Below are 56698 nucleotides of genomic sequence, written 5' to 3'. Positions count from 1 at the left end.
ATCAGCGCCACGGTTTCTTCGTCATTCATGGCCATGCGGCCGAAGGTTTCGCGGATATCCAGCGCTGAAGCGACGGGGTCCGGCTGGCCTTCCGGGCCTTCCGGGTTGACGTAGATCAGGCCCATTTGCACGGCGGCGAGGGGGTTTTCCAGGTTGCGACCTTGCGCGGTACGGCTGTCCTCGTTTTTCCCCGGTTCGGCGACGAGCGGCACATCACCGGGCGCCTGCACGGGTTTGCTCTCATCTTTGCCATAGCGCGTGTCGCCGCCCAGCCATTTGTTTTCCGAGCCCCAGTAAACGTCCTCATCCGGTTCCCAGACGTCCGCGCGGCCGCCGGAAAAGCCGAAGGTCTTGAAGCCCATGGATTCCAGGGCGACGTTGCCGGTGAGTACGATCAGGTCGGCCCAGGAAATATTGCGGCCATATTTTTGCTTGATCGGCCAGAGCAGTCGGCGAGCCTTGTCCAGGCTGACGTTGTCCGGCCAGCTGTTGAGCGGGGCAAAGCGCTGCTGGCCGGAGCCGGCACCGCCACGGCCGTCACCGGTGCGATAAGTACCAGCGGCGTGCCAGGCCATGCGAATGAAAAACGGACCATAGTGGCCGAAGTCCGCCGGCCACCAGTCTTGCGAGTCCGTCATCAGCGCGTTCAGGTCATTCTTGACTGCCGCGAAGTCCAGGCTCTTGAAGGCTTCGGCGTAGTTGAAACCCTCGCCCATGGGGTCGGACAGGGGCGAGTGCTGGTGCAGGATCCTCAGGTTCAGTTGGTTCGGCCACCAGTCGCGGTTCGTGGTGCCACCGCCGGCGGCATGATTGAACGGGCATTTCGATTCAGTTGCCATGTGTGCGCTACCCTCGGTCGTGTCCATGCCGCCATCCGGCCCGGCTCAGTCGGGAAAACGGCCAGTGGAATCAATGACTCAGGCGGCGGGCCCGGCAGGTCGATCAACGGATCGTCGGGGCTGCGCGGGCATTCATGACAGCGGCAATCGATGTGCCGACAGATCACCCACGGTACGCCTGGTCGGTTTCTGACTCATTCTTGTCTCGATATCAGTCTCGGCCGGCCAGAGTGCACCGGCAGCAGCTAATGCTAGTCGCCCGTTGCCAAGTCAGCTAATAGTCGCAGTATTGGCAGGTGATAGGCGCAATCTCTCAGCCCGGCACAGAGTGTTGCAGGCGCTGCTTGGCAATGTGCCACAATAGCTGTTCGTTACGGCATCGCGATCAGGCGGATTGAATGGACGGCCTTGGTTTTCGGCACGAGCAGGATCGATACATTGCACAGCAGGTGCACATGGATCGATTGCATCAGTTGTTTCGCCAATCGGTTTCGGCGGTTTTCGGCAGTTTTCTGGCCGTGATCATGTTGAGCTGGCTGTGTTGGGATCGTTTTGATCACAACGTGGTTTTCTGGTGGATAGCCCTGCTGACGGGGGCGACGTTGATACGCATTCTGATGTTCGTAGTCTATTTCCATAGCCCGGCAGCGCTGCGCACGCCGCAGCGCTGGGAACTCAAGTATTGGCTGACGCTGGTGTTGTCCGCTGGCATCTGGGGCGCTGGAGCGTTGGCGGTCATGCCCAGGGACGACCTGTTGGCCCAGGCGCTGGTCATGTTGTTTACCGTCGGGATGTCCGTCAGTGCGGTGTCCTGTTACTCGGCCTACCGCTATATGACGGTGGTGTCGATTTCCCTGGTGCTGTTGCCTTGCACCCTGTGGCTGCTGTTCCAGCCGTCAACCCTGCAAATCGGGATGGCCGTGGCGGTCCTGGTGTTCGCCTCATTCGTGTTCAGGGCCACCAGCAGCCTGGCCAATGCGGTGGAAACGGCCTTTCGGCTAACCCGCGAAATGGAGCTGGCGCACAGCATTTCCACGCGCGCGGCACAAACCGATGAGCTCACCGGCCTGAAAAACCGCCGGGCTTTTTTCCAGCATGCCCAGCAGCTCTATAGCCATTGCCGAAATTACCAGTTGCCGCTGTGTGCGGTCATGCTGGACATGGATCACTTCAAACACATCAACGACACCTACGGGCACCAGATCGGCGATCAGGTCCTGCGACAAATGGGTGTGGTGATCGGTCAATCCTTTCGCGAGGGCGATATCCACGGTCGACTGGGCGGGGAGGAATTCGCGGTGTTGCTGCCCAATACCTCCATCGAAACCGCCCAAGGCATTGCCGAGGACCTCATCCAGTCCATTTCCGGGCTCATGACCGGCCCGGTTCACTGCATAACCGCCAGTGTCGGTGTGGCGGTCATGGTGCCTGACGACAATGATTTGCACAGTTTGATGTGCAACGCCGATAAAGCGCTTTACCGCGCCAAGGCCCGTGGGCGCAACCAGGTCGCGGTGGCCGAGTAACGCCCGGTAGCACCGGCCGGGTGCTCATCCCAGTATGAAATACACCTTGCGCACCGCCGTGAGGTTTTCCCAGGTGCCTTGAAATCCGGCGGCAACCACGAACGAAGAACCGGGGCCAAAAGTGCAACTGACACCCTGCGCGTCGGTCAGGCGTACGGTGCCTTCAAGGATATGGCACAGCTCGTCGTAATCGCATTGGCAGCGCTCCAGATGCGGGCCGGCTTCCCAGATGCCGGCCACGGCGTTTTTCTGCGGGGCCACGAAGTGGCGCCAGCTGCTGCTGCGATAGGGCGCATCGACAATGGCCGGGTCATTGACTTCGAGCTCTTTGGGGATCAACTGCGGGTTGGCGAAGTTGATCACGTGCTGGGGCAGGGCGCTGGACATGCGGATCTCCGGTTCAGGAATCGAAGCCGATACCAAAGGCATCGAAGGTTTTGAGCAACAGGTCGCGGTGACCGTCGCGGTCTTCCCGCGCCAGTGAGCGCTGCGCCAGCTTCACCCCGGCGTAGCGCAGTGGCTCTGGCGGAAAACGGAAGGGCGCCTTGGAGGTCATCATCAGTTCTGTTCGTTCCGTGGCTTCACCGGCCAGCAGGTCGAGCATGTTCAGCGCGGCAAAACGGCTGGCCGACACGCCTTGCCCGGTGAAGCCGAGGGCGTAGGCCACGCGACCCTGCATCTCACAGCCGGTGAACATCGTGGTGCGCGCGGAGGTGTCGATGATGCCGCCCCAGGCATGGCTGAAGCGCACGTCGCGCAACGGCGGGAACGCCTGGTGGAACTGCTCGGCGAGACGCTTGAAACTCGCCGGTCGTTGCGTCAGTGCTTCATCGCGGCGTCCACCGAAGTGGTAGATGGCGTCGTAGCCGGCCCAGAGTATGCGGTTGTCGGCGGTCTTGCGCAGGTAATGGAACTGGTTGCCCGAATCGGCGATGCCGTAGCGGCCGGTCCAGCCGATAGCCTGCAGTTGCTCATCGCTCAGCGGCTCGCTGACCAGGCTGTAGTCATATACCGGGATCACGCTGGAGGCCAGGTGCCCGAGCAGCGGCGGGGCGATGTTGGTCGCGAGGGCGATTTGCCCGGCTTCCATCTCGCCGTTCGCCGTGCGCAAGCGCAGACGGTCGCCGGTGTTCTGAAGTTCCAGCACCGGGCTTTGCTCGAACAGCCGAATGCCCTGCTTAAGGCAGACCCGGCGCAACTCGGCGGCCATCTTCGCCGGGTTGAGCAGCGCGTAGTTCGGTTCGAACACTCCGGCACCGTAGCGCGGTGAGTCCAGGTGCTGTGCCAGCGCGCGGCCTTCAAGCCATTCGCACTCAATGCCGAACCGGGCGTAGTTGCGTTGCATCGAGCGCAAACCCTCGACCTGCCAGGGTTGGCTCGCCAGGTTCAACTTGCCTTCGCGTTCGAACTCGACCTGCATGCCGAAGTGCTGCAGGTCGGCCGCCAACTCGTCGAGGTTCTGCCGTCCCAGGCGGATCAGTCGCTCGGCTTCCTGCGGCCAGCGTTTCAGTGCGTTGGAAACGCCATGGGAGATGCTCGGCGCGCAGAAACCGCCGTTGCGTCCGCTGGCTTCACCGCCGCAGTGGCGCGCTTCGATGATCGCGATGTTCAGGGTCGGCCAGCGTTGACGAGCCAACAGCGCCGTCCACAACCCGGTGAAGCCGCCGCCGACAACGGCCAGGTCGCATTGCAGGCTGCCCGCCAGTGGCGATGCGCTTGGCGCTTGTGCGACGGTGTCCTGCCAGAACGGGTGGGCGTGTACGTTGTCGAGCGAGTCGTGGCGCGGTGGGGACTTCATTCAGCAACTCCGGCGTTGTGGGCGGCAATGGTGGGTCAGCTGTCGGGCAACGCCAGGATCGCCCGTGCCGCCAGGTCGGTGCCGCGAATCGCCTGCATGCGCTCGCTGAACGCCTTGAGGCGCTGTTTCATCCCGTGGTCGGCCAGCAACTGTTCGAGGGCGGCGGGCAGTGCCGCCAGCGGATCGGCGAAGCGTGGCAGGTAGCGGCCGACGCCGACTTCCTCGGCGCGCGCGGCGTTGTCGTGGCCGTCCCAGCAGTAAGGGATGATCAGTGACGGCAAGCCGAAGTACAGCGCTTCACAGAAACTGTTGTTGCCGCCGTGATGAATGAACAGCTCGCATTCCTTGAGCACCGCCGGTTGGGCAAACCAGCTGTCGAGGTACACGTTGTCCGGCACGGTGGTGTACATGTCGCGGTAGGCACCGACGTTAATCAGGAAGCGATAGGGCAGGGTTTCGACCGTGCCGATCAGTCGTTTCATCATCTCGGTGTCGGCGGCCCCGAGGCTGCCGAAACTGATGTAGATCAGCGGCGCTTCGTTGTGCCGCGGAAAGTCAGGAACGATGTAGGGCGCTTCGCGGCGCACGCAGCCGTCGAGGTAGACGTAGCGTTGCGGGTCCAGAGGTTGCTGGCGTTCGTAGCGCACCGGCGTCGGCGACAGCAGCAGATTGAGCCACGGCGAATCGACGAGGAACTGGCCGGGCGGGCAGGGCGGCGTGCCGTTGCTGGCGAGAAACTGCGAAAAGCGTTCATGGGCCGGTGCGACGGCGTTCAGGTAATGCTCGGTGAAGCGCTCGCGACCTTCGACATCACTGGCCAGGCAACCGGACAGGTAGGGCGGCACGGCGGCGTCGGGGAGTTCGGTTTCCGCGCAGGAGACCATCCGCACCCAGGGGCAGCCGGCGTTGGCGATGGCCGGAAACATGACCACGTTATCGAGGACGATCACATCCGGTTTCAGCCGGCCGAGCAATTGCTGCAAGGGTTTTTCCGCTTCGATCGCGGTGTCGATGATCGCGTCCCAGGCCGGTGCCACGTAGCTGTCGATCTGTGCCAGCGGGGTCTGGTCGAAGTAGGGAATGTTGCGCTCGATGAAGCGCTCCCAATAGTGCTGGTGCTCCGCCGCCGACAATGGGCTGGCTTGCGGAATCGGGTACTCGTCGAAACCGTATTCGGCGAAGAGTCCCCGGAAATGCTCGTGGCAAATGAACACCGGTTTGGCGCCCAGCTCGCGCAGCGATTGGGCGATGCCAATGCAGTTCAAGGCTGCGCCGAAACTGGCTTCTGGAAACAGGGCGATTAATTTTTGTGTGTGCATGGCGCCGCCAGATCCAAGGCGGGAAAGTCCCGCCATTTCTGAAGATGATTTGATGCTGTCTTATTTTATAAAAAAAATCATCAAGTTTTTTGAGGCGCTTCAACGGCGGCCGAACGGGTGGCTCTGCGGGATGCCACGGTTGGCGGTTTGAGGGCGTTGCGCGGCGCTCAGACGCAGGTGCAGGCGCAGCAGGTCGGCAGCGATCTCCATTTGTCCGCGCTCGATGTGCGCGATGATTTGCAGGTGCTCGCGCAAGGCTTCCTGCAAGCGGTGCACGCTGACCGATGGCAGCAGGTTCGGCAGGCGTCGCAGGCTCTGGTGCTGGAGCAGGGCGTCGCCGATGAAACGGTTGCCGCAGCTCTGGGCCAGCAGTTCGTGGAAGCTGATATCCAGCTCGCGGAACTGCTGGATGTCGAAGTCTTCCACCGGGCGTGCAAGCAGCGTTTGCATGGCGCTGCGCAGCAAGGCCAGGCGTTGCGGATCGGCGTTGAACTGCCCGCTGAGCAGGGCTTCCGGCTCGAGAATCAGGCGGAACTTCAGGCTTTCTTCCAGCGCGGCGAGGCTGTTCAGTGAGGGCCGAAACAGCCAGGACTGGCCGGGGCCGCGCTCAATCGCCTGGCTTTCGCTCAGCTGTTGCAGGGCTTTCTGCGCCGCCGGCCGGCCGATGTCGTACCGGCGCATCAACTCGCTGATGCTGATGCTGTCACCCAGGCGCCCGGCCATGCGGTCGCGCAGGACCGAGGTGGCCAGCTCTTCTTCTTCGGCCTGGGGCAGGGCGGCGTTGAAGGCCTGGCCAGCGGGGGCCGCAATCAGGCGATAGCCCTTGCCGGCTTCATGGCTCAGCAGGTTTTCTTCCAGCAGCACTTTGAGGGCGCCGCGAATCAGGGTGCGCGAGACCTGAAAGGTGCGCGCCAGAGCTTGCTCGGCCACCGGGTCACCGGCCACCAGCCCGGTTTCCTGGGTGTGTTCCAGGATCCTTCGGGCCAGTTCCAGGTGGTTGGTGCGGGGTTTTTTCTCGGCTGTTGTGCTCAAGCGTTTTATCTCGGTTCGGTCGCTTCGGACTCAGGCGCTCATCTTATGCCATGCACCGCTCAATCGTCAGGCGCAGAAAAAAAGCGTTGACATCTTTTGAGGCTGGTCCTAATTTCTAAAAAAAAACACATGTAATCGTTTCTCTTTTTGCCGTACTGCCTTCGAAAAAACAATAAACAATCGTCGGGTGAGTATCATGAGAAAGCTGAAAGACGTGCTGTGCGTGGGGTTGGCCGTTTCCCTGGCGATCGCTACACAGGCTGCAAGCGCGAAAGACATGGTGATTTCCATCTGGGACGGCTACATGGCCCCGGATGCGCTGGACAAGTTCAAGGCGGCCAGTGGCGTCGATGTCGACAAAGCCTTGCACGCCACCAACGAAGAGATCATGGGCAAGCTCATGGCGTCTGGCGGTGAAGGGTATGACGTGGTCTTCGTCTCCTCGCCCTTCGCCGAAGTCCTGCACAAGCAAGGCCTGCTGGCCGACATCGATCCGGTCAAGGTCCCCAATCTCAAAAACCTCTACCCCGAAGCCACACACCTGGAATACGACCCCGGCAACCATTTCTCGGTGCCTTACACCTGGGGCACGACCGGTATCTGCTATCGCACCGACAAGGTGACCCCGGCGCCGCAAAGCTGGAACGACCTGCTCAACCCCAGCGACGCGCTCAAGGGCAAAGTCACGATGCTGGCCACCGACCGCTGGATGCTAGGGGCCGGTTTCCTCGCCAAGGGCTGGTCGGTCAACGACAGCGACCCCGGCCAGATCGCCGCCGTACGCGATCAACTGATCGCCACCAAAAAACGCATCCTCGCCTTTGACGACACCACCTTCTATTCCAAGCTCGCTTCCGGCGAATCGCTGATGGCGCACGCCTGGGACGGTTGGTGCAACTACGGCACCCAGGCCAACGCGGCGATCAAGTTTGTCGTGCCCAAGGAGGGTTCCGATCTGTGGGTGGACACCATGGTCGTGCTGAAAAGCTCGAAGCATCAGGACGAGGCGTTCAAGTTCGTCAACTTCATGCTGGCCAAGGAAAACCACGTCTGGGTCGCCGAAAACATCCTCTACAAAATCCCCAACCAGGCTGCAATGGCCGGTTTGTCCGCTGACCTGCTCAAGCAATACCCCAACCTGACCATCGCCCCGGGCGATCTGGTGAAGATGGAGCAATTGCGTGACCTGGGCGGCACCACGCAGAAGGCCTACACCCGGGCCGTCACCGAAATCATGGCGGCACAGAACTAAGCCCCGCACAACGCAAGCCGCATCGAACCGAGGCATGTCGTGCATGCCTCGCCACGCTCGCAAGCCGCCTCGGTCCTGAGGCGGGAGGATATGGGTAATGAGTGCTTTGCATGCTGACAGGCGTCTGTCGGCCTGGCTTCTTGCGCCCGGCTTTGGCTGGCTGCTGACTTTTCTGGTGATTCCTTGCTTGCTGGTGCTGGTCTACAGCTTCGTCGAACGCGGTGCTTATGGCGGCATCGATTGGTTGTTCACCTGGGAAAACTACCAGCGCGCCTTTGATCCGCTGTACCTGAGCATCCTGCTCAAGTCGGCAAAAATCGCCGGTCTGGCAACGGTCTTCGCGGTGCTGATCGGTTACCCGGCGGCCTACGCCATTGCCCGTGCGCCACGGCGTCGGCAAGCGGTGTTCCTGTTTCTGGTGATGCTGCCGTTCTGGAGCAACTACCTGATCCGCACCTATGCCTGGATCGTCCTGCTCAACCGTGAAGGCCTGATCAACCGCTTGCTGCAACTGTTCGGCTACAGCGGTGAACCCATCAGCCTGCTGTACACCGAAGCGTCGGTGGTGCTGGGGCTGGTCTACAACTACATCCCGTTTGTGATCCTGGCGATTTTCTCCTCCCTGTCGCGGATCAACAACGAACTCTGGGACGCCTCCAAAGACCTCGGTGCTTCGGGCTGGATGACCTTTCGCCGGATCATCCTGCCCCTGAGCGTGCCCGGCATTGCAGCCGGCGCGGTGTTTGTCTTCGTCCTCAGCATCGGCAACTTCATCACCGCCGATTTGCTCGGCGGCAAGCAGGTGCAGATGGTCGGCAACCTGATCTACTCGCAGTTCCTGACCGCGCGGGACTGGCCGTTCGGCGCGGCGCTGAGCTTCTTCCTGATCGCGATCATGCTGGTCCTGTTGTTCATCCAGGCACTGGTGGCCCGTCGTGCCGAAGGAGGCCGCCCATGAGTCGATCACCTTCCGTTGGCGGCAGCGTCCTCAATGCGCATCTGGGTCTGGTCTACGCCTTCCTCTATGTGCCGATCCTGGTGTTGATCCTGCTCTCGTTCAACAAGTCCGGCTTGCCCACCGCCTGGGGCGGGGTGTCCCTGAAGTGGTATGCGGCGCTGGCGCATAACTCGGCGATTTTGTCGGCGGCGCTCAACACCCTGATCGTGGCGCTGTCGGCGACCTTCATTGCCTGTGTGCTCGGCACCTTGCTGGCACTGGGCATCGAGATGCGTCGCAAGGGCGATGACAAGGGGCAGGTGGTCGACACCTTGTTGATGGCGCCGATGATCATCCCCGACATCGTCCTGGCCATCGCGCTGCTGAGCTTCTTCAACTTGCTCAAGGTCGGGCTGGGGCTGCACTCGATCATCATCAGCCACGCGGTGTTCAACATCGCCTTCGTCTGCGCCGTGGTGCGCACCCGGCTCAAGCATTTCGACTATTCGATTCTCGAAGCCTCGATCGACCTCGGCGCGAGCTGGTTCACCACCTTTCGCCGGGTGCTGTTGCCGGCGATTTTTCCCGGCGTGCTGGCCGGTGGTTTGCTCGCGTTCACCCTGTCGGTGGACGAATTCATCATCGCCTTTTTCAACTCCGGTTCCGGCCAGGCCTCGACCACGTTACCGATGCAGATCTACGCCATGATCCGTTTTGGCGTCACCCCGGAAATCAACGCCCTGGCGACGCTGGTGATGCTGGTCAGCATCACTGCGCTGCTGGCTTCGCAGCGTCTCAACAAGGCTCCTCGCACCCATGAATAATTCATCTGCGGTACTGATCCTGGACAAGGTCAGCAAGTCTTATGGCAACGGCCTGGCCGTCGACGAGGTGTCGCTGAACATCCGCGAGAACGAGTTTTTTGCTCTGTTGGGACCGTCCGGCTGCGGCAAGACCACGCTGCTGCGCATGCTCGCCGGTTTCGAGACGCCCAGCGGCGGCTGCATTTATCTGGACGGCAAGGACATCTCGCCGCTGCCGGCCAACAAGCGGCCGTTGAATTTGATGTTCCAGTCCTATGCGCTGTTTCCCAACATGACCGTGCGCAAGAACATTGCCTACGGCCTGGAAATGGAACGTCTGCCGGAAGCGGAAATCCGCCGCCGGGTCGACGAGGTGCTGAGCACCGCGCAACTCGGGGAGCTGGCCGAGCGCAAGCCCGATCAGCTGTCCGGTGGCCAGCGTCAACGGGTGGCCTTGGCGCGGGCGCTGGTCAAGCGTCCACGGGTGTTGCTGCTCGATGAGCCGCTGGGCGCGCTGGATAAGAAGCTGCGGGAAAAAATGCAGCTGGAGCTCAAGCGTTTGCAACTTGAAAGCGGCATCACCTTCATCATCGTCACCCACGACCAGGAAGAAGCGCTGGTGATGTCCGATCGCATGGCGGTGCTCGACGGCGGCAAGGTCTGCCAGTGCGGCAGCCCGAGCGAACTCTACGAGAACCCCAACAGCCGCTTCGTCGCCAACTTCATCGGCGTCAGCAATCTGTTTGAAGGCGTGCGTTCGGGCGAGCGTTCGGTGCGGGTTAACGGCCAGGAGCTGGTGGTCGAGACCGACGTACCCCTGGTGCCTGGTCAATCGGTGGCCCTGGTGGTGCGTCCGGAACGTTTGCAAGTGCTGACCGAAGAGGGCGGCACTTGCGCCAACCAGGTCAGCGGCAAGATCGTCGAAATCGCTTACCACGGCCTCGACACCAACGTGCATGTGCAGACGGCCCTCAGCGACAAGGCCCTGATCGTTCGCGTGCCGTCGTCGCAATTCGAATTCGCCCGTTTCGCAATCGGTACGACCATCCGCTTGGGCTGGCAGCCTCGCCATGCCCGTGTTTTGACGCGCTGAACAATAAAAGACCAGGCAGGAGTATCTCTCGATGAAACAGAAAGTGATCGCCTTCTTTCCGGAAGCCGCTTATGGCCCGGCGCTGAACTCAGTCGGTATCGCCCAGGCCTGCGAAGCGCTGGGCCACAAGGCGGTGTTCCTCACCGACCCCGGAATGAGCGGCGTGTACGCCGGCTACGGGTTTGAAGAACATATGGTCAACATGTCGGCACCGATGCCCCCCGAAGACATGGCGCGTTACTGGGTCGACTTCATCAACGGCCACATTCCCAACTTCCGCAAGTCGCCGCTGGAGCAGATCGACAACTACGTGAAGGAGTGCTGGGCCGCCATCGTCGAGACCGCCAAGTGGGCGCAAAAGGACCTGCCGGCGGTGCTGGACAAGGTCAAACCCGACTTGATCTGCGTCGACAACGTGATTCTGTTTCCGGCGATCAAGCAATACGGCAAGCCGTGGGTGCGGATCATTTCCTGCTCGGAGAACGAGATCGAAGACCCGGATATCCCGCCGCACCTGTCGGGCATGAGCATCGACGACAAGGCTGGGCATGCGCAATTTCGCCAGCGTTTCGAAGAGGTGGTCGGGCCGATCCACGACGACTTCAACCAGTTCCTGCAAGCCCACGGCGAGCAACCGTATCCGCTGGGGACCTTCTTCGAAGCTTCGCCTTACATGAACCTGCTGCTGTACCCCGACGCGGTCAAGTTCGAGCGCCGCCATCCGCTGCCGGCCGAGCGCTTCCATTACCTGCAAGGCTGTGTGCGGCACGACACCCACTATGAGATTCCAGCGTTCCGCGCCAACAACGACAAGCCGTTGCTCTACGTCAGTTTCGGCAGCCTCGGTTCCGGTGACATCGACTTGCTCAAACGCTTGATCGCGGCCGTGGGCCAGCTCCCGTATCGCGCACTGTTCAATGTCGGCGAGCACCTCGATGAGTACCCGGACCTGCCGGACAACGTGCAGATCTCCAACTGGTTCCCGCAGCCTTCGGTGATTGCCCAGGTCGATGCGGTGATCCACCACGGCGGCAACAACAGCTTCACCGAGTGCCTGTTTTTCGGCAAACCGGCGATCGTCATGTCGTACGTCTGGGACGGTCACGACAACGCCATGCGCGCCGAGGAAAGCGGCCACGGCTTCAAGCTCGACCGTTACCAATGGACCGAAGCGCAACTGGCGGAAAAACTCGCCGCGTGCCTCAACGACGAGGCCATGCGCCAACGCCTGCAGCGCACCAGCGCGCAGATGCAATCACGCAAGGGGCCGGCCGACGCGGCCGCCATTCTCGACAAGGTGCTCAACCATGCCTGATCCATCCACCACGGCGGGATTCACGCCGTACCTCGAAGCCGTCAGCACTCGCACCGACCTGGTGGACTGGGGCGTGCAGAGCGACGCCGTCGAAGGTGTCTCGCATTCAAGCGGCCGGCTGCTGTTCAAGGGCCCGAACAACAGCCCGGAAACCGGACTGTGGGTCTGCACGCCAGGTCGCTGGCGGCTGGCGATTCCCCGTGACGAACTGTGCCATTTCATCGCCGGCGCGGCCACGTACCGCCACGACAATGGCGAAGTGATCGAGGTTCGTCCCAACACCCTGGTGCTGTTTCCGGCCGGCTGGACCGGCGAATGCCACGTCCGGGAAACCCTGCGCAACGTTTACATGCTGGCCTGAGCCTGTGACCTCTGCAGGAGCGAGCTTGCTCGCGATGGACGTCAACGATGACAAGGGCTGTCTGGATAAACGCGGTGCCCTGGCGTCCTTCGCGAGCAAGCTCGCTCCTACAGTTGCCAGGCGTTAACCCTTTTTTATTGGAGAAGATCTATGACCACCCCGTTTCTGTACAACCCGCTGGAAATCACCGAAGTCAAAGACTGGGGCGTGATCCCGACCATGCTCGAAGGTGAGTCCCGTGTCTCTGGCGTGGTGCTGCACAAAGGCCCCGAAGGCCAGTCCGAATGCGGTGTGTGGATCTGCACGCCGGGCAAGTGGTTTTGCCATGTCACCAGCGACGAGTTCTGCCATTTCCTCGAAGGCCGCTGCACCTACGTGCATGAGTCCGGCGAAGTGATCGAGATCAAACCCGATACGGCGGCCTTCTTCCGCAAGGACTGGAAGGGCGTGTGCACCGTCCACGAGACCGTGAAAAAGGTCTACATGATCCGGTGAATGCCATGACAGATGCACCTGCGTCATTGCCCACCCGTGAGCACCAGCGCGCAGCCTTTCTGGCGCGCGCAGGTTACGCGGGGGCGTCGTTGCTCGCGTTGCCGGCCGACGCGTCGAGCCGGCGATATTTTCGCCTGGAAGGGGTCGGTTTGTTGCTGATGGATTCGCCGCCCCACAGCGAGCCGATTGGCCCGTTTGTCCGGGTTGCCCGTCAATTGCACGGGCTCGGATTGTCGGCGCCGGCCTTGTTGCAAGTGGATGAAGAGGCGGGGCTGGCGTTGATCGAGGATTTCGGTCACGACACCTACACCCGGTTGCTGGCGGCCGGGTACCCGGAGCGCGAGTTGTATCGCCTGGCGGTTGATGCGTTGGTGGCCTTGCATGGCTCGGCGCCAGGCGCGGAGCTGGAGGCCTACGACGCCCGGCAATTGAGCGACGAGTGCGCGTTGTTCATCGACTGGTATGCGCCGTTGTTGATCGGCAAGGAGGCGGCGCAGGCTTTGCGCGAGTCGTATCTGCAGCAGTTTGCCGATGCCTTCGCCGATGTCGCGCAACGTCGCGAAGCGCTGGTACTGCGCGACTTTCACGTCGACAACCTGATGCTGCTGCAAGGCCGCGAAGGCGTCGCGGCCTGTGGCCTGCTGGACTTCCAGGATGCGCTGGTGGGCGCTGCGGCGTACGACTTGATGTCGCTGCTCGAAGACGCCCGCCGCGACATGTCCGAAGGACTGCGTGTGGCGTTGCTCAGCCATTACCTGGTGCAGCGCCCGGAACTCGACGCCCCGCGTTTTCTTGAAGATTACCGGCGACTGGCCGCCCAGCGTCACGCCAAGGTGCTGGGGATTTTCGTGCGCCTGGCCGGACGCGATGGCAAGCACGGCTACCTGGCTCACCTGCCGCGCACCCTCGGTCTGTTTGTTCGAGCGCTGAACGCCGAAGCCCTGGCGCCGCTGCGCGAGTGGCTCGACCGGCACTTGCCGGGCTGGCGCGAACCTTTGCCCGCCGCGACCCTGGCGGCACTGCGCGAAACCCCTTATCGATTGGTTCAAGGATCCTCCCATGGCCACGTTCAACACTGACACCGCCTCACGCTTCATCAACGCCGAATACCTGCCACTGACCAGCGCGCGGGTGCGCCAGGTGCTGGACCCGGCGACCCTGCAACCGGTCGGGCAGGTTGGCCTGTGCGACGAAACCGATGTTCAGGCGGCCATCGATGCCGCAACCGCCGCGCAAAAACACTGGCGCCTGGTCGATGCGAAAAGCCGCGCCGCACGCCTGCATCAACTGGCCAATGCGATTGAGCAGGACGTGGCCTGCAACCGTGAAGTCGCACGCTTGATGACCCTGGAAATGGGCAAGCCGTTTCCCGAGGCCATGGGTGAGCTGGCCAACTGCGCGCCGATCTTTCGCTATTACGCGGAAATGGCCCGGGACGATGCGGGCAAGGTCGCCGGCACCACGCAGATCGGTTCTTTCCAGCATGTGCGCTACGAGCCCTACGGTGTCAGCGTGCACATCATGCCGTTCAATTTTCCGATCCTGCTGATGTGCTGGACGGTCGCTGCCTCGCTGGCGGCGGGCAACGCCTGCATCGTCAAGCCGGCGGAAGCCACGACCTTGTGCACCCTCAAGTTCATGGAGCATTTCACCTCACTGCTGCCGGGGCTGATGTCTTGCGTGCCGGGCGATGCCGCCACCGCGCAGTTACTGGTGAAGTCAGCGCAGACCCACGCCGTGGCCTTTACCGGCAGCGTCGCCGCTGGCCAGGCTGTTGCAGTGGCGTGCGCGCAGCAGATGAAACCCTGTGTGATCGAGGCCGGGGGCAGCGACCCGTTGATCGTCTCCCGACACGCGCCGCTGGAGGTGGCCGCTGCGGGCGCCGTGACCGCCGCGTTCCATCTGAGCGGACAGATCTGCACCTCGGCGGAACGCTTCTACGTGGTCGATGAGATCCACGACGCGTTTGTCGCGAAGTTTGCCGAGCGTACCCGCGCCTTGCGCATCGGCCATGGCCTGGAGCGTACGGAAATCGGGCCGATGGTCAGCGAGGCGGCGCGCAACAAAGTCATGCGCCTGGTCGACGACGCCCTGGCCAAGGGCGCGACGCTGGTTTGTGGCGGGCGTATACCGCCACAGCACAGCGTCGGCTGGTTCTATGAACCGACCATTCTGACCGGCGTCACCGGTGACATGGCGATCCTTAAGGAGGAGTGTTTTGGCCCGGTGGCGGCGATCTGTCGTGTCAACGATTTCGACGAAGCCGTGCGCTTGGCCAACGACTCGCCGTTTGGCCTGGGTGCTTCGTTGTTCACCACCGACCTTGCCGAAGCGATGGAGGCCGCCGATCGCCTGGAGTCGGGGATGGTCTGGGTCAACAACCCGTTGATCGACAACGACGCGCTGCCGTTTGGTGGCTGGAAGATGTCCGGCCTGGGGCGCGAGTTGGGACGTCAGGGACTGGAAGCGTTCCGCCGCTCGAAAATGGTCATCATCGATCATCAGCCGAAGATCCAGGACTGGTGGTATCCGTATGCCGACGATGTGTTCTATCGCGATCCGGCGTGAGGCGTTGACGCATTGGGGGGATTTGTCATGACGGACAACGTTGGCTGGCCGACCCTGGCGGTGATTCTCGCCGCCGGGCAGGGCACTCGCATGCGGTCGTCGCTGCCGAAGGTCATGCACGCGGTGGGCGATCGACCGCTGCTCGGCCATGTGCTGGCGGCGGTCGAGGCCGCCGGCATCGAGCAGGTGGCAGTGGTACTCGGTGCGGGTGGGCCTGTCGTGGCCGACTACCTGCGACAGGCGGCACCGACCGCGCGGCTGTTTACTCAGCATGAACAGTTGGGTACCGCCCACGCACTGCTCGCCGCCCGTGGAGCCTTGCAGGCCCACGAGCAGGGCTGTGTGTTGGTGCTGTTCGGAGACTCACCGCTGATCAGTGCGCAGACGCTTTCGCGGTTGCGTCAGGCCTTGATCGATGGCGCGGCGGTGGCAGTCGCCGGGTTTTACACCGATCAGCCTGGACCCTACGGACGCTTGCTGGTGGAGGACGGCCATTTGCGGGCTATCCGCGAGGCCAAGGACGCCAGTGCAGAGGAGTTGCAAGTCAGCTTCTGCAACGGCGGGGTCATGGGCCTGCGCGCCGACAGCTGTCTCTGGCTGCTGGAACGCATCGGCAAGCAAAACGCCCAGGGCGAGTATTACCTGACCGATGTCGTGACCGTGGCCAACGGTGCCGGTTTGCCGGTGACGGCGGTGGAAGTGGAGGAGGACGATGTGCGCGGGGTCAATGACCGCGAACAACTGCTTGCCGCCGAACGGATTTACCGGCAGCGCCAGGCAAACCTGTAGGCGCGGGCGGCCCAGGCCTTCGTTGCAACTCCGTGCGGATGCCGGGCAGTCATTGCCGCGCGCTGGTGACCCCGAGGCCGGTGTTATCGATTATCCAGACCGCCCAATACGAGACGGTCTGGAACCGGCAAATCACCGGCGTCAGCAAAAACAGCGAAGCCTGAACTCAGGCCTTGACCCAGCGTTGGCGACTCCAGCTGCTCAGCGAATCGACGGCGAACACCAGCAACAGCATGGCCAGAATCACCGTGCTGGCCTGCGCTTCCTGGAACAGGCTGAGGCTGACATACAGCATCTGCCCCAGACCGCCCGCACCGACGAAACCCAGCACACTGGCCATGCGGATATTGTTCTCCCAGCGGTACAGGATGTAGGCCAGCAGTTGCGGCAGCAGGTTGGGCAGGGTGCCGTAACAGAACGCCCACAGCGCATTGCCGCCTTGCAGGCGAATCGCCTCGGCCGGTTGTGGCGGGGTGTTTTCCAGCGCTTCGGCGAACAGGCGACCGAGCACGCCGGTGGTGTGCAGCGCCAACGCCAGGGTCCCGGCGTTCGGGCCGAGCCCGGCGGCCAGCACCATCAGCGCCGCCCATACCAGCTCCGGCACCGCACGCAGGGCATTGAGCAGCAGGCGCGAAGCGCTTTTGAACGGCCAGCCGAAGCGCCCGGCGGCGGGCAATGCCAACAGCAGGCCGAACACCGCCGCGAGCAGGGTGCCCAAGGCTGACATGGCGATGGTTTCCAGGGCGCCACGGCCGATGGCTTGCAGATGACTTGCGCTCAGGTCCGGGCTGAGAAATCGCTGCGCGTAGGCGCCCATCTGTTTCAGATTGCCGCTGGCGCCCAATTCGCCGAGGTCGATGCCCAGGTAGCTGAATGAAGCGACGATGGCGGCGCCGATGCCCAGGAGCAGCGCCAGATTGATCAGGCGATTCATGCCAGCCTCCAGCGCAGCAGGCGACTGAGTTGATCGGCAAGCAGGACCAGCACGAGGAACGTCAGCAACAGGCTGGCGACTTCACCGCTGGCGAACATGCGCAGCGACAGATCCATCTGCTGGCCCAGGCCACCGGCGCCGACGAAACCCATCACCACCGAGGCGCGAATCGCGCATTCCCAGCGATACACCGTGTACGACAGCAACTCCGCCGCGACATTGGGCAAGATCCCGTAGGCAAACGCCGCGAGCCGGCCACTGCCCGCTTGCAGCAACGCGTGGGCCGGGCGCTGGTCGACCGACTCGAAAATCTCCGCGTAGACCTTGCCCAGCATGCCGCTGTAGGTGATGGCGATGGCCAGCACCCCGGCCGTGGGGCCAAGGCCGACGGCACGCACGAACAACAGGGCCCAGACGATTTCCGGCACGCTGCGCAGGAAGATCAATAAGCCGCGCACCGGCCAGCGCAGCAATTGAGCCCAGGGGCTCGGGCGTCCGGCACGGGACGCCGCCGACAGCGACAGCGCCCGACTGGCCAGCAGGCTGGCGGGGACGGCCAACAGCAAGGCCAGGGCCAAGCCCGCCGTGGCGATGGCCAGGGTCTGTAAGGTCGCTTGCACTAATAGCTCAAGGAATTCTTCGCCGTGGGCCGGAGGCCAGAAGGCGGAGACGAAACGGCCTATCTCGCTCTGACTGTCACCCGCCAGCAGCACGCTCAGGTCCAGCTCGCTGAAGTGGATGCCCGGCCACAACAGGGCAATCGCCAGCAGGCTGAGCAGCAGGCGCGGCCCGGCGGCGGGGTCGCGGTTGTCACGCGTCAGCATCGGGGTATCTGCACGCTCAAGGGCGGCGGAGCAACCGGGGAGACTTGCAGTTGCTCGTTGGCGTAGAGCTTGTCGAGCAGATCGCGGTCGACCTGGCTGGCCGGCAGGTCGAACAGGATCTGTCCGTCGCGCAAGCCGATGATCCGAGAAAAGTGCGCCAGCGCCAGTTCCACCGCATGCAGGCTGGCGACCAGGGTGACGTTGTGTTCGCGGGCATGACGGCAGAGGACCGACAGCGTGTGCTCGGCCAGCACCGGGTCCATGGCCGACACCGGCTCATCGGCGAGCAGCACCTCGGGCGCTTGATACAGCACGCGGGCGATGCCCACGCGCTGCAACTGACCACCGGACAATTGCTGGCATTGCGTGAACAATTTGTCGCTCAGGTCCAGCCGGGTCAACGCCGCGCGAGCGCCGGGAATGTCCAGCGGATGCACCAGGTTCAGCAGGCTTTTGCCCAGGCCCCACTGACCGATCTTCCCGGCCAGTACCGCCGTGACCACGCGCTGGCGGGGCGGCAGCGGGGGCGCTTGATGCACCAGGCCGATGCGCGCGCGCAGGCGCTGACGCTGCCGGGCGGACAGCTGCCAGGCCCGTTCGCCCAGCACTTGCAATTCGCCACTGCTGGGTCGCAGCGCGGTGGCCAGCAGGTTGAGCAGGCTCGACTTGCCGGCGCCGGACGGGCCGATGATCGCCACCTGTTCGTTGGCGCCGATGTGCAGGTCCAGGCCCCGCAAGGCATGGACGCCGTTGCTGTGGGTCAGGCTGACGCCACTCAAGTGCAATGTCATTTGAGCAGGTCGGCGGCGCGTGCGGCTTCCTCGATGCCCTTGTAGTTTTCGGGCTTGGTTTCGATGAAGCGGCTGGCGGCTTGCAGATCGAGAATCTCCTTGTCCGCCGGTTTCGTCGGGTCGAGGGCGAGGAAGGCGGCCTTGATCTTCGCTGCGAGGGCCGGGTCGAGGGTTCCGCGCACGGTCCAGTTGTAATCGAAGTAGGCCGGGGTGGTGGCAAACACCCTGACCTTGGTGGTGTCGACCTTGCCGGCCGCCACCAGTTTTTCCCAGACGCTGGCGTTCAACACCCCGGCATCGACCTTGCTGGCCTGGACCCAGGCCACCGTGGCGTCATGGGCACCGGAGTAGCCGACGCGGCTGAAATACGTTTCCGGCTTGATGCCATCCTTGAGCATGAAATAGCGCGGCATCAGGCTGCCCGAGGTCGAAGACACCGAACCAAAGGCAAAGCTCTTGCCCTTGAGATCGGCCAGGGATTTGACGGCCGGGTCGGCGGTGATAAATTTGCTGGTGAACTGGGCGTCCTGCTCACGCTGTACCAGTGGTATTGCGTTGCCGGTTTTCAGGCGCGCCTGCACGAACGTAAAGCCACCGAGCCAGGCCAGATCGATGCGGTCGGTGGCCAGCGCCTCGACCACCGCCGGATAGTCGCTGACCGGCACGAACTCGACCTTCATCCCCAGTTTTTGCTCCAGATAGGCACCCAAAGGCTTGAACTTGCGCAGCAGTTCGGTCGGGGCTTCGTCAGGAATGGCGCTGACTTTCAAGGTGTCGGCAGCGTGGGCCAGCAGGGTGCAGACAGACAGGGTCAAGCCGACGGCCAATGCCAGGGTACGCTTGAGCATGGAGGTTCTCCGGTGCATTAACGGAAGAGTGACGATGCGCCGTTGCCAGTGGATTGCTGCAGGGCGCTTTGTGAGGGTAGACGAAACCTTCAGGTGATCGCATTGAAGTTCGCAAAAAACGCAGAGCCAGCTCCTACTGGGGATCGTTGCCGGTCGCGGGTTTCGTGGTCATTGAAATCAGACTGTAGGAGCGAGCCCGCTCGCGATGGCCTCAAGGGCGCCGCGTTTATCCAGAAAGCACGCGTCATCGTTAACGCCCATCGTCGGAACGCCGCCCGGAGCCGGCTCGCTCCTACAGACGGCCGTGGAAGGCTGCGTCGAAAATTTCCGCCGCGCCGGCCCGGGTCATCGGCAGCGGGTTGCCGCCGGCCGATGGATCGACAACGGCCATGTCCGCGATCAGGTCGGCTTGTTTATCGTCCACCCCCAGCTCAAACAGGCTGTGCGGCACGCCGATGTCCTTGCGCAATTTGAGGACGAAGGCCAGAAAGCTGTCGAAGCCCGGGGAAGGCAAACGCAAATAAGCGGCCAGACGCGTGATGCGCTCTTCAATGGCCGGGCGATTGAATTTCAGCACGTAGGGCATCAGGGTGGCGTTGGTCATGCCGTGATGGGTGTCGTACAACGCACCAATCGGATGGGCGAGGGCGTGCATGCCTCCCAGGCCTTTCTGGAAGGCGGTGGCCCCCATCGCTGCGGCCGCGAGCATTTGCCCGCGCGCGTCGAGGTCCGAAGGGGTGTGCACGGCCCTCACCAGTGCGTTGGTCACCAGGCGCATGCCTTCGACCGCGATGCCATCGGCCATGGGGTGGAATCCCGGCGCACAGTACGCCTCCAGACAGTGCGCCAAGGCATCCATGCCGGTACCGGCGGTGACTTTGGCCGGCATGCCGACGGTCATGGCCGGGTCACTGATGACTACGCGGGGCATCATTTTCGGATGGAAGATGATCCGTTTGGTGTGGCTTGCTTCGTCGATGATCACCGCCGCACGGCCCACTTCAGAACCTGTACCCGCTGTGGTCGGCACCGCGATGATCGGGGCGATGCGGCTTTCATCGGCGCGGGTCCAGTAGTCGCCGATGTCTTCGAAATCCCAGACCGGGCGGGTCTGGCCGCTCATGAACGCAATGAGCTTGCCCATGTCCAGGCCGCTGCCACCGCCGAAGGCGATCACACCGTCGTGTTTGCCGGCGCGCCAGGCGTCGAGCCCGCCGGCCAGGTTGGCTTCGACCGGGTTGGGCTTGAGGTCGCAGAACAGCGCCACAGCGAGGCCGTCGGCGCGCAGGGCATCGAGGGTCGCCGTGGTGATCGGTGCTCGCGCCAGGCCACTGTCGGTCACCAGCAGCGGTCGCAGGATCCCCTGGCTGCGGCAAACCTCGGCCAGCTCGGCGATGCGGCCGACACCAAAGCGAATGCTCGTGGGGTAGTTCCAGTTTCCGGTCAGGCTCATGGCTCAGATCTCGTGGCGCAGATGGAAGGATTTGGCGCGGGTCAGGTGTTCGTAGCCCAGCCGCGACAGGGTCACGCCGCGCCCGCTGTTCTTCACGCCCGTCCAGGCCAGGGCCGGGTCCAGGTAATCGCAGCGATTCATGAACAGGGTGCCGGTGTCGATCTCGTTGCCCAGGCGTTCGGCGGCGGCGAGGTCCTGGGTCCAGATTGAGGCGCTGAGCCCGAACTCGCTGTCGTTCATCAAAGCGATCGCCTCGTCGTCGCCGGTCACCGGCATGATGCCGACCACCGGACCAAAGCTTTCATCGCGCATGACGGACATGTGATGGGTGACATCGACCAGCACCTGCGGCGCGAGGTAAGCGCTGCCCGGTACGTCGGCGGCAAAAGCCAGTGGATCGATCAGCCTCCTGGCGCCCTGGGCCAGGGCCTCGGCGATTTGGGCACGCACGAAGACCGCCGCGCCGGGCGTCACCAGCGGACCGAGGGTGGTGGCCGGGTCCAGTGGATTGCCGAGCACGTACTGGCGGGTCAGTTCGACGAAGCGCTCGACAAAGGCCGGGTAGATTGTTTGATCGACATAGATGCGCTCCACGGCGCAGCAGCTTTGCCCGGAGTTGAAGAAGCTGCCGTCCACCAGGTTTTCTGCCGCCTGTTCGAGATCGGCGTCTGCCCGCACGTAGGCAGGGTCCTTGCCGCCAAGTTCCAGGCCCATGCCGAGGAAGCGTCCCGTGGCCGCGCTTTCCATGGCCCGGCCGGCTTCAACCGATCCGGTGAAATTAACCTGCTGCACCTGCCCGCTGGCAATGATCGCGGTGGTCTGGCCATGATCGAGCAACAGGTTCTGGAACAGCCCTGGCGGCAAGTGGGCGCGACCCATGGCGGCGGCAAACCGTTCGCCCACCAGCAGGGTTTGCGAAGCGTGTTTGAGGATGACGGCGTTGCCGGCCATCAACGCCGGGATAATCGTGTTGACGGCGGTGAGGTAGGGGTAATTCCAGGGCGCGATCACCAGTACCGTGCCCAGTGGTTCACGTTTGATCAACCGGCGAAAACCGGCGATGGGCGCGGGTTCAACCGCTGCCAGGGCCTCTGGTGCAATGGCGATCATGTAACGCGCGCGCTCTTCGAAACCCCGCAGCTCACCCGCGCCGAAGCGCACTGGCCGGCCCATTTGCCAGGCCAGCTCCGGGACGATCTCGTCTCTCATGGCCAGCATCGCGTCCACCGCCGCGCTGCAAAAAGCCGCGCGTTCGCTCAGTGGCCGGCGTTTCCATTGCGCCTGGGCGACGCTGGCATCCGCCAGGGCCTGTTCGATCTGTGCCGCATCGGCATACTGGCGCTCGGCGTAAACCCGGCCATCGACCGGTGAGATCAGTTGAATCGTCGAAGGCATGTCGGTCTCAATAGCGCTCGAAGCCGCGCTGCAATTCCCAATCGGTAACCCGCCGGTCGTACTCTTTCTGTTCCCATTCGGCGGTGTGCACGTAGTGATCGATCACTTCATCACCGAAGGCTTCGCGCAACATGCTTGAGCCCTGGAGGGCGGCACTGGCCTCGCGCAAGGTTTTGGAGACTTCGGGCAGTTGCTCGTCGAGATAGGCATCACCCTCGAAGGGTGGGGCGAGGTCGAGCTTCTCGTCGATCCCCGCCAGCCCGGCCGCGATCAACGCGGCGAAGGCCAGGTAGGGGTTGAGGTCGGCGCCGCCAATGCGGCATTCGATGCGGATGGATTTGCTGCCCTCGGCGCACAGGCGAAAGCCTGCGGTGCGGTTGTCGCGGCTCCACACCGCGCGGGTCGGTGCGAAGGTGCCGGCCTGAAAGCGCTTGTAGGAGTTGATGTAGGGCGCGAGAAAGCAGGTGATGTCGTTGGCGTATTTGAGCTGCCCGGCCACCCAGGCACGCATCAGTTTCGACATGCCGAACTCGGCCTTGGCATCGTAGAAAAGAGGTTTCCTGGCGTTCTTGTCCCACAGCGAATTGTGGATGTGGCTACTGGAGCCAGCGGCGTCATAGCGCCACTTGGCCATGAACGTGATCGCCTTGCCTTGCAGTTGCGCGATCTCCTTGCAGGCATGCTTGATGATGACGTGATGGTCGGCCATGGTCATGGCATCGGCGTATCGGATGTTGATTTCTTCCTGGCCCGGTCCCCATTCGCCCTTGGAGTTTTCCACGGGAATGCCGGACGCCTGCAGGTGCTTGCGAATCGCCCGCAGCACCGGCTCTTCGCGGGTGGTCTGCAGGATGTTGTAGTCCTCGATGTAGTGACCGGCGGTTTTCGGCTTGTGGTAGTTGCGCTTGTGGATGGCTTCGTAGCTTTCGTCGAACAGGTAGAACTCCAGCTCCGAGGCGAACATCCCGGTGTAGCCGCGCTCACGCAGGCGCTCGACCTGCTTTTTCAGGATCGCCCGGGGGCTGTGCGGCAGGTCCCGTCGATGGTGATGGTCGAGCACATCGCAGAGCACCAGCGCCGTGCATTCAAGCCAGGGCACCCGACGCAGGGTGCTCATGTCGGGCTTTAGCACGAAGTCGCCGTAGCCTTTGCTCCAGCTGGCGGCGGCATAACCGGGCACCGGCTCCATGTCGATGTCGTCGGCGAGCAGGTAATTGCAGCAGTGGGTTTCTTCATGGCCGCTGTCGATGAAAAACTCGACCTGGAAACGCTTGCCGACCAGTCGACCCTGCATGTCGACCATGCACACCAGGACGGTGTCGATTTCGCCGGAAGCGGCAGCACGCTTGAGTTCGTCAAAACTGAGGAGAGGCTCGGTCATCACGGCAAGTCCTGCGCAAATGGTGTTGGGCCTGTCTGAATCAGCTGTTGCAGACGCTCTCCAGAAAAACCCAAAACCTGCAGATGCGAGCATCGTGAGCAATAAGCTGCACTAAGCTTAGCCTACTGTTGCTTTTCGCAAGTTTCGCTGATCGAAGCCTTTATGAGTCTGCTGAACACTGCCGGGAACGGACCCATCGGTGCAGGCCGGCACGGGCTCGCGAGGAGAAAAGAGATGGCAAAGAAGAAAGAGCACAACACCTACCGACACCTCAAGCAGCAATACCCGCAGTACCTGGACGCCGTGGAGGCATTGGGCGCGGCCGTGCGTGAGGCGGGGCCGCTGGAGGAAAAAGTGGTCCAGTTGGTCCAGCTTGGCGCGGCGGCGGCCATCCATTCCGAAGGCGCTGTCCACAGTCATGCCCGGCGGGCCGCGCAAGCGGGGGCAACGCCGGAGGAAATCCGCCATGCACTGATCGCATTGACCAGCACGATCGGTTTCCCTACTGTCGTGGCCGCCCTCAGTTGGGCTCAAGATGTCTTGGGGGAGGAGGCACCCTAGTCTCAACTGCCTGGCATCGCGTTTTACCAACACATTCAAGGCATGGTCGTAACGTAACGGAGTGGGTCGGGCATTGATCGAACGACGGCAATTCAGCGGAGGCATGAAGGGGAAAAACCTTCGTTATCTCAATGAGCACACAGGCGACCAGCGAACGGTTCGAACAGGATTCCTGCTGCTCGAACATTTCTCGCTGCCGGCGTTTACCCAGGCGCTGGACACCTTCGTCACGGCGAATCTTCTACGCCCGGAGGCGTTTTCTTCGCGAACCTTTGGCCTGAACGAAGGCGAGGTCGTCAGCGATCTGGGACTGGTGATTCGCCCCGATGCCAGACTCGACTGTTCGGAGATCAAGGTGCTGGATCTGCTGGTCATTTGCGGTGGCTATCGAACGGAACTCAAGGCCAGTGAGGGTTTTATCAACCTGCTGAGAACCGCAGCAGAGCAGGGTGTCAGTCTGGCCGGGTTGTGGAATGGTGCGTGGTTCCTCGGCAAGGCCGGTTTGCTCGACGGTTACCGCTGCGCCATTCACCCCGAACATCGTCCGGCGCTCGCGGAGTTCTGCAAGGCCACGCAAGTCAGCAGCGAGCCCTACATCATCGATCGTGACCGGCTCACGGCGTCCAGCCCTTCCGGGGCATTCCACATGGCGCTGGACTGGATCAAGGGTCTGCACGACAAAGCGCTGGTCGAGGGTATCGAGGACATCCTGGCTTTCGAAGAGTCTCGCTACCGGCGTATCAAGCCCACTGAAAATATCTGCGTGAGTGCGCCCTTGCGCGAGGTGGTGAAGTTGATGGACGCCAACCTCGAGGAGCCTCTTGAGCTGGAGCAACTGGCGGTCTATGCAGGCCGTTCCCGTCGACAACTGGAACGCTTGTTCCGGGAGCAGTTGGGCACGACGCCGCAACGCTACTACATGGAGCTGCGGATCACTGAAGCGCGACGACTGCTCCAGCACACCGAGCTGTCCCAGGTCGATGTGCTGGTGGCCTGTGGCTTTGTTTCACCCAGTCATTTCAGCAAGTGCTACAGCGCGTACTTCGGTTACCGGCCATCGAAGGAAAAGCGACTCGTCAAATGACCCACATTGATGGTCAGGGCGACCGTCCAGAATTGCCCTGTGCCGATTTCGTCATCCCCTGTGCCCAAACCCATCAAGCCAGCTCGCCTTGAACAGACCACCCTGAACGGTCTGTTCAAGGAGATGACCATGATCCAACTGAGCCTGATCGAAGCCCGTGAGTTGGCCGAATCGATCCTGTTGCACAACGGTTTTAATCTGGCCCATGCGCAAGCCGTGGCGGCGACGGTGATCGCCGGCGAGCGAGATGGCTGCGCCTCCCATGGTTTGTACCGGATTCTGGGGTGTGTGAATTCCCTGCGGGCCGGCAAGGTGTCGGCCACGGCCGAGCCGCAGGTGATCGACCAGGCACCGTCGATTGTGCGGGTGGATGCGGGGGGTGGATTCTCGCAGTTGGCGTTCAAGGCGGGGTTGCCGTTGCTGGCACAGAAAACCCGAGCCAATGGTATTGCCGCACTGGCGATCAACCGCTGCGTGCATTTTTCCGCGCTGTGGGTGGAGATCGAGCAACTGACCGCAGAGGGGCTGGTCGCGCTGGCGTGCAACCCGAGCCATGCCTGGGTAGCGCCGGCCGGGGGACGTCTGCCGGTGTTCGGCACCAATCCCATTGCCTTCGGCTGGCCTCGGGCGGGACAGGACCCTTTCGTGTTCGACTTTGCCACCAGCGCCATCGCCCGGGGCGACATCGAACTGCACCGCCGCGCCGGCAAAGCGATCCCCGAAGGCTGGGGCGTGGACGCGCAGGGACAGCCGACGACCGATGCCAACGTGGTGCTCGACAGCGGTGCGATGCTGACGTTTGGCGGGCACAAGGGCTCGGCGCTGGCGGCCATGGTCGAGCTGATCGCCGGGCCGTTGATCGGCGACCTGACCAGCGCTGAATCGCTGGCTTACGACGCCGGCAGCAAGTCTTCGCCGTACCATGGCGAACTCATCATCGCACTGGATCCCCGACGCTTCTTGGGCGACTCGGCGCCGGTACATCTGGCCAGGGCCGAATCGTTGTTTCAGGGCATTGAAGGACAGGACGCACGTTTGCCGTCGCAGCGCCGTTATGCGGCACGGGCGCGCAGCCTGGCGGAAGGGGTGCAGATTCCCGAAGCGCTGTACAACGACCTCAAGGCACTGCTGGCCTGATTGCTGACCTGCAGAAGTCGCCCACAACATTCCGGGGCGGCAGATCAACCTGTAGGAGCCAGCCTGCTGGCGAAGGACTCAAGGGTGCCGCGTTTATTCAGGCAGTACGCGTTTTCGGTAGCGACCTTCGCTGCGATGCGGCGCCCCGACAAGCCAGCTCCTACAGGTTTTTTGGGGTTTTTCAGATTGGGTCGCGGTGGCTGGTGCCGTCGACCAGTCGGGCGATGCCCAGTGGATTGGCGTTTTTCAGGGCGTCGGGTAACAGTGCTTCCGGGCAGTTCTGGTAGCACACCGGGCGCAGGAAACGCTCGATGGCCAGGCTGCCGACCGAGGTGCCACGGGCATCGGAGGTGGCCGGGTAGGGACCGCCATGCACCATCGCGTCACAGACTTCGACGCCAGTGGGGTAGCCGTTGAACAACACCCGGCCAACCTTTTGTTCCAGCAGCCCCAGCAATTGCCCATGCTCCTGCAGATCCTCTGCCTCGCCTATCAGGGTCGCGGTGAGTTGCCCGTGCAAACAGTTCAGGGCCTGTTGCAGCTGAGCCTCGTCGGCCACTTCGACCAGAAGGGTGGTCGGGCCGAACACTTCTTCCTGCAGCAGCGGATCACCCCGCAGCAACAGGCTGACATCGGCCCTGAACAGTTGCGGTCGCGCCTGATTGCCCTGTTGGTCATGACCGGCCAGGTGCGTCACCCCTGAATGGTTGAGCAAGGCCTGCACACCTTTCTCATAGCTGCCGAGGGTGCCGGCGTTGAGCATGGTTTGCGCGGGCTGCCCGGCCATCAGGGTCGCGAGCTGAGCGCTGAATGCGCTGAAGTGCGGGGAACGGATACCAATCACCAACCCCGGATTGGTACAGAACTGACCGCAGCCCTGGACCACCGAAGCGACCAGTTCGCCGGCAATGGTTTCGCCGCGCAGGCGCAGGGCTTCGGGCAATACCACCACCGGGTTGATGCTGCTCATTTCAGCGAACACCGGAATCGGTTGTGGCCGCGCCGCCGCCATGTCGCATAACGCACGGCCGCCTTTGAGCGAACCGGTGAAGCCGACTGCCTGGATCGCCGGATGCTTGACCAGCGCTTCGCCAACGCCGGCCCCGTAGATCATGTTGAACACGCCTTTGGGCATACCGGTCTGCTCGGCGGCGCGGATGATCGCATCGGCGACGATGTCGGCGGTCGCCATGTGGCCGCTGTGGGCCTTGAACACCACCGGGCACCCGGCGGCCAGGGCGGCTGCGGTATCGCCGCCGGCCGTGGAGAAGGCCAGCGGGAAATTGCTCGCGCCGAACACCGCGACCGGGCCGACGCCGATCCGGTACTGGCGCAGGTCGACCCGTGGCAACGGTTGACGGTCGGGCAGGGCGCGATCAATGCGCGCCCCGTAGAAATCGCCGCGACGCAGGACCTGGGCGAACAGGCGCATCTGGCCACTGGTGCGTGCGCGCTCACCCTGAATGCGTGCGCTCGGCAACGCGGTTTCGCGAGCGACCAGGGTGATGAAACGTTCATCCAGTGCATCCAGTTGCGCGGCAATGGCGTCGAGGAAATCCGCCCGGCGCGCTGCCGGCAGGTTGCGAAAGGCCGGGTAAGCGAACGCGGCGGCCTGGGCGGCGGCGTCCACTTCCTCCGCCGTGGCTTGCATGAACGAGTAGGGCAGCGCTTCGCCTGTGTTGGCGTCACGGCTGTGCAAGGCGATGCTGCCAGCGGCACTGCGCGCACCGCCGATGTAGTTGTGGCCGAGGATCCCGGACATTGAGTACTCCTGTCGCAAATGAGGAATGGAACCCTTGTAGGAGCGAGCTTGCTCGCGATGGACGTCAACGATTACGCGTGCTTTCTGAATTAACGCGTTGTCCCTATGTTCTTCGCGAGCGGGCTCGCTCCTACAGGTAAAAAGCTCAAGCCAGCGAATCAGCACGACGCGGGGTTGCCGAGGCCGGGTCCAGCGCCGCAATGCGCGCCGCCGACTCGGCATCCACCGAGCGCAGCGACTTGCCACGGGTCTCGCGGGTCAGGCCGACGGCGACAATGGAGATCAGTGCGGCGCCAACCAGGTACCAGGCGATCGGTGTCGAGTTGTGGTACTTGTTGAGCAGGGTGATGGCGATCAGCGGGGCCAGGGAGCCGGCGAAGATCGGCGCCACCTGGTAGCACAGCGACAACGCGGTGTAGCGCACGTGCGTCGGGAACATCTCTGCCATCAGCGCCGAGTAGGGTGCGTAGGTCATCGACTCGATGGCCAGGCCCAGGGTGATGGCCGCCATGATCAGCCAGTTGTTGCCCGTGTCCATCATCGGGAAACCGACGAAGCCCCAGAAAGCGGTGAGCACCGCACCGACCAGGTACACCGGTTTGCGCCCGACCAGGTCCGACAGGTAGCCCATCAGCGGAATCAGGAAGAAGTGCAACAGGTGAGCGCCGAACATCAGCAACAGGATTTCCGAGGTGTCCTTGTGCACCACCAGTTTCAGGTAGGTGATCGAGAACGTGACCACGGTGTAGTAGAGGATGTTTTCGGCGAACCGCGCGCCGATGCCCACCAGCACCGAACGCCAGTGGTGGCGCAGCACTTCCACCACCCCCAGTTGTTGCTGGCGGGTCTGTGCCTGGCGGGCCTGGGCTTCCTTGAAGATCGGGGCGTCATCGACGCTGGTGCGAATCCAGTAGCCGATCAGCACCACCACCGCCGAGAACCAGAATGCCACGCGCCAGCCCCAGGCGAGGAATTGCTGCTCCGACAGGTTCGATGACAACAGCAGCAGGGCGACCGTGGCCACCAGGTTGCCGGCGGGTACACCGGCTTGCGGCCAACTGGCCCAGAACCCACGGCGGTTATCCGGGCAGTGTTCCGACACCAGCAGAATCGCACCGCCCCATTCACCGCCAAAGGCGAAGCCCTGGATCAGGCGCAGCAGCACCAGCAACACCGGCGCGGCATAGCCGATCTGTTCGAAACCGGGCAGGCAGCCCATCAGGAACGTGGTGATGCCGACCACCACCAGGCTCAGTTGCAGCAGGCGCTTGCGGCCGAACTTGTCACCGTAGTGACCGAACACCAGGCCACCCAGCGGGCGGGCGAGAAAGCCCACGGCATAGAGGGCGAAGGCGGCAATGATGCCGTCGATGGGGCTGTCGGTCTGGCGGAAGAACAACTGGCCGAACACCAGTGCCGAAGCCGTCCCGTAGAGAAAGAATTCATACCACTCGGCGACAGTGCCGGCCATGGCCGCGGCCACGACGCGCTTGAGTCCCGAGGGTGTGGTTGCGCTTTGAATGTGTTGAGCGTTGGACATGATGACGTTCCCTGTAGAGGCGCAAAAAACAGGCAGCCGGGCCGGACCCGCAGAGGGCCCGCCCGGCAATCACTCAGAGACCGACGTCCGGCAGTTGCGGACGGTTGGCCAGGGCCTTGGCCATGATCTGCTCGACGAACACCCGATCGGCTTCCGGCAGGGCCAGGCGTGGCGGACGGGTCAGGGCGCTGCCGCGACCGGCGATGGCTTCACACAGCTTGATGCACTGCACCAGGTCGGCACGGGCATCCAGGTGCAAGATCGGCATCAGCCATTCGTAGATCGGCATGGCTTCGGCAAAACGCCCGGCCTTGGCCAGGCGGAAGATGGTTTCGCCTTCTTTGGGGAACACGTTGGACATGCCCGACACCCAGCCCTCGGCACCGACGGCGATGCTTTCCAGCACCACGTCATCGAGACCGGCGAACAGCACGAAACGGTCACCGACTTCATTGCGCACGTCGATGAAACGACGGGTATCGCCAGACGAATCCTTGAAGCACACCACGTTGTCGCAGTCGGCCAGGGAAATCAGGATGTCCGGGGTGACGTCGTTTTTGTAGATCGGCGGGTTGTTGTAGACCATCAATGGCACGTCGGCGTTTTTCGCCACGTAGCGGTAGTGCTCGGCGGTCTCGAACGGCTTGGAGCCGTAGACCAGCGCCGGCATCAGCATCACACCGTCGACGCCGACCTTGCGCACCGCGTTGGCGACCTTGGCCGCTTGCACGCTGGTGAATTCGGCGACGCCGCAGATCACCGGTACACGGCCGCGAGAAGCGTCCACGGCCACTTCAGTCACGGCGATTTTTTCTTCGGCGGTCAGCGAGGTGTTTTCACCGACCGAACCGCAGACCACCAGGCCCGACACGCCATCACGGATGACGTTGGAAATCACCTGGTGGGTTTTATCCAGGTTGATGGTGAAGTCATCGTTGAATTGAGTGGTCACTGCGGGGAAGACGCCACTCCAGTTGATTCGCTTGCTCATTGTTGCCTCCGGTTCGTTAAAGTATTTCGTATACGATATTTAAAGTGAAAGCATTCGGCTAGTGCTTTTTTCATTCAATTGATGGTTTTTTCAGCCGTTGGTCTGGTGAAGACCCCTGTGGCGAGGGAGCAAGGTCCCTCGCCACAAAGGCTTTGCATTGATATCACGCACCGGGCCAGGTATCCGAAAGGCGATAGCCCTGTGGCCAAGGATCGCTTGGATCGAGCAACAGTTGGTGGGTGCCGGTGATCCAGGCTCGCCCGGAAATGCACGGATAAATGGCAGCACGGCCGGCCACTTCGGTCAGCGAATCAATGCGGCAGTGGAACTCGGAACCGATGATCGAACGCCCGATAAAGCGTTCGCCCACCTGCATCAAGCCCTTGGCCTGCAACACCGCCATGCGTGCCGAGCAACCGGTGCCGGTGGGCGAGCGGTCGATTTTGCCCGGTTGAATGACCACCGCATTGGCACCGGTGGCGATGCCATTTTCATGGACGATGGGCGCGGCGATCTGGCAGAACGAGATGTGCGACCAATCGGGGTTAAGCGGATGAACGAAGCCCAATTGTTCGTTGGCTGCCCGGGTGATTTTCAGCCCGACCGCTACCAGGTCGGCGGCCTCGTCCGGGCGGATGGAAAAGCCCAGGCCCTTGGCATCGGCGATCACGAAACTGTCGCCACCGTAAGCCGTATCGACCTGTAGCGAACCGATACCCTCGACTTCGATCCAGGCATCCAGGCGATCGGCGAAGGAAGGCACGTTCTTGATTTCCACCCGTTCGACCTTGCCGTCACGGCAGTCGGCCACGGCCTCGATCAATCCACCGGGGGCTTCCAGCACCAGACGGGTTTGCGGTTCGGTCATCGGCAGGATGCCGCTGTCGAGCAACACCGTGGCCACGCACAACGAATTTGAACCGGACATCGGCGGCGTGTCGGCCGGCTCCATGATGATCCAGGCCATCTGCGCCCGCGGGTCCTTGGCCGGCACCAGCAGGTTGACGTGACGAAATACCCCGCCGCGCGGTTCGTTGAGCACGAAATTGCGCAGGGTTTCATCCCTGGCGATCCAGCGCGACTGCTCCCACACGGTGGCGCCAGGGGGCGGGGCGACGCCGCCGACAATCACATCGCCGACCTCGCCTTCGGCGTGGCAGCTGACGACATGGATGACTTTTGATGAACGCATGCTTTGCTCCTTGTTGTGCCTGTGTGGACCTGCCGTGATCGCTGTACACCGCGAACCCTGTAGGAGCCAGCCTGCTGGCGATGCTCTCAAGGGCGCCGCGTTTATCCAGACCACCCGGGTCATCGACCATCGCTGCGATGCGGCGACCCGACAGTCCAGCTCCTACAGGGGGGGTGAGGGCCACCGGTTACTTCACTGATTTGAGAAACGCCGCAGTCTCCGCATGCACCGGATTGCCAATGACCTGGTCGGGCGAGCCGATCTCGTGCACCAGGCCATTGCGAAAGAACGCCACGCGGTCGGACACGTCGCGGGCAAAGCGGATCTCGTGGGTCACCAGGACCATGGTCATGCCGTCTTCGGCGAGCATGCGCATGGTGTCCAGCACCTCGCCCACCAATTGCGGGTCGAGGGCCGAGGTGGCTTCGTCGAACAGCATGTAGTCCGGCGACATCGCCAGGGCACGGGCGATGGCCATGCGTTGCTGCTGACCGCCGGACAGCTTGCCGGGGAAGGTCTTGAGCTTGTCGCCCAGTCCCACATGGGTCAGTTGCTTGACTGCCAGTTCTTCAGCTTCGGCCTTGCTTTTGCCCAGTACCTTGCGCGGCGCCAGCATGACGTTTTCCAGCACGGTCAAATGCGGGAAGGCGTTCCATTGCTGGAACACGATGCCGATCTTCTGCCGCAGGCGGTTGAGGTCGGTGGCGCTGTGATGGACCTCGACACCGTCGACGCGGATGTTGCCTTTCTGGATCGGTTCCAGGCCGTTGATGCACATCAGCAGGGTCGATTTGCCGGAGCCGGAGCCGCCGATGATCGACACCACCTCGCCCTTGTTCACCGTGAGGTTCACGCCCTTGACCACTTCGAGGTTGCCGAAGGATTTATGTACGTTGTCGATCTCAATCATTTTCTTGCCACCTTCTTTCCAGACGAGCGCCGAGGCGGGCGACCACCAGGCTCATGACGTAGTAGATAAGGCCCGCGATGCACAGCACCAGCAGCGGTTCCTGGATGCGGGTCACGATGGTTTGCGAAGCGCGCAGCAGTTCGACGATGCCGATCCACATCACCAGCGCGGTGTCTTTCATGACCCCGAGCACCAGGTTCAGCCAGCCGGGGAAGGCCACCCGCGTGGCCATCGGCAGGACGATCCAGCGCAGGTCCTGGAGAAAACTCAGGCCCAGGGAGCGGCTGGCCCGGCGCACCGTGAACGGCACGGCCAACACGCCGCCGCGCACGATTTCGGTGAAGTACGCCGCCGTGTAGACCCCCAGCACGATGCAGCCGACGCTGAAGGCGCTGATGTTCAGGCCGACGATGCTTTTGAGTGAGTTGAACAGCACGAACTGGATCAGCAACGGCACGCTGCGAAACACATCCAGCACCCAGGCCAGCGGCAGGCTGGCCCGTGGCAATAGCGCCCGCAGCAGGCCGAACAGCAGGCCCGCCAGGGAGCCGAGGATGATCGACCAGAACGTCAGCTGCAGGGTGACCCAGGCCCCGTTGAGCAGGAACAGCAGGTCATTCGAGGAAAAATCGGTGGCAAACATGGACAGCTCCTCAGTAACGGAACAACCGCCAGGCCATCAGCCGGGCTGTCGCGACGATCGCCTTGGCAATCGCGTAATACAGCACCGCCGCGATGGCGAAGTACTCGAAGGTGCGGAAGGTTTTGACGTTGTATTCCTGGGTCACGCCGGTCAGGTCATTGTTCAGCCCGACGATCACCCCCAGCGACGTCATCAGCACCGCCCAGACCATCTGATTGGTCAGCGGGTAGAAGACGATGCGCAGCAGCTGCGGAACGATGATCATGCGGTAGGTCTGGAAGGCGCTCATGCCCAGGGACCGTGCGGCACGCACCTGGGTGTGGGGCACGGCCTTGAGCCCGCCGCGAAAGTTTTCCGCCAGGTAGCCTGCGTTGTTGAAAGTGATCCCGGCCAGCAACGCGAGCCAGGAACTGACATGCAAGCCCAGCGACCCGAGGCCGAAGTACAGGACGTAGATCTGAAACAGCGATGGGGTGTTGCGGGCGATCGACACCCAGCCATTGCCGATGCCGCGCAACAGCGGATGCCTGGCTTCGCGCATGACCGTCAGGACCAGGGCGATCAGCACGCCGAAGATCATCGACAGGGCGGCGGTCTCGAAGGTGACCACGGCGCCGGCGAGCATATCGGGCAGGGCGCGCAAGGCCGAGCGCCATTGGAAGGTGTAATCAAACATGCGCGGGGCTCTCCAGTTGGGCCGCAGGTTGCAGCCAGGCCGGCAGTCGCCCGCTGGCCGTGGCACTGCACGCGGCATCGACGCATTCGGCCAGGCTGGCGAAATGCACCTTGCGCCCCACCAGGCCCGGGGCGTAATGGGCGTACTTGCCGGAGTTGGTCATCAGGGTGGTCGCGGTCGGCGGAATCACCGGCTCGCCGAGCATGCACCAGCAGGTGTCGGTGACCAGGGTGGCGCCGAAGGCCTCGATCACCGCGATATGCCCGGCCTCGCGCGCCTGTTCCAGTACCGCGCGCCCGCAGGTGATGGCGAGCACCACGTCCGGGTGCTTGTGCCGACCCCGGCACAGCCGCGCCAGGTGAGCGAACTCGCCAAGGGAAAAATGCGGGTTGCCCAGCGACACCACATCCACCCGCGGGTCACGGGCGCTGTTGAGCGCGCGCCAACTGATCATCAGGTCCTGCAGGCGGATTTTTTCCACGGGAATGCGCGTGCCGGCTTCCAGTACCTGTGCCGGGTCGATGGCCTCCGGGGTGACCCCGGCGATATGAAACAGCGGCGCCGCCGAGGTGGTGGCGAAAGCCGCACCGAAGGCTTTCAGATCGTCCAGGCCCGGCTTGCGCTTTTCCAGGCCCAGCACCAGCGGCACGCGGCTGCCGGCCAATGCGCCGATGTGATAACCGAGCAGCGGGTAAAAGGCATCGTCCAGATCATCAAGGGCGGGCAACTCGATCTGCAACCGCGCCTTGCGTTGCGCGTCCAGATGGCAGCCGATCAACGGGGCGCGGCCGGTCAGAGCGATGCAGATGTCGAGGTAGTCCGGATACTTCAGGGTACGCGCGCCCAGCACGCTGTTGGCGTAGACCACCGCATTGGATTCGGCCCAGACAATCTGCTCGCCCGCCTTGGGCGCGCTGTCGAGCAAGTACGGCGCGCAGGTGTAGCTGAGCTGTGCGCCCATCGCCATGTAGGCATCGCCCAGGGCACTGGCGGGTTCGCCGAGGGCCGGGTCGACGCCCAGCTCGCGCCAACGGCGCTGGTCCACGGAGATCGAATTGAGGGTGGTGGGCACCCGGACTTTCGCCCCCCATTGCACCAGTTGCCGGGCAAAGCGCAGGCTCGCCGGTCCCGTGTAGATGCAGCCATCGATGTGCGCCTGGGTGACATCCACCAGGCGGCGCGCACCTTGCAATTGGGCCATGCGCAGGACGATCTGCATGGCCACCTGGGCGGCTTTGCCCAACTCGCCGTCGAGCAGGGCCTGATCATGTTCGGTGAGTTCGATGGCGGTGCGTGTTGCGTCTTTCTGCAGCAGGCTGTCGATGGCCTGCCAGGCATCGCCCGGCGGCTGATCGAACACGCTGACCGCGGTGTTTTCGACCCGGGCGAAGGCCCCGCCGCGCAAGGCGGCAAAGGCCTCCTGGCCGATGCACAGCACCGGCAAGGAACGCTCGAAAATGGTCTGAGCCACCAGCACGCCCAGGGTCAGGATCTCGTCGGGTTCGGCCAGCACCAGTGCTGCCGGTGCATGGCCGTTGCTGATCAGCTCCATCAACACACTGCTGCCGGTGCACGAGCCACGGCCGCTGGGAATCGCCAGCACACAACCGGCCAGGTATTCGCCGCTGAGGGGATGGTGGCGATCGATGACCTCGCCAGTGGCGCAATCCACTCCGCCCCAGAAACTCAGGCCGACATCGGCGAACAACAGGGCGCCTTGAGCAGCGCCCGCGACCAGGCTGCGACCGGTCAGAAAAGTGGACCTGGGCATACCGGGCACCTTAGTAGTAGACCTGTGGCACGGTCAGGTTGGTCGGCGCGATATCGGTGCCGACCCATTTGACGAACAGCTCCTTGTATCGACCGGTGCGCACTTGCTGGTTGACGAACAGGTTGAGGTAGTTGAGCAGGCCATACTCGTTGCGCTTGGCGCCGAGGGACACGTAGTCGATGACGTAGGGGGCGTTCCCGGCGACTTTGAGGTTTTTGTATTTACCCGACTTGAGCGTGGCAGCGGCGACGGTGTTGGTGACCACGGTCGCGTCGATGTGGCCCTGGGCGACGGCCAGCAAGGTGTCGTTCTGCGACTGGTAAGCACGGAAACTGCCGGTGCCCCAGTTCTTCACGTCTTTCTCCAGGGCGATGGCCTCATAGGTGCCGCTGGTATTGCCCACCGCTTTGCCCTTGAGGTCGTCAAAGCCATTGATGCCGGTATCGTCGCGGGTCAGCACCACCATTTGGAACGCGAAGTACGGCACGGTGAGGCCGACGGTCTTGGCGCGTTCGAGGGTGTCGGAGGTGGAGGCAACGATCACATCGGCGCGCCCCGAGACCAGCGCCGGGATGCGGTCAGGGAACGGTGTCTCGACCACTTCAGCCTCGACCCCCAGAATCTTCGCCAGGTCATGGCAGTAGTCCACGTCGAAGCCGGCCGGGTTGTTGCCCGCATCGCGGAAGCCCATGGGCGGGAAGTCCAGGGTGACGGCACAGCGCAGCTTGCCCGAGCCGATGATGTCATCGAGCTTGTCGGCCTGTGCGGTGGCGATAAAGGAGGTACTGAGAACAGCGCTGAGGGCTACGGCAAATGCGGGGTTTTTCATAGAGGCCTCGTTGGGTTAAGTGCTGTTGAATATCGTATTGGGGATTTCGTATACGATATTAACAATAGCAATCAATGTGCCTGTTTCCAGTTTTAGTCGTGAAATTGTTTTTGGGCCTTGGGTTAGAGGCGTTTCAGGGGCGTTGCGACTGGAAGGGTTGCGCCGTTGCCGCGCTGGGCGGTGTTACATATGGGAGCATCGGTTGCGCTGACGCCCCGTTAAGAAACATGGGAGTACATATCCGTTTCTGCGGTAACGGCTGCTGGCGGTTTCGCCCTTACGGCGAGTCACTTGGAAAAGCCCCAACGCGACCAAAACCAGCCCAAACACCCCTAACCCCGATCCCCCCGATACTGACTCGGCGACAAACGGGTCAGCGCCCGAAACTGCCGGCTGAACGCACTGTGGTCGGTATACCCGCAACGCAAGGCAATTTCGGTGATCGGCAGGTCGGTGTGCAGCAACAACCGCGATCCCTCTTCCAGGCGCGCCTTGTGAATCATCTGCCGTGGCGTGAGCTGGAACACCCGCTTGCAATGACGCTCCAGCTGCGCCACGGAATAGCCGGCGATGGCGGTCAATTCGGCGAGGCTGATGGGCTGGGCGAAGTGATTGCGGATGTGCAAATCCACCGCCGCCAGTTTCTGATAAGCCGGATGATTGGACTGCGGCGATTGCAGGTCGCGGGAGATACCGGCCAGGCCGACGATGTGCCCCTGCGCATCGTACAGCGCGAGTTTGTGGGTCAGGCACCAGATCGGCTGGTTGCCGAAGTACAGGTGCAGTTCCAGTTGATCGGCCAGTACCCGGCCGCTGGAGAGCACGCGTCGGTCCTGTTCGGTGTACAGCGGACCGAAGTGCTCCGGGAAGACCATGTCGGCGGTGCGTCCCAGCAGATCCTCGCTGTTCTTGAAACCGCAGCGCCGGGCCAGGGTCTGGTTGACGAAGGCGTAACGGGCCTCGCGATCCTTGATGAAAAACACCACATCGGACAGGGTGTCGAGTAGCGGCGCGATCGGCTGGAGACTGTTCAGCAGCGTTGGTAAATCGCAGGGCTTGAAGGTGGTGAGCGAGGGGTACATGGCGTTGGGGGCCTGATGGCGACCCCCGGGATCATAGTGGCTCGGCCGCGTGGCCGAAACCCCTGGCGCAGTCATGAGGCTGGCGGGGTATCGTCCAGGGACATCAAGGTCTCGATGCGCGCCGGGCTGAACGGCGGGCGCGGCGTCGAGGGTGACCAGCCAAACAGATGCTGCACCGCGCCGCCACACACACGCCCCTGGCAGGCGCCCATGCCACAGCGGCTGGCCAGCTTGGCCGCGCGCCAATCGGTGTGCCCGGCCAATGCCCCATGGGGCACGTCTTCGCAGCGGCAAACCAGGGTGTCGGGACGGGCCAGCGACTTGAGTCGCGGGTCGAGGGCGAATGCCCGGTTCAGTGCTTTGGCGAAGCTCTGCCAGCGTGCCCGGCGTGGCCACAATTGCCGGGCCGCTTCGACATCACCCATGGCGGCGTGGCCGGCAATCGCACCTTCGACCAAGGCCAGTTCACTGCCGCCGAAGCCGGTGCATTCACCGGCCGCGTAGTGATCGACGCGGCTGGCTTGCCAGGCATCCACCGCCAGCGCTTGGCCTTCGAGGGCATAACCCAGGGCCTGACCCAATTGAATGTTCGGGATCAGACCAAAACCACAGGCCAGCCGATCACACGCCAGTTCAACGATCTTGCCATGCTGGTGCAGGCGCACAGCTTCGAGTCGGTCGCTGCCAAGGGCCGCCAGCACGTGGGCGCCGGTTCGGTAGTGGCGGTCGAACAGCGTGAACGACTGCAGCAGTTTGTTGGGCCAGCGCGGCAGTTGCGCCGCGAAACCGGCCACGGCCTTGAGCGAGGCTTGTTCGGCGATGCACTGCAGGTTGGCCCCGTGCTTTTTCGCGGTGGCGGCACTGGCCAGTAACAGCGGCCCGCTACCGGCGATCACCACGCGCTGATCCTGCACCGGCAACCCGGCCTTGATCAGCGCCTGCAAACCACCGGCCCCGGTGACCCCCGGCAGTGTCCAGCCGGGGAAGGGCAGCAGCAATTCGCGGGCGCCGGTGCACAGAATCAGTTTGTCGTAGCTGATCAGCCAGCCGTGCTCGTCGTCTTCGACCAGCAGTTGTTTCGGACCGGGATTGGCGATCACCCGGGTGCTGGGGTGATGGCGGATGTTGCGGTGGGACTGCACACGCTCGCGCATCCGGCGGGCCTGGATCGGCACGCTGGCCTGCGGACCGTCGCGCCAGATTTGTCCGCCTGCCAGCGGATTGTCGTCGAGCATGACAATGCGGGCACCACTGGGCGCGGCGGCCAGTGCGGCGGCCATGCCGGCGGGACCGGCACCGACGATCAACAGATCGGCATATTCATTCATGGGCGTGTCTCCACCTGCATGCCGTCACGGCAGAGGGTCTGGCAGGCCAGGCGCCGTCGACCGTCGATGGTCACCCGACATTCCTGGCAGATGCCCATGCCGCACAGCGGTGCGCGGCGTTGACCACTGACCGAAGTGCGTGTGCAGCCGTCGCTGCCCAACGCCAGGGCCGCGGCGACACTGGTGCCCTCGGCGACTCTCAGGGCACGGCCGTCGAGCATCAATTCAGGCATAGGCGGGTTCTCCGAGGAAACGCTGGGGCAGATAGGGGTGTGCGGCCAGTGGCGGGGTTTCGTTGAACAGTTGCGCGACCAGCAAATCGGCGGTGCCGGGGGCTGTGGTCACCCCCAGGCCTTCATGACCGACCGCCAGCCACAAGCCCTGGCGTTGTGGATGTTGGCCCACCAGCGGCAGGCCATCCGGGCTGGCAGCGCGAAAACCGGTCCAGGCGCGGATGCCATTGAGTCGCGCCAACCCCGGCATGTATTGGGCCGCGCGCTTGAGCATTTTCGCCAGCATCCAGCCTTCGACCTGCGGATCGGTGGTGCCGAACTGCCGCGAGGCGCCGATGAACAATTGCCCGGTCGGACGCGGCTGAATATTGCAGGCCGTCGAGGGGCCCTTGGCGTTATGGGCGCTGGTGACGTAACCCAGTTCCACCAGGGTGTGGGTGACCGTGGCGGGGTAGCGGTCAGTGATCAGCAAGTGGCCTTTCTTCGGCTCGATGGGCAGCTCCGGGCACAGCTCATTGGCCTGGATGCCGTTGGCCAGCACCACGGCTTCGGCACTCAGCCACTGACCGTCATCAAGCCGCACCCGATTGCCATCGACCTCAATGACCCGCGCCCGGCGCTGGTGGATGTTCGGCGTGTCGAGCATCCAGTTGGCCGTCGCGGGCGCGTACAGAATGCCGTCGCCGTTGATCAGCAGACCCCCTTCGAGGCCTTCGTGCAGCTCCGGCTCACGCTGGCGCAAGGCCTTGGCGCCGACCAGCTCACAGGCCACGCCATGGGCTTGCAGGTTCAGGTATTTACTGTGGGCCACCGCCATCTCTTCGGCGTTGGCCGCCAGCCACAGAGTGCCGTTGCTGCGGTACGCACAGCCCTCGGGCAAGTCTGCTGCCTGCTCGCGCCAGCGCTGCAGGGAATAGTTGCTCAGGGCCAGTTCCGCCGGGTTGTCGTCGAGCACCAGCAGATGGCCCATGCCCGCCGCCGTCGCGCCATGCAGGCCGGCGTCGAGCACCAGTACCTGCAAGCCACGCCGCGCCAGTGCCTGGGCGCAGGCCGCGCCGATGATGCCGGCGCCGATCACGATCACATCGGCCGCATGGCTGCGATTCACGGGCGGATGCCCCAGGCGAACGGGTCGTCCTGCTCGATGATCAGGCTGGCCTCGGCACTGATGAAGGCGCGGCCTCGAATGGTCGGCACGATGCGCTCGCCTTGCCACTCGAAAGAGCCTTCGAACTCGCTGCCGATGACACTCGCCTGGCGCCAGATCTGTCCGGGCTGCAACTTGTCGTCGGCCGCCAGGCACGCCAGTTTGGCGCTGGTGCCGGTGCCACAGGGTGAACGGTCGTAGGCCTTGCCGGGGCAGAGCACGAAGTTGCGGCTGTCCGCGTGATCGTCAGCGGCGAACAGTTCGACATGGTCGATCAGGCCGCCGTCTTCGCCACGAATGCCCTGGTCTTGCAGCGCTTGTTGAACGGCGTAGGTGTAAGCGGTCAGGGCATCAAGGTTGTCGCCAGCCACCCGCAGCCCGTGATCGGCGATCAGGAAAAACCAGTTGCCACCCCAGGCGATGTCGCCGGTCACCTGGCCGATGCCTGGCACCTGTACTTGCAGCGCCTTGCGATAACGGTAGGCCGGAACGTTGCGCACACTCACCGAATGATCGTCGTGCAGGGTGGCCTGCACCGTGCCTACCGGCGTCTCGATGCTGTGCACGCCGGGGCCGATTTTGCCCAGGTGGGCCAGGGAGGCGACGAGGCCGATGGTGCCGTGGCCGCACATGCCCAGATAACCGCTGTTATTGAAGAAAATCACGCCGGCACAGGCGCTCGGGTCCACGGGTTCGCAGAGCAGGGCGCCTACCAGCACGTCACTGCCGCGCGGTTCCAGCACACAGGCCGCACGCCACTGGTCGTGCTGTTCGGCCAGGCGTTGGCGCCGTTCAGCCATGCTGCCGGTGCCCAGATCAGGAAAGCCGGCGGTCACCAGGCGGGTGGGTTCGCCGCCGGTGTGGGAGTCGATCACGGAGATGCGTTTCATCGGAGGGCCACGTCCATTCGGTTGGGTGACCGAAAGAGTGGCCCGTACAGCGGGGTGCCGGCTTGATGGATTTAACCGATGCCGATGACGAAATCAGCACAGTCATCGCTGCGGTCAGTGAGCGTGGGGCAGGTGCTTGAACAGGGTCTCGCAGACCCCGGCGATGTGTTCGTCCAGCAGCTTCACCGCCAAGTCGACATCGCCTGCACGGCACGCCGCGAGGATCTCGCGGTGCTCGTGATCGGCGCGCTCCTTGCCCGCCGACAGGCTCATCTGCATGCGCAGGTAACGCTCCAGTTTGTCGTTGACCGAACGGATCAGGCTGACCAGGAATGGCCGTTGCGCCGGTTCATAGAGGCAGGCGTGCAGTTCCCAGTTGAGCTCGGCCCAGCGCCCCACGTCGTCCTCGCCGATAAACTCCTGGCAGATACGCTCGGCGCGGGCGAAGGTTTCTTCGGTCATGTTGGGAATCGCCAGGCGCAGCACCTTGTCTTCGAGCAACATGCGCACTTCGAACATCTGCGCCAGTTCCGCGTCGGAAATGCGCGTGACCATCGCCCCGCGATTGCGCTGGAACATCACCAGCCCTTCGGCCTCCAACCGCTTGAGCGCCTCGCGCACCGGAATCTTGCTGACGTTGAACTGGCGGGCAATGTCGTCCTGGCGAATCGGCTCATCCTCGGCAAAATGCCCGGCGACGATTGCGTCCCGCAGATGACGGGTGATGATTTCCGACGTCGAAGGCGTATTGCCAAGGTCGGGAGCGTTGAATTTGGGTAGGTTCACGGCGGCGGTCGTTCGGAGTGAGAGATAGCGACAGGGTATACGAAATTCGTTCGCTGATCTTGCCTGGCGGCGACGGGCTCCCGCCTGCAAGCGTCCCGCAGGTCCGCCCGGGAATGGGCGGACCAGACGCAATCCTGGGCCGACGAGACTCGATCAGCCGCGAACCGCCCGGGAGCGCCAGACCATCATCTTTTCTATCTGCATCTCTTTCATGGTGTGTGGAATGCCTCCCACGCCATGCCCCGACAGGCGGGCTCCGGCGAACGGCATCCAGTCGACGCGGAACAGCGTGTTCTCGTTGACCATCACCGCCGTGGCGTCGAGGTCCTGATAGCACTGCATGGCGGTGTCCAGATCGCGGGTGAAGACTGCGGCCTGGAAGGCATAGGGCAGGGCGTTGGCCAGTTGGATCGCGTCGGCCAGATCGTCATAGGCGTAAACCGCCACCACCGGGCCGAACACTTCCTTTTGCATCACATTGGAGTCGATGGGCGGGTTGAGCAGCACGGTCGGCGCATAGCCGTTGTAGTCCAGAACGCGACCGCCCGAGATCAAACGGGCCCCGCCGGCGACGGCTGCATTGACCCATTGGTCCACGCGACGCACTTCACGTTCGGCGATCAGCGGGCCGACATCGGTACGGATATCGGTCGGATCGCCGACCACCATGGCATCGCCCAACTGGCCCAGGCGGACGGCGACCTGTTCGGCGATGCTGCGATGGCAGAAGATCCGTTGCACGCTCACGCAGGCTTGCCCGGCGTGCCAGAAACCGCCACGGGCGATGCGCGGCAGGGCGTCATCGAGATCGGCGTCCGCTGCGAGGATCACCGGCGCCACGCCACCATGCTCCAGCGCGCAGCGAGTGCCGGGTGCCAGGGTCGAGCGCAACATCCAGCCGACGGCCGCCGAGCCGATGAAACTGAAGAAACCCACCCGCGGATCGGAGACCAGTCGGCCGGTGACGGCGTTATCGGTCGGCAGCACCATCTGCGCCCAGCCAGTCGGCAGGCCGGCCTCGGCCAGGATTTGCAGGAGCGTGCGGCAACTGAGCGGGGTGTTGGCCGCTGGCTTGACGATCACCGGGGCACTGACGGCGATGGCGGGCACCACCTGATGCACGATCAGATTGAACGGATGGTTGAACGCCGATACGGCTGCGACCACACCGATGGGTTCGTATTGGGTGAAGGCCACACGGTTCTGCGAAGTCGCGTTCAATCCCATCGGAATCACGTGACCGCCCTCGGTGCGCAGCACCTCGATGCAGTTCAGGATGCCGTCGATGCCACGCTCGACTTCAGTGATCGAGTCCTTCAGCGGCTTGCCGCCTTCGCTGGCCGCCTGGGTCGCGATCTCCAGCTTGCGCGCGGCGATCAGTTCGGCCGACCGTTGCAGGATTTCAATGCGTTGAGGCTTGGACAACCACTGGCTGCGGTCGCGAAAAATCCCGTGGGCGACACTCAGTGCCTGTTCGACATCCGCCTCGGTGGACACCGCCACCTGGCCGACGACGGCGCCATTGTAAGGGGCGTGCACAGTCAGGGTTTGTACGGACATGGGGCTTACCTCGTGGGGGACAAAAAGGCAGTCGACCTGCCTGATTACGATTCGGGCCGACGGTCTGTCAGCCTTTGGCGCCACGGTAATCCTGAATGAGTGTTTGCAAAAATGAATAATCGAGAGGGGGTTGTTCAGTTTTAGAGAAAACCTGTCTCCCACCCCCCCACCAATGCCTTGCGCGTCTTTATGAATGGCTCAAGGGGCCAGCGCTTTGCTGAAGAAAGAGCACTCTATCGAGTCCTTCTCAGGTTTCTGGCCTTCAACTTCCTGAGCATGCCGATGACCGGCCGCAGCACAGACACCCTGTCAAAGAAGGACAGTTCATGCAGGTCTGTGCGCGAGGGTCTTTGATAGCCGAGATTGGCGGTGAAGTAGTAAGCCCGAATGGCGTTGTTCTGATGGATAAGGGTATTGAGGGCCGCGTCATAGTGCATTGGACCGCCGTCAGGGTGTCCTGGCGGTCGCTCCAGAATCTGCAATAAAAAATCCCTCAATGTGCCGAAGCATTTGCCGTTCACGGCGTAGAAATGGGCCAAATGTATGGGTTGGTCGACCACATTCCAGGTGGGCATGCTTGAGTCTGTTTCAACCGGATGCCCAAAATAGATGATGTCCCAGTCCATGCCATCCAGCGCCTCGATGGCCTGTTTTCCATACTGGGAAATGCGTCTGGAAAACTGTATGTCGTCCTCCAGGATCAGGATGTTTTTCAAATCCAGGCGCATGGCCTCTTCGAGCACCCCCAGGTGACTCAAAAAGCAGCCTCTGACCCCGACGCTCGGGAAGCCTTCTCCCTCGGTAGGTGTAACAGCCTTGAAAAAGCCTACTTTTTCATCATCTATGTGAAAGCCGTTGCGAGCGAATTCTTCTTCCGTTTCGAGACGGCGATCCTTCCTCGACGCGATATTGATGATTCTTGCTCGATCAAAATAGTCGATCACATTCATCTGTCAGGTCCTTGGGGCAGACAATCAGGGCGGCTGGATGGGGAACCGGCAGAATTGCTGGCGATTTTGACCGTTTCTCTATCGACACCGGGCTGCAGTATAGGCGGCATTTCCCGATGGGTTCGGGTTTCGTGAACCGGCGTGCCGCGACCGCGAGAGGGCTCGGCGGCAGCGGGTTCCATGCGCATTTGGGGCCTGCGCCCGATCCGGGTCGAGGCTATTGCTCGAGACGGCCGTTGGGGTCGCGAAAAACCGCTGGCCCTGCTCAGAATCCCAGGTAGCTGAAGCACACGAGTGCCAGCGCCAAGGCAATACCCAGCGCCGTTGCGGCCTTTTTCGATGGGTTGAACCGGGGCAGGGTTTCGTTCAATGGCAGTAAGCCGGGATTCGAACAGGCGTTGAGGTCATGGCGGCGAGGCCGGAGGGTCTGGTAGGTGTAGCGCAAACCCAGCAGCACGAAAAGGGCCAGCAGGCTGAAGGCAAGCCAGCGAGCCATTGTCGGTTTGACAAGGGTAGCGGCACCCTCGTGTTCACAGATCGCGCTATTGAATTCCAGGACACTGATTTGCTGGGGCGCCGTAGGGGACAGCTTTTTGTCGCCGTTGATCGCTGCCAGTTGCGTCAGGTCCAGGTCCTGATATTTCCAGAGCGTTGACGATCCTTCTCGGCAGTAGGTGAACGAGACAGGGTTTGAGGCTCTGATAACACAAGCATCGTTGATCCCGATTTTTTTCAGGGTTTCAGTCGCTGACCTTGTGAAGTCCAGGTCGAGCACGGGAACGATCCCGTTGGCGCAAGCCGCGAACGAAACCAACAGGCTCCCCATGGCGCAGATGGATGACATTTTCAAAGTCGGAGCTCCCTGGGTTTCGGGTGGCTTTTTGTTATGGGTGCGGAGCCTGGCTGCAACCTGCCTTCGATGAAGTCTAGACGTTAACTTTTGAATGCTTGCGGCTTTTTATCGACGTGCAGAGAGCTGTTGTGGCGCCAGAAAAGCGTCGTGGAAGTAGTTACGAAAGGCCTGCATCGCCGGGCTGAATTCCCGTTCTCGATGCCAGGCCAGGCCGACGCTCATGGGCGTGACCTTGTCGGTGACGGTCAGGGTTTCGATGCGCTTACCCTCCAGCGACCAGGGGCGGTGCACCAGGTCCGAGAGGATCGCCACGCCGCTGCCATTGGCGACCATGCTGCGCACCGCTTCCACCGAACTGGTCCGCACCCGCACGTTCGGCTGCTGGTGGGCATGTTCCCAGTAACGCATGGCGCTTTGTTCGGCCTCGTCGACGGTCAGCAGGATGTAAGGTTCCTTCGCCACGTCGGCAAGGCTGACGGCTGAGCGTTCGCACAAGGGATGGTGGCTGGGCAGCCATAGCCGGCGCTCGGAATTGAAGAGGATCTCCGAGACGATGTCCGGGTGAGTCAGGTTCGCGGTGAGCACCACCGCCATGTCGAAGCGGCCCTCCAGCAGGCCTTGTTCGATGGCCGTACGCTCCTGTTCGTGGACTTCGATGGCCACGTCCGGATGCCAATGCTCAAGTCGTTGCAGGTGGTGCGGCAGGAAGTAGCCGATCACCGTGTAGCTCGCCGCCAATCGCAACAGGCCGCTGGCGCGGACGTCTGGCAGCGGACTGTTCAACGCGTCATCGACGCTGCGCAAAATCACGTAGGCCCGGTTGAGAAAGTGTCGCCCGGCATCGGTCAGGCTCATGCCCTGGGCCGAGCGCTGGAACAACAGTGTGCCGAGAATTCCCTCCAGTTCCTTGATCGCGGTGGTCACCGCCGACTGGGAAATATTCAAATGAATCGCCGCCTGGGAGATCTGTCCGATCTCGGCGGTGGCGACGAAATAGCGGACCTGGCGCAGGGTCAGTGACATGGGCACTCCGGATAACGGGGTATCTGATTTTCAGAGCTATCTGTTTTTCAGAAGATGGCCCCTCTGATAATAGATCTTCCCAAGGGGGTGGCCGGAATTTAACTTGGCTTGCATGAAGTCACAAGCGTCAGGAGCAAGCGTCATGCAAGCAGTAGATTTCAACTCGGACATGGGCGAAGGCTTCGGCCCGTGGACCATCGGCGATGGCGTCGACAATGAACTGATGGCGTTCATCAGCTCGGCCAACGTCGCCACCGGTTTCCATGCCGGCGACCCCGGCACCATGCGCCGCACGGTCGAACGGGCCAAGGCCCTGGGTGTGGCTGTCGGTGCGCATCCAGGCTTTCGCGATCTGGTCGGGTTTGGTCGCCGGCACATCAACGCCCCGGCCCAGGAACTGGTCGACGACATGCTTTACCAGTTGGGCGCCCTGCGTGAACTCGCCCGGGTCCATGGCGTGGCGCTGCAACACATCAAGCCCCACGGCGCGCTGTACATGCACCTGGCCCGGGACGAGCAAGCCGCGCGTTTGCTGGTGGAAAACCTCCAGCGCCTGGAGCCCGAGTTGCTGCTGTATTGCATGCCTGACTCGGTGATCTGGCGCGTCGCCAACGAACTCGGCCAACCGGTGATTCGCGAGTTCTATGCCGACCGTGAGTACGACCTCAGCGGCTCCATCGTCTTTACCCGCAACGTACGCGCCTACGACCCTGCCCAGGTGGCCGCACGGGTGCTGCGTGCCTGCCAGGAAGGCGTGGTGCGCACAGTAGAAGGTGAAGACCTGGCGATCGAATTCGATTCCATCTGCCTGCACAGCGACACCCCCGGTGCGCTGGCGTTGGTCGAAGCCACCCGCAGCGCGCTCGATACCGCCGGGATCAAGGTTCGCGCGCCGCGCTGAATCAGCACGAATCATCGGGCACACAGACGCCCGGGATTGAATAACGATTCATTTTTTTGCCTGCCTTTCTACAACTATTCCAAGAGGAACAGACATGGCCGAACACGCTGTCATCACCCCATTACCAGGGACCTTCTATCGCAAAGCCACGCCTGAATCGGCGAACTACGTCGAGGTTGGCGCGCAGGTCAGCGCCGACACGGTGATTGGCCTGATCGAGGTCATGAAGCAGTTTTCCGAACTGACCGCCGGGACGGCCGGTCGCCTCAGCGCATTCCTGGTCGAAGACGGTGATCCGGTGGAGCCGGGTCAGGTTGTCGCAACGCTCGACGACGAGTGAGGGGCGCGATCATGACTCAAGGCATTCGTAAATTACTGATCGCCAACCGGGGCGAAATCGCGGTGCGGATTATCCGCGCCGCCAAGGAACTGGGGATTCCCACCGTTGCCGCGTGCAGCGAAGCGGATGTCGATTCCCAGGCGGCGCGCATGGCCGACGAGGTGCATATTCTCGGCCCGGCCCGCGCTGACAAGAGTTATCTGAACGTCGAGGCATTGCTCGGCGCCTTGAAAGCCACGGGCGCCAATGCAGTCCATCCCGGTTATGGCTTCCTCTCGGAAAATGCCGACTTCGCCGAGGCGGTGCTGGGGGCCGGGGCCATTTTCGTCGGCCCGAGCCCGGAGACGATCCGGCGCATGGGTGACAAGGCTGAAGCCCGGCGCACCGCGCAGGAAGCGGGCGTGCACGTGGTGCCCGGTTCGCCCGGTGAACTGTTCGATGTCGAGTCGGCGCTCAAGGCTGCTGAAGCCGTGGGCTTTCCGCTGCTGATCAAGGCCTCGGCCGGCGGTGGCGGACGGGGTATTCGCCTGGCGGAAAACGCCGGACAACTGGCCGAAGAGTTCCCCCGCTCCCAGCGCGAAGCCCAGGCTGCGTTCGGCAACGGCGCGGTATACCTGGAGCGCTTCATCAGCCGGGCACGGCACATCGAAGTGCAGGTGTTGGGCGACGGTCAGAACGCGGTGCATTTGTTCGAGCGCGAGTGTTCGTTGCAACGTCGCCGGCAGAAGATTTTCGAGGAAGCGCCATCGCCGGCCCTCAACCCACAGCAACGCGAGACACTCTGCGCCAGCGCCGTGCGCCTCACCGAGTCCCTGGGCTACAAGGGCGCGGGGACCCTGGAGTACCTGTATGACGACGCTACCGGCGAGTTTTTCTTTATCGAGATGAACACGCGGATTCAGGTGGAGCATCCGGTCAGCGAGTTGATCACCGGCATCGATCTGGTTCAGGCGATGTTGCGCATTGCCGGCGGCGAACCGCTGGGCCTCAGGCAAAGCGATATCCGGCTCAATGGCGCGGCGCTGCAAATGCGCCTGAATGCCGAAGACCCGGCACGGGATTTCTTCCCCAGTCCGGGCCTGGTCGAGTCCCTGGTCTGGCCGCAAGGCGAGGGCGTTCGGGTCGACAGCCATCTCTATCAAGGCTACCGCGTGCCGCCTTACTATGACTCGCTGTTGGCCAAGCTGATCGTCCATGGTCGCGACCGTGCCGAGGCCCTGGCCCGTGCCCGCATCGCCGTGGAGCAGACCACGCTCACCGGCATGGCCAGCACCTTGTCGTTGCACCGTGATTTGTTGGAGCAGCGCTGGCTGCACAGCGCCGACTTCCATACCGGCACCCTGGAAACCTGGCTGGCCGAGCGCCGCAGTGGAGGTCAAGCATGAGCACTGCAATCCGCTACAGTTTTGGCGCTGATGAGCATCTGTTTGCTGAAGTCAGCGACAGCATGTCCCTTGAGGCATTCTTCAAGGGCATGGCGGTCACCCGTGCGGTGGAGCGTCTGGCGCTGGATGGCGTGCTCGATGTGTGCCTGGCCAATGCCTCGTTCCAGATTCGTTTCGACCCGGACCGCATCGCGCCACACACCTTGCTCGAAGCCGTGCAGGGAGCCGAGGCCGAGGCGGTCGCCGAACGCACTTTGCAGACCCGGATCATCGAAATCCCGGTGCTCTATAACGATCCCTGGACCCACGAAACCCTGATGCGCTTTCGCGACCGTCACCAGGACCCGAGCGCGACGGACCTGGAGTACGCCGCGCGGATCAACGGCCTGGCGGACGTCGAGGCCTTCATCGCCGCCCACAGTGGTTCGCCGTGGTTTGTCTCGATGGTCGGTTTCGTCGCCGGCTTGCCGTTCATGTTCCAGATGGTCGAGCGCGAGCGTCAGTTGCAAGTGCCCAAGTACCTGCGACCGCGCACCGACACGCCGAAGTTGACTCTGGGGCATGGCGGTTGCTTTGGCTGCATCTACTCGGTACGCGGTGCCGGCGGCTACCAGATGTTCGGCGTCACGCCAGCACCGATCTACGACCCGCAGCAGAACCTGGCGTACCTGAAGGAGCACATGGTGTTCTTCCGTCCGGGCGACATCGTGCAGTTCAAGCCGATGGACCGTGAGGCCTATGACCAGGCAGTGGCCGACGTGGAAGGCGGGCGCTTCGACCTGCGGATCCGGCCAGTGGAATTTTCCCTGGATGCCTTTCTGGCCGATCCCGTCGGCTATCCCAAGTCGCTGCAGGAGGTGCTGGCATGATCAAGGTACTCAAACCCGGCCTCGCCACGTCGGTACAGGACCTGGGGCGCGAAGGTTACTACCACCTGGGCATTCCACCCTCCGGCGCACTCGACCAATACGCGTTGAGCGCGGCCAACCAGTTGGTCGGCAACCCGGCCAGGGCCGCGGCGCTTGAATGCACCTTGCTGGGCCCGGAGCTGGAATTCCAGCAAGACGCACTGGTGGCGGTGTGCGGTGCGCACATGACACCGAAGGTCGATGGCGTGGAGATGCATCACGACACGGCGTTCTCGGTGAAGGCCGGGCAAACGTTGCGCTTCGATTTTCCCAAGGCCGGCGCGCGTGCTTATCTGGCGGTGGCCGGCGGCATCGACGTACCGCTGGTGCTCGGCAGTCGCTCGACTTACGCCTTGGGCGCGCTTGGCGGTTTCCAAGGGCGGCGCCTGATGGCCGGTGACGAATTGCCCGTGGGGATTGCCAGTGGCAAGAGCCACGCCGGGGCCAGTCTACCCATGGCGCTACGGCAGTCGCTGGGGGGCGAAATCACCCTGCGCGTCGTACCGGGGCTGTACTACGAGCGCTTGACGCCAGCGGCGGCGGACAGCTTTTTCGCCGAAGCCTGGACCGTCGGCTCCGAAGCGGACCGCATCGGCTATCGCTTCAAGGGCGGCAGTGCGCTGACCTTCCAGCCGCGCGAGCAACCCTTCGGCGCCGGCTCCGATCCCTCGAACATCGTCGACAGTTGCTACCCGATCGGTTCGATCCAGGTGCCGGCCGGGCTCGAACCCATCGTGCTGCACCGCGATGCGGTGTCCGGTGGCGGCTACGCGATGATTGGCACCGTGATCAGCGCCGACCTCGACTTGATCGGCCAGATGCAGCCCAACCAGAAGGCCCGTTTCAAAGCGGTCACCCTGGAAGAAGCACTGGAAGCACGACGTTCCTATAAGAAAAAACTCAGCTGCCTGAGCAAGCTGTTCCCTTCCTGATTCTGCCCGCCGCTCGGCGCGGGTCATGCCAAACGGTAAGCCAACGCCGCACTTCGGTGCGGTGGCGGCTGCCCGCGCTTCAACCTTTGACTGGTTCTGGAGTTCACGCATATGGCTGCTTTATCGCAATCGAGTCAAACCGGGCAAGACCCGGCCAATCACCCCGTTCCCGCCGATGCACGCATGGGCCGACTGTCCCTGACCATGGCCTGGTGGGCGGTGTGCAGTGCAATGTTCTACATCGTGGTCGGTGCATCGCTGGCGTTGTCGTACGGCGCCCGCAATGCGCTGATCGGCATGGTGCTGTCGGTGATCAGCTACGGCCTGGTCAACACGGTGCTCAGTCGCTTCGCCATCCGCAGCGGTTTGTCGGTGGCCTTGTTTTCAAGGTTGCTGTTCGGCAGCACCGGGGCCTGTCTGGCGACCTTGATCTTCTTCTCGACGGCCATTTATTACGCGGTGTTCGAAGGCTCGGTGATCGCCGTGGCGCTCAATCACCTGTACCCGCAGCTGGTGTTCCCGCTGGCGGCATTGCTGGTGGTGCTGTACAGCGTGCCGATGATCCTGGGCAGCGTGCAGCACTGGCTGGACAAGCTCAACGGCGTGTTGTTGCCGGTGTACCTGGGGGGCTTGCTGGTGGCGGTGGGGCTGTCGATCAGTCGTTATGGCTACCAGCCGCAATGGCTGGATTTCGGCCCGGCAACCCCCAGCGCGTTCGGTTGGTGGGACTGCTTCGTCGCCTACATGGGCGTTTGGGTGCTGATGCTGTTCACCTTCGACTACGCCCGTTTCGGCAAACCCGAGGACGCCGAATACCACGGCCGCTGGAACTTCGGCATGCCGTTCTACGCGGTGACCTTTCTGCTCAACGGCGCGGCGGGGATCTATCTGGTCAGCAGCATTCCCCATGAAGGCGCGCTGAACGAAGTGTCGGTGGTCATGGCGATCCTGCAACTGATGGGGCTGTGGGGATTGTTGTTCGTCTGGGCCACGCAAACCCGGATCAACACCGCCAACTACTACCTGGCGACGATGAACATGCAGGCGTTCTTTGCGCGTTTTGGCGTGCGCGGTTCGTACCTGGCGTGGGCGCTGGCGGTCGGGGTGATCGTGTATGGCCTGATGCTCGCGGATGTGTTTGCCTACCTGCTCAAGGCCCTGGCTTATCAAGGCATTTTCGTCGTGGCCTGGGTCGGCGTGGCGTTGGCGCAGATACGCTGCGGCCGCAGTGACGTGGTGGCGCTCGAACGGGTAACAGCGTTCAATTCGGCAGGCTTGAGCGCCTGGTTTGGCGCTACCGCATTGGGACTGGCGCTGATGTTTTCCGGCCCTGGCTTGAGCAGCTTTTCCGCACCCTCCACCGTGATCGTGGCGTTCGCCTTGCAGGCGGGGCTGTCCCGTCGTAGCCGGTTGCGGTTGCAATTGGCAGAGTAAGGCGGGCTGGCCCGTCGCTTAGCGATCAGCGAAAAAAGAAAGCGTTGGATCACCGGGCCGCTGCCGGGGTGTCGATGACCCTGGCAGCGGCTTTTGCACGAGCAGGAGCGGGTCAACTACGCTGAAGCTGCGCGGGGCAGTGATCGATGGCGACTCACTGCTTGCGCTGCGTCCGTCCCTGGAGCACCCGATGCCACCCATCATCCCGCGCCTGCTGGCGCTGTTGCTGCTTTGTCTGACGTTTGAAACGGCAGCCCAGGCCGACGCCTGCCCGGCTGGCGAAAAACAAGTGTGTCTGGACGGTTGCATCTGCCTGCCGGGACAGTTGCTCGGCACCTTGCCTGAAGACATCCATCAGGTCGCGGCACCCGCCCTGGCGCTTTGGCTGACCCAAGCGCGCGCTGAAGCCGCCGTTGACGTCCAGGCGATTCCAGCGCATATCCGGGAGCAACTGTTGCGCTGGTACGACCCTGGTGTCCTCGATGCCGCGCGCTACAAAGTCAGCGACAACGGCCAGTTCAGCACCGCCACTGCCATGCTGCAAAACCCCGATGTGGGGGCCGTGACGCTCATCGACATCATTCTGTTCCGGGATGCCCAATCCGCCGAACAGAACCTCGCGCTCTGGGCTCACGAGCTGAAGCATGTGCAGCAGTTTCAGCAATGGGGGGTAGACGGATTTGCCCAGCGCTATACACAAGATTTCAATGCGGTGGAGGCGCCGGCTTATGCCATACAGGCTGAGGTCAGGCGATCGGCACGGGAAGGGGCTGACTGAAGAGACGCGAAGCCCGTCGAGGGGCGCTATCGACGCAACTGCACCGGACTCACGCCAAGGCGCTGCCTGAACGTGGTCGTCATGTGCGCCTGGGAGTTGAAGCCACAGGTGTGGGCGATTTCTGCCAGTGTCGCGGTCGAGTCGCGCATCAGGGCGCGGGCCTTGGCCAGGCGCCGGTCGATCAGGTAACTGTGCGGGCTTTTGCCCGCTGCGTGCTTGAAGGCTCGAATGAAATAGCCTTCGGACAATCCCAACAGGTCCGCCATCGCCTGCACACCCAGCGGACCGTCGAGACCGGCATCAATAAACTCGTCGAGCAATCGCATCCGGCTGGCGGTGATGGCGCCCAGGGCCGGCGTCGACCCTGCCTGGTGATCGCTTGTCCGTTCAGCCAGGGCGAGTGCCCAGGCTTCCCAGTCATCCTCAACCGAAGCCTGTAACAACGCCGCGCGCATTCGCAGCGCCAGGGTCATGGCCTGTTGATCGATGCGATTGTTGAAGGCGCGGTCCCCCACCAACGGCAGGCCATCAGTGCGCATGACCCGCAGGTATTCACCGCCCTTGGGGGACTCGGACAAGACGTCACAACCGGCGGGGACAAAGGCCAGGCCATTGGGCATGGCGTCGAAGGGCAAAACCCGGTCGCTGCCGATCGCGTGCAGGCCTCGCTGGCTGTCGAAGGCAAAGCCGATCGCTGATTGGGTGGCCACGTATCGGGTCGCATAAGCGGCGCCGGGCAGCAGCTCGATCGCCCAGGGCCCGGCCTCGACACGACGGGTCGGCTCAGAGGGGGGCGGGGACGCAGGGCGGTTTCGTTGGCTCATGCCCACCATAGTAATGAACAGGGGGCGCAAAAGTCAGGTCAGTTTTCTGAAAGCCGGGGTGATCAAGCCCTGTCTAGACTGGGCAAAACCTCAGGGAGACCCCTCATGCACAGACTGACTCGCGACGATATCGAACAGGCGGCACGCCACGTGTACCAGGTCATGCCGGCCACTGCCCAGTACGCATGGCCCTTGCTGGCCGAGCGCCTGGGTTGCACGGTGTGGGTCAAGCATGAAAATCACACGCCGACCGGTGCGTTCAAGGTGCGTGGCGGCATTACCTTCATGCACTGGCTCAAGCGTACGCACCCTGACGTGCGGGGGATCGTCAGCGCGACCCGCGGCAACCATGGCCAGAGCCTGGCGCTGGCGGCCAGCGCGTCGGGTTTGCGGGCGTTGATTGTCGTGCCGCAAGGTAATTCGCTGGAGAAGAACAACGCGATGCGCGGCTTTGGCGGCGAAGTGGTGGAGTACGGCCGCGATTTTGACGAGGCCCGCGAAGAGGCCGCGCGCCTGGCGCAAGCGCATGGCCTGTACCTGGTGCCGCCGTTCCATGCCGAGTTGGTCAAGGGCGTGGCCACTTATGCGCTGGAGCTGTTCAAGGCCGCACCGGATCTGGATACGGTCTACGTGCCGATTGGCTGTGGCTCGGGGATCTGCGGAGTGATCGCCGCCCGTGACGCGTTGGGCCTGAACACCCGCGTGGTGGGGGTGGTGTCCACCGAGGCTGCGGCGGCCAAATTATCCTTTGAAGCGGGAGAAATCCTCGAAACCGCCACGGCCAATACCTTCGCCGACGGCCTGGCCGTGCGTAAACCGGTGCCCGCGGCATTTGATATCTACGGCGCGGCGGCGGCGCGAATCGTCTCGGTCAACGACGATGAGATTGCCGAGGCCATGCGCGTGTATTACACCGATACCCACAACCTCGCCGAAGGCGCCGGCGCGGCGGCCCTGGCGGCGCTGATGCAGGAGCGTGAAGCGATGGCGGAAAAAAAGGTCGGCGTGATTCTGTCGGGCGGGAATGTTGATCGTTCGGTGTATGCCAGGGTGATTGGGTGAAAAAAAGGTTTTTACGCAATACCTGTAGGAGCCAGCCTGCTGGCGATGATCGTTAACGGTAACGCGTATGAACGGGTTAAACGCGGGATGTTTTAGACCATCGCTGGCAAGCCCGCTCCGGACGTACGCGTACAATCACGGGCTCGTGACCTGTAGGGTTCGATCCACCAGGCGGATGCTGTCGCGTCCGCCACGCTTGGACTCGTAGAGCGCCGCATCGCCCTGTTCAATCAAGGCTGCCAGGCTGGAGGGCGGATGGTCGAACAGGTTGGCGCCGATGCTCAGGGTCACCGCTTCCGGCGTGGCGAAGGTTTGTGAGGCCGTGCTGTGAAAGCGGTCGCGCAGGGTGTTGCCCAATTCCACGATGCGCTCATTCGAAGCGTTGTTCAGCACGATGACGAACTCGTCGCCGCCCAGCCGCGCCGCCAGTGCGCCTTCGGGCGAATGCGAACGAATCATCTCGCTGAGCGCGACCAGCAGGCGGTCGCCTGCGGTGTGGCCGTAGAGGTCGTTGACCAGTTTGAAGTTGTCGATATCGATCAACAGCAGGGCACCGGGGCGAGCGCTCGAGACTTCAGCCAACAGGCGTGGTGCCCGTACTTCCAGGGCGCGGCGGTTGTACAGGGCGGTCAACGGATCGCGTTCGGCCAGCCGGGCAATCCGTTCCTCCCGCCGGTGGCGTTCGGTCCCGGTCATCGAGAGGGCGATCAGCATGATTGCCATGGCGCCTTCGACCAGCGAGATCTGAATGATTTCGCCCCGCAAGGCCGCCAGATCGATCAGCGTGCCCGGAATACCCGCCGATACGGCCTTGGCCAGATAAAACAGCCCATGGATCAACAGCACAAAGCGCAGCTGTGCCGCGCCCACGCTCAATGACTTGCCATGGGGACGCAGGAGGAAACTGGCCCAAAGCGTCGGCAGCGCCACCAGCAACGAATTGGCCACCAGCATGATCTTCGACCACGAGGGGGCATCCGGCAGCGCCAGCAGCGCAAACCAGGCGACGACGATCAGCCACCAGGCGCGAGACAGGCGTATACGGGTGAAGCGCGCGACGCCCAGCAGGAAAAGCCAGTGGGCCAGGACCAGCAGGCCATTGGCAAACCAGATGCCAATCAACACAAGGCCACTCATGCGCAGCAAGGCGAGCGTCGACCCCACGGTGATCGTGGCGAAGCCCGCGCTCCAGAACAGCAGCGAAGATTCACGGATGCTGCGCCACTCGACCGCCAGATACAGGGCGGCGGCCGCCGCGAGGGCGATCGAGAGTGTCAACATTGTGGAAGGGTCGAGCGCCATAGCCTTGTGGCCTGCTGATTTGCGGTGAAGGGGGCGATTGTAAGCGTTTGGGAGAAATTTTCAGAGAGTAGCGGCCCGGCACCGCAACAGGGCGTCGGCAGGGCGGGAAGCTGAAGGTTGATCTGCCCGCC

55 protein-coding genes and 1 pseudogene (1 of these 56 running past the window's edge) are annotated in these 56698 nt (G+C 62.9%); 23 read left to right on the top strand and 33 right to left on the bottom strand.

Annotated elements, in window-relative coordinates; all coding sequences use genetic code 11:
* Positions 1-839, bottom strand: partial view of a catalase/peroxidase HPI gene (gene katG, locus BLV61_RS03855; protein WP_090469740.1) — the 5' portion only. 1420 nt of this gene lie to the left of the window's left edge; only the first 839 of its 2259 coding nucleotides appear in the window; its start codon is at positions 837-839; its stop codon lies beyond the left edge, outside the window.
* A gap of 398 nt (positions 840-1237) precedes the next feature.
* On the opposite strand from katG, the gene BLV61_RS03850 reads away from it, so the two are divergent.
* Entirely contained in the window at positions 1238-2365 is a 1128-nt protein-coding gene (locus tag BLV61_RS03850; protein WP_090462641.1) for a GGDEF domain-containing protein, read from the top strand.
* Positions 2366-2389: 24 nt separating this feature from the next.
* Here the strand turns inward: BLV61_RS03850 and BLV61_RS03845 are convergent, their stop codons facing one another.
* From BLV61_RS03845 to BLV61_RS03830, 4 genes are all read right to left on the bottom strand, one after another.
* Entirely contained in the window at positions 2390-2752 is a 363-nt protein-coding gene (locus BLV61_RS03845; protein WP_047530231.1) for a cupin domain-containing protein, read from the bottom strand.
* 13 nt (positions 2753-2765) lie between these two features.
* A complete protein-coding gene (locus tag BLV61_RS03840) occupies positions 2766-4163 on the bottom strand; it encodes an NAD(P)/FAD-dependent oxidoreductase (protein ID WP_090462638.1) in 1398 nt (465 codons plus the stop codon).
* Positions 4164-4198: 35 nt separating this feature from the next.
* Positions 4199-5482, bottom strand: a complete 1284-nt coding sequence (locus tag BLV61_RS03835; protein ID WP_090462635.1) for a nucleotide disphospho-sugar-binding domain-containing protein — start codon at positions 5480-5482, stop codon at positions 4199-4201.
* 99 nt (positions 5483-5581) lie between these two features.
* Positions 5582-6514, bottom strand: coding sequence for a GntR family transcriptional regulator (locus BLV61_RS03830; RefSeq protein ID WP_090462632.1), 933 nt, complete (start codon positions 6512-6514; stop codon positions 5582-5584).
* A gap of 196 nt (positions 6515-6710) precedes the next feature.
* Between BLV61_RS03830 and BLV61_RS03825 the strand changes: the two genes are divergently transcribed.
* The 11 genes and pseudogenes from BLV61_RS03825 to BLV61_RS31510 form a co-directional block, all read left to right on the top strand.
* Entirely contained in the window at positions 6711-7766 is a 1056-nt protein-coding gene (locus BLV61_RS03825; protein ID WP_047530224.1) for a polyamine ABC transporter substrate-binding protein, read from the top strand.
* Between the two features lie 97 nt (positions 7767-7863).
* The gene (locus BLV61_RS03820) at positions 7864-8724 is read left to right on the top strand and encodes an ABC transporter permease (protein WP_090462628.1); all 861 of its coding nucleotides are present in this window, start codon (positions 7864-7866) and stop codon (positions 8722-8724) included.
* Positions 8721-9527: an ABC transporter permease gene (locus BLV61_RS03815; protein ID WP_047530223.1), complete on the top strand. Its 807-nt coding sequence runs from the start codon at positions 8721-8723 to the stop codon at positions 9525-9527. Before BLV61_RS03820 ends, BLV61_RS03815 begins: the two co-directional genes overlap by 4 nt.
* Positions 9520-10599 (top strand): ABC transporter ATP-binding protein, encoded by a 1080-nt coding sequence (locus tag BLV61_RS03810; protein WP_090462625.1) that lies wholly within the window; start codon positions 9520-9522, stop codon positions 10597-10599. Before BLV61_RS03815 ends, BLV61_RS03810 begins: the two co-directional genes overlap by 8 nt.
* Before the next feature lie 31 nt (positions 10600-10630).
* A complete protein-coding gene (locus BLV61_RS03805; RefSeq protein WP_090462622.1) occupies positions 10631-11914 on the top strand; it encodes a nucleotide disphospho-sugar-binding domain-containing protein in 1284 nt (427 codons plus the stop codon).
* Positions 11907-12275, top strand: coding sequence for a cupin domain-containing protein (locus tag BLV61_RS03800; RefSeq protein ID WP_047530218.1), 369 nt, complete (start codon positions 11907-11909; stop codon positions 12273-12275). Before BLV61_RS03805 ends, BLV61_RS03800 begins: the two co-directional genes overlap by 8 nt.
* Before the next feature lie 150 nt (positions 12276-12425).
* Complete coding sequence (locus tag BLV61_RS03795; RefSeq protein WP_090462618.1) at positions 12426-12770, top strand: cupin domain-containing protein; 345 nt, start codon at positions 12426-12428, stop codon at positions 12768-12770.
* Positions 12771-12775: 5 nt separating this feature from the next.
* A complete protein-coding gene (locus BLV61_RS03790) occupies positions 12776-13849 on the top strand; it encodes an aminoglycoside phosphotransferase family protein (RefSeq protein WP_090462615.1) in 1074 nt (357 codons plus the stop codon).
* Positions 13830-15338: an aldehyde dehydrogenase family protein gene (locus BLV61_RS03785; protein WP_047530214.1), complete on the top strand. Its 1509-nt coding sequence runs from the start codon at positions 13830-13832 to the stop codon at positions 15336-15338. The genes BLV61_RS03790 and BLV61_RS03785 overlap by 20 nt, the downstream gene beginning before the upstream one ends.
* Positions 15339-15365: 27 nt before the next feature.
* On the top strand, positions 15366-16127 hold the full coding sequence (locus tag BLV61_RS03780; RefSeq protein WP_090462612.1) for an NTP transferase domain-containing protein: 762 nt from the start codon (positions 15366-15368) through the stop codon (positions 16125-16127).
* 2 nt (positions 16128-16129) lie between these two features.
* Positions 16130-16291: pseudogene (locus tag BLV61_RS31510) on the top strand (RES domain-containing protein); the annotation flags it as partial.
* Between the two features lie 2 nt (positions 16292-16293).
* Here the strand turns inward: BLV61_RS31510 and phnE are convergent.
* The 7 genes from phnE to BLV61_RS03745 form a co-directional block, all read right to left on the bottom strand.
* A complete protein-coding gene (phnE, locus tag BLV61_RS03775; RefSeq protein ID WP_090462608.1) occupies positions 16294-17061 on the bottom strand; it encodes a phosphonate ABC transporter, permease protein PhnE in 768 nt (255 codons plus the stop codon).
* On the bottom strand, positions 17058-17885 hold the full coding sequence (locus BLV61_RS03770; RefSeq protein WP_047530212.1) for a PhnE/PtxC family ABC transporter permease: 828 nt from the start codon (positions 17883-17885) through the stop codon (positions 17058-17060). The genes phnE and BLV61_RS03770 overlap by 4 nt, the downstream gene beginning before the upstream one ends.
* The gene (locus BLV61_RS03765) at positions 17879-18676 is read right to left on the bottom strand and encodes a phosphonate ABC transporter ATP-binding protein (protein WP_047530211.1); all 798 of its coding nucleotides are present in this window, start codon (positions 18674-18676) and stop codon (positions 17879-17881) included. The genes BLV61_RS03770 and BLV61_RS03765 overlap by 7 nt, the downstream gene beginning before the upstream one ends.
* Positions 18673-19524 (bottom strand): putative selenate ABC transporter substrate-binding protein, encoded by an 852-nt coding sequence (locus BLV61_RS03760; protein ID WP_090462605.1) that lies wholly within the window; start codon positions 19522-19524, stop codon positions 18673-18675. Before BLV61_RS03760 ends, BLV61_RS03765 begins: the two co-directional genes overlap by 4 nt.
* 292 nt (positions 19525-19816) lie before the next feature.
* A complete protein-coding gene (locus BLV61_RS03755) occupies positions 19817-20977 on the bottom strand; it encodes an iron-containing alcohol dehydrogenase (protein WP_090462601.1) in 1161 nt (386 codons plus the stop codon).
* Positions 20978-20980: 3 nt separating this feature from the next.
* Positions 20981-22372 (bottom strand): aldehyde dehydrogenase family protein, encoded by a 1392-nt coding sequence (locus BLV61_RS03750; RefSeq protein ID WP_090462598.1) that lies wholly within the window; start codon positions 22370-22372, stop codon positions 20981-20983.
* 7 nt (positions 22373-22379) lie between these two features.
* Positions 22380-23753: a glutamine synthetase family protein gene (locus BLV61_RS03745; RefSeq protein ID WP_047530205.1), complete on the bottom strand. Its 1374-nt coding sequence runs from the start codon at positions 23751-23753 to the stop codon at positions 22380-22382.
* Positions 23754-23987: 234 nt separating this feature from the next.
* On the opposite strand from BLV61_RS03745, the gene BLV61_RS03740 reads away from it, so the two are divergent.
* From BLV61_RS03740 to BLV61_RS03730, 3 genes are all read left to right on the top strand, one after another.
* Complete coding sequence (locus BLV61_RS03740) at positions 23988-24314, top strand: carboxymuconolactone decarboxylase family protein (RefSeq protein ID WP_047538810.1); 327 nt, start codon at positions 23988-23990, stop codon at positions 24312-24314.
* Positions 24315-24417: 103 nt separating this feature from the next.
* Positions 24418-25398 (top strand): GlxA family transcriptional regulator, encoded by a 981-nt coding sequence (locus BLV61_RS03735; RefSeq protein WP_090469737.1) that lies wholly within the window; start codon positions 24418-24420, stop codon positions 25396-25398.
* A 129-nt stretch (positions 25399-25527) separates the two neighbouring features.
* On the top strand, positions 25528-26535 hold the full coding sequence (locus BLV61_RS03730) for an Ldh family oxidoreductase (RefSeq protein ID WP_090469734.1): 1008 nt from the start codon (positions 25528-25530) through the stop codon (positions 26533-26535).
* 181 nt (positions 26536-26716) lie between these two features.
* On the opposite strand, the gene BLV61_RS03725 is transcribed toward BLV61_RS03730, so the two are convergent.
* From BLV61_RS03725 to BLV61_RS03630, 19 genes are all read right to left on the bottom strand, one after another.
* Positions 26717-28297, bottom strand: a complete 1581-nt coding sequence (locus BLV61_RS03725; protein WP_090462595.1) for an aldehyde dehydrogenase (NADP(+)) — start codon at positions 28295-28297, stop codon at positions 26717-26719.
* A 145-nt stretch (positions 28298-28442) separates the two neighbouring features.
* Entirely contained in the window at positions 28443-29837 is a 1395-nt protein-coding gene (abaF, locus tag BLV61_RS03720) for a fosfomycin efflux MFS transporter AbaF (protein WP_090462592.1), read from the bottom strand.
* A gap of 73 nt (positions 29838-29910) precedes the next feature.
* Positions 29911-30828 (bottom strand): dihydrodipicolinate synthase family protein, encoded by a 918-nt coding sequence (locus tag BLV61_RS03715; RefSeq protein ID WP_034150208.1) that lies wholly within the window; start codon positions 30826-30828, stop codon positions 29911-29913.
* A gap of 163 nt (positions 30829-30991) precedes the next feature.
* Complete coding sequence (locus BLV61_RS03710; RefSeq protein WP_090462589.1) at positions 30992-32020, bottom strand: trans-3-hydroxy-L-proline dehydratase; 1029 nt, start codon at positions 32018-32020, stop codon at positions 30992-30994.
* 187 nt (positions 32021-32207) lie between these two features.
* Entirely contained in the window at positions 32208-32930 is a 723-nt protein-coding gene (locus BLV61_RS03705) for an amino acid ABC transporter ATP-binding protein (RefSeq protein WP_047530195.1), read from the bottom strand.
* Positions 32923-33573 (bottom strand): amino acid ABC transporter permease, encoded by a 651-nt coding sequence (locus BLV61_RS03700; RefSeq protein WP_047530192.1) that lies wholly within the window; start codon positions 33571-33573, stop codon positions 32923-32925. The genes BLV61_RS03705 and BLV61_RS03700 overlap by 8 nt, the downstream gene beginning before the upstream one ends.
* Before the next feature lie 10 nt (positions 33574-33583).
* Entirely contained in the window at positions 33584-34249 is a 666-nt protein-coding gene (locus tag BLV61_RS03695; protein ID WP_090462586.1) for an amino acid ABC transporter permease, read from the bottom strand.
* Complete coding sequence (lhpI, locus tag BLV61_RS03690; protein ID WP_090462583.1) at positions 34242-36020, bottom strand: cis-3-hydroxy-L-proline dehydratase; 1779 nt, start codon at positions 36018-36020, stop codon at positions 34242-34244. Before lhpI ends, BLV61_RS03695 begins: the two co-directional genes overlap by 8 nt.
* Positions 36021-36030: 10 nt before the next feature.
* Entirely contained in the window at positions 36031-36849 is an 819-nt protein-coding gene (locus tag BLV61_RS03685; RefSeq protein WP_047530186.1) for an ABC transporter substrate-binding protein, read from the bottom strand.
* A 332-nt stretch (positions 36850-37181) separates the two neighbouring features.
* Entirely contained in the window at positions 37182-37931 is a 750-nt protein-coding gene (locus tag BLV61_RS03680; protein WP_090462580.1) for a helix-turn-helix domain-containing protein, read from the bottom strand.
* Positions 37932-38002: 71 nt separating this feature from the next.
* Positions 38003-39259 (bottom strand): NAD(P)/FAD-dependent oxidoreductase, encoded by a 1257-nt coding sequence (locus tag BLV61_RS03675; protein ID WP_090462576.1) that lies wholly within the window; start codon positions 39257-39259, stop codon positions 38003-38005.
* Positions 39256-39492, bottom strand: coding sequence for a (2Fe-2S)-binding protein (locus tag BLV61_RS03670; RefSeq protein WP_090462573.1), 237 nt, complete (start codon positions 39490-39492; stop codon positions 39256-39258). The genes BLV61_RS03675 and BLV61_RS03670 overlap by 4 nt, the downstream gene beginning before the upstream one ends.
* Positions 39485-40600, bottom strand: a complete 1116-nt coding sequence (locus tag BLV61_RS03665; protein ID WP_090462570.1) for an NAD(P)/FAD-dependent oxidoreductase — start codon at positions 40598-40600, stop codon at positions 39485-39487. Before BLV61_RS03665 ends, BLV61_RS03670 begins: the two co-directional genes overlap by 8 nt.
* Positions 40597-41529: a 4-hydroxyproline epimerase gene (locus BLV61_RS03660; RefSeq protein ID WP_047530179.1), complete on the bottom strand. Its 933-nt coding sequence runs from the start codon at positions 41527-41529 to the stop codon at positions 40597-40599. Before BLV61_RS03660 ends, BLV61_RS03665 begins: the two co-directional genes overlap by 4 nt.
* Positions 41530-41643: 114 nt before the next feature.
* Positions 41644-42315, bottom strand: coding sequence for a GntR family transcriptional regulator (locus BLV61_RS03655; protein WP_047530178.1), 672 nt, complete (start codon positions 42313-42315; stop codon positions 41644-41646).
* Between the two features lie 153 nt (positions 42316-42468).
* Positions 42469-43875 carry an aldehyde dehydrogenase family protein gene (locus BLV61_RS03650; protein WP_047530176.1) on the bottom strand — a complete coding sequence of 469 codons (1407 nt, stop codon included), beginning with the start codon at positions 43873-43875 and terminating at the stop codon, positions 42469-42471.
* Positions 43876-44108: 233 nt separating this feature from the next.
* Positions 44109-44825 carry a glycosyltransferase family 25 protein gene (locus BLV61_RS03645; RefSeq protein WP_052193569.1) on the bottom strand — a complete coding sequence of 239 codons (717 nt, stop codon included), beginning with the start codon at positions 44823-44825 and terminating at the stop codon, positions 44109-44111.
* A 265-nt stretch (positions 44826-45090) separates the two neighbouring features.
* Positions 45091-45600, bottom strand: coding sequence for a hypothetical protein (locus BLV61_RS31255; RefSeq protein ID WP_244159796.1), 510 nt, complete (start codon positions 45598-45600; stop codon positions 45091-45093).
* Between the two features lie 183 nt (positions 45601-45783).
* Entirely contained in the window at positions 45784-46701 is a 918-nt protein-coding gene (locus BLV61_RS03630) for a LysR family transcriptional regulator (RefSeq protein WP_090462567.1), read from the bottom strand.
* Between the two features lie 142 nt (positions 46702-46843).
* On the opposite strand from BLV61_RS03630, the gene BLV61_RS03625 reads away from it, so the two are divergent.
* From BLV61_RS03625 to BLV61_RS03595, 7 genes are all read left to right on the top strand, one after another.
* Complete coding sequence (locus BLV61_RS03625) at positions 46844-47602, top strand: 5-oxoprolinase subunit PxpA (RefSeq protein WP_090462565.1); 759 nt, start codon at positions 46844-46846, stop codon at positions 47600-47602.
* 94 nt (positions 47603-47696) lie between these two features.
* Positions 47697-47942 (top strand): acetyl-CoA carboxylase, encoded by a 246-nt coding sequence (locus BLV61_RS03620; RefSeq protein WP_047530167.1) that lies wholly within the window; start codon positions 47697-47699, stop codon positions 47940-47942.
* An 11-nt stretch (positions 47943-47953) separates the two neighbouring features.
* Positions 47954-49327 (top strand): acetyl-CoA carboxylase biotin carboxylase subunit, encoded by a 1374-nt coding sequence (locus tag BLV61_RS03615; RefSeq protein ID WP_090462563.1) that lies wholly within the window; start codon positions 47954-47956, stop codon positions 49325-49327.
* Positions 49324-50196, top strand: coding sequence for a 5-oxoprolinase subunit B family protein (locus BLV61_RS03610; protein WP_047530164.1), 873 nt, complete (start codon positions 49324-49326; stop codon positions 50194-50196). The genes BLV61_RS03615 and BLV61_RS03610 overlap by 4 nt, the downstream gene beginning before the upstream one ends.
* The gene (locus BLV61_RS03605) at positions 50193-51167 is read left to right on the top strand and encodes a 5-oxoprolinase subunit C family protein (protein WP_090462560.1); all 975 of its coding nucleotides are present in this window, start codon (positions 50193-50195) and stop codon (positions 51165-51167) included. The genes BLV61_RS03610 and BLV61_RS03605 overlap by 4 nt, the downstream gene beginning before the upstream one ends.
* A 111-nt stretch (positions 51168-51278) precedes the next feature.
* Positions 51279-52601: a purine-cytosine permease family protein gene (locus tag BLV61_RS03600; protein ID WP_090462558.1), complete on the top strand. Its 1323-nt coding sequence runs from the start codon at positions 51279-51281 to the stop codon at positions 52599-52601.
* A 190-nt stretch (positions 52602-52791) separates the two neighbouring features.
* Positions 52792-53379: an eCIS core domain-containing protein gene (locus BLV61_RS03595; protein ID WP_090469730.1), complete on the top strand. Its 588-nt coding sequence runs from the start codon at positions 52792-52794 to the stop codon at positions 53377-53379.
* A 26-nt stretch (positions 53380-53405) separates the two neighbouring features.
* Here BLV61_RS03595 and BLV61_RS03590 read toward each other — a convergent pair whose 3' ends face one another.
* Entirely contained in the window at positions 53406-54212 is an 807-nt protein-coding gene (locus BLV61_RS03590) for a helix-turn-helix transcriptional regulator (RefSeq protein WP_090462556.1), read from the bottom strand.
* A gap of 96 nt (positions 54213-54308) precedes the next feature.
* Between BLV61_RS03590 and BLV61_RS03585 the strand changes: the two genes are divergently transcribed.
* On the top strand, positions 54309-55265 hold the full coding sequence (locus BLV61_RS03585) for a threonine dehydratase (RefSeq protein WP_090462554.1): 957 nt from the start codon (positions 54309-54311) through the stop codon (positions 55263-55265).
* 135 nt (positions 55266-55400) lie between these two features.
* Here BLV61_RS03585 and BLV61_RS03580 read toward each other — a convergent pair whose 3' ends face one another.
* Complete coding sequence (locus BLV61_RS03580; RefSeq protein WP_208604198.1) at positions 55401-56567, bottom strand: GGDEF domain-containing protein; 1167 nt, start codon at positions 56565-56567, stop codon at positions 55401-55403.
* Positions 56568-56698 lie beyond the last annotated feature (131 nt).

The sequence above is a fragment of the Pseudomonas mohnii genome (assembly GCF_900105115.1).
GTDB lineage: Bacteria > Pseudomonadota > Gammaproteobacteria > Pseudomonadales > Pseudomonadaceae > Aquipseudomonas > Aquipseudomonas mohnii.
The sequence above is the reverse complement of the archived record's forward strand: the minus strand, read 5'-3'. Positions and strand labels throughout refer to the sequence as shown.

Coding starts and splice junctions, on each gene's coding strand:
- BLV61_RS03850 (WP_090462641.1), top strand. CDS start 1,238: ATGGACGGCCTTGGTTTTCGGCACGAGCAGGATCGATACATTGCACAG.
- BLV61_RS03845 (WP_047530231.1), bottom strand. CDS start 2,752: ATGTCCAGCGCCCTGCCCCAGCACGTGATCAACTTCGCCAACCCGCAG.
- BLV61_RS03840 (WP_090462638.1), bottom strand. CDS start 4,163: ATGAAGTCCCCACCGCGCCACGACTCGCTCGACAACGTACACGCCCAC.
- BLV61_RS03835 (WP_090462635.1), bottom strand. CDS start 5,482: ATGCACACACAAAAATTAATCGCCCTGTTTCCAGAAGCCAGTTTCGGC.
- BLV61_RS03825 (WP_047530224.1), top strand. CDS start 6,711: ATGAGAAAGCTGAAAGACGTGCTGTGCGTGGGGTTGGCCGTTTCCCTG.
- BLV61_RS03820 (WP_090462628.1), top strand. CDS start 7,864: ATGAGTGCTTTGCATGCTGACAGGCGTCTGTCGGCCTGGCTTCTTGCG.
- BLV61_RS03815 (WP_047530223.1), top strand. CDS start 8,721: ATGAGTCGATCACCTTCCGTTGGCGGCAGCGTCCTCAATGCGCATCTG.
- BLV61_RS03810 (WP_090462625.1), top strand. CDS start 9,520: ATGAATAATTCATCTGCGGTACTGATCCTGGACAAGGTCAGCAAGTCT.
- BLV61_RS03805 (WP_090462622.1), top strand. CDS start 10,631: ATGAAACAGAAAGTGATCGCCTTCTTTCCGGAAGCCGCTTATGGCCCG.
- BLV61_RS03800 (WP_047530218.1), top strand. CDS start 11,907: ATGCCTGATCCATCCACCACGGCGGGATTCACGCCGTACCTCGAAGCC.
- BLV61_RS03795 (WP_090462618.1), top strand. CDS start 12,426: ATGACCACCCCGTTTCTGTACAACCCGCTGGAAATCACCGAAGTCAAA.
- BLV61_RS03790 (WP_090462615.1), top strand. CDS start 12,776: ATGACAGATGCACCTGCGTCATTGCCCACCCGTGAGCACCAGCGCGCA.
- BLV61_RS03785 (WP_047530214.1), top strand. CDS start 13,830: ATGGCCACGTTCAACACTGACACCGCCTCACGCTTCATCAACGCCGAA.
- BLV61_RS03780 (WP_090462612.1), top strand. CDS start 15,366: ATGACGGACAACGTTGGCTGGCCGACCCTGGCGGTGATTCTCGCCGCC.
- phnE (WP_090462608.1), bottom strand. CDS start 17,061: ATGAATCGCCTGATCAATCTGGCGCTGCTCCTGGGCATCGGCGCCGCC.
- BLV61_RS03770 (WP_047530212.1), bottom strand. CDS start 17,885: ATGCTGACGCGTGACAACCGCGACCCCGCCGCCGGGCCGCGCCTGCTG.
- BLV61_RS03765 (WP_047530211.1), bottom strand. CDS start 18,676: ATGACATTGCACTTGAGTGGCGTCAGCCTGACCCACAGCAACGGCGTC.
- BLV61_RS03760 (WP_090462605.1), bottom strand. CDS start 19,524: ATGCTCAAGCGTACCCTGGCATTGGCCGTCGGCTTGACCCTGTCTGTC.
- BLV61_RS03755 (WP_090462601.1), bottom strand. CDS start 20,977: ATGAGCCTGACCGGAAACTGGAACTACCCCACGAGCATTCGCTTTGGT.
- BLV61_RS03750 (WP_090462598.1), bottom strand. CDS start 22,372: ATGCCTTCGACGATTCAACTGATCTCACCGGTCGATGGCCGGGTTTAC.
- BLV61_RS03745 (WP_047530205.1), bottom strand. CDS start 23,753: ATGACCGAGCCTCTCCTCAGTTTTGACGAACTCAAGCGTGCTGCCGCT.
- BLV61_RS03740 (WP_047538810.1), top strand. CDS start 23,988: ATGGCAAAGAAGAAAGAGCACAACACCTACCGACACCTCAAGCAGCAA.
- BLV61_RS03735 (WP_090469737.1), top strand. CDS start 24,418: ATGAAGGGGAAAAACCTTCGTTATCTCAATGAGCACACAGGCGACCAG.
- BLV61_RS03730 (WP_090469734.1), top strand. CDS start 25,528: ATGATCCAACTGAGCCTGATCGAAGCCCGTGAGTTGGCCGAATCGATC.
- BLV61_RS03725 (WP_090462595.1), bottom strand. CDS start 28,297: ATGTCCGGGATCCTCGGCCACAACTACATCGGCGGTGCGCGCAGTGCC.
- abaF (WP_090462592.1), bottom strand. CDS start 29,837: ATGTCCAACGCTCAACACATTCAAAGCGCAACCACACCCTCGGGACTC.
- BLV61_RS03715 (WP_034150208.1), bottom strand. CDS start 30,828: ATGAGCAAGCGAATCAACTGGAGTGGCGTCTTCCCCGCAGTGACCACT.
- BLV61_RS03710 (WP_090462589.1), bottom strand. CDS start 32,020: ATGCGTTCATCAAAAGTCATCCATGTCGTCAGCTGCCACGCCGAAGGC.
- BLV61_RS03705 (WP_047530195.1), bottom strand. CDS start 32,930: ATGATTGAGATCGACAACGTACATAAATCCTTCGGCAACCTCGAAGTG.
- BLV61_RS03700 (WP_047530192.1), bottom strand. CDS start 33,573: ATGTTTGCCACCGATTTTTCCTCGAATGACCTGCTGTTCCTGCTCAAC.
- BLV61_RS03695 (WP_090462586.1), bottom strand. CDS start 34,249: ATGTTTGATTACACCTTCCAATGGCGCTCGGCCTTGCGCGCCCTGCCC.
- lhpI (WP_090462583.1), bottom strand. CDS start 36,020: ATGCCCAGGTCCACTTTTCTGACCGGTCGCAGCCTGGTCGCGGGCGCT.
- BLV61_RS03685 (WP_047530186.1), bottom strand. CDS start 36,849: ATGAAAAACCCCGCATTTGCCGTAGCCCTCAGCGCTGTTCTCAGTACC.
- BLV61_RS03680 (WP_090462580.1), bottom strand. CDS start 37,931: ATGTACCCCTCGCTCACCACCTTCAAGCCCTGCGATTTACCAACGCTG.
- BLV61_RS03675 (WP_090462576.1), bottom strand. CDS start 39,259: ATGAATGAATATGCCGATCTGTTGATCGTCGGTGCCGGTCCCGCCGGC.
- BLV61_RS03670 (WP_090462573.1), bottom strand. CDS start 39,492: ATGCCTGAATTGATGCTCGACGGCCGTGCCCTGAGAGTCGCCGAGGGC.
- BLV61_RS03660 (WP_047530179.1), bottom strand. CDS start 41,529: ATGAAACGCATCTCCGTGATCGACTCCCACACCGGCGGCGAACCCACC.
- BLV61_RS03650 (WP_047530176.1), bottom strand. CDS start 43,875: ATGTCCGTACAAACCCTGACTGTGCACGCCCCTTACAATGGCGCCGTC.
- BLV61_RS03645 (WP_052193569.1), bottom strand. CDS start 44,825: ATGAATGTGATCGACTATTTTGATCGAGCAAGAATCATCAATATCGCG.
- BLV61_RS03630 (WP_090462567.1), bottom strand. CDS start 46,701: ATGTCACTGACCCTGCGCCAGGTCCGCTATTTCGTCGCCACCGCCGAG.
- BLV61_RS03625 (WP_090462565.1), top strand. CDS start 46,844: ATGCAAGCAGTAGATTTCAACTCGGACATGGGCGAAGGCTTCGGCCCG.
- BLV61_RS03620 (WP_047530167.1), top strand. CDS start 47,697: ATGGCCGAACACGCTGTCATCACCCCATTACCAGGGACCTTCTATCGC.
- BLV61_RS03615 (WP_090462563.1), top strand. CDS start 47,954: ATGACTCAAGGCATTCGTAAATTACTGATCGCCAACCGGGGCGAAATC.
- BLV61_RS03610 (WP_047530164.1), top strand. CDS start 49,324: ATGAGCACTGCAATCCGCTACAGTTTTGGCGCTGATGAGCATCTGTTT.
- BLV61_RS03605 (WP_090462560.1), top strand. CDS start 50,193: ATGATCAAGGTACTCAAACCCGGCCTCGCCACGTCGGTACAGGACCTG.
- BLV61_RS03600 (WP_090462558.1), top strand. CDS start 51,279: ATGGCTGCTTTATCGCAATCGAGTCAAACCGGGCAAGACCCGGCCAAT.
- BLV61_RS03595 (WP_090469730.1), top strand. CDS start 52,792: ATGCCACCCATCATCCCGCGCCTGCTGGCGCTGTTGCTGCTTTGTCTG.
- BLV61_RS03590 (WP_090462556.1), bottom strand. CDS start 54,212: ATGGTGGGCATGAGCCAACGAAACCGCCCTGCGTCCCCGCCCCCCTCT.
- BLV61_RS03585 (WP_090462554.1), top strand. CDS start 54,309: ATGCACAGACTGACTCGCGACGATATCGAACAGGCGGCACGCCACGTG.
- BLV61_RS03580 (WP_208604198.1), bottom strand. CDS start 56,567: ATGGCGCTCGACCCTTCCACAATGTTGACACTCTCGATCGCCCTCGCG.